The organism is Paenibacillus illinoisensis NBRC 15959 (assembly GCF_004000925.1).
Classification (GTDB): domain Bacteria; phylum Bacillota; class Bacilli; order Paenibacillales; family Paenibacillaceae; genus Paenibacillus; species Paenibacillus illinoisensis.
Window position 1 is genome coordinate 173,014 of the sequence record NZ_BIME01000007.1, and the last position, 57,671, is coordinate 230,684.

General features: G+C 48.0%; 54 protein-coding genes (2 of these 54 only partly in view). 43 read left to right on the forward strand and 11 right to left on the reverse strand.

The features are described from left to right. From PIL01S_RS18145 to PIL01S_RS18165, 5 genes are all read left to right on the forward strand, one after another. Positions 1–458, forward strand: the 3' portion of a protein-coding gene (locus PIL01S_RS18145) for a purine-nucleoside phosphorylase (RefSeq protein ID WP_127538728.1). Its footprint begins 361 nt before the window's first position; the window shows 458 of its 819 coding nt (coding positions 362–819); its start codon lies off the left edge, out of view; its stop codon occupies positions 456–458. A gap of 196 nt (positions 459–654) precedes the next feature. Then, the gene (locus tag PIL01S_RS18150; RefSeq protein WP_127538729.1) at positions 655–984 is read left to right on the forward strand and encodes a GRAM domain-containing protein; all 330 of its coding nucleotides are present in this window, start codon (positions 655–657) and stop codon (positions 982–984) included. Between the two features lie 69 nt (positions 985–1,053). Continuing rightward, positions 1,054–1,500 (forward strand): GNAT family N-acetyltransferase, encoded by a 447-nt coding sequence (locus PIL01S_RS18155; RefSeq protein ID WP_127538730.1) that lies wholly within the window; start codon positions 1,054–1,056, stop codon positions 1,498–1,500. 132 nt (positions 1,501–1,632) lie between these two features. Beyond that, entirely contained in the window at positions 1,633–2,865 is a 1,233-nt protein-coding gene (locus PIL01S_RS18160) for an MFS transporter (RefSeq protein WP_127538731.1), read from the forward strand. A gap of 2 nt (positions 2,866–2,867) precedes the next feature. Beyond that, complete coding sequence (locus PIL01S_RS18165; RefSeq protein WP_127538732.1) at positions 2,868–4,190, forward strand: LLM class flavin-dependent oxidoreductase; 1,323 nt, start codon at positions 2,868–2,870, stop codon at positions 4,188–4,190. A 133-nt stretch (positions 4,191–4,323) separates the two neighbouring features. On the opposite strand, the gene PIL01S_RS18170 is transcribed toward PIL01S_RS18165, so the two are convergent. Continuing rightward, the gene (locus tag PIL01S_RS18170; RefSeq protein WP_127538733.1) at positions 4,324–5,028 is read right to left on the reverse strand and encodes a hypothetical protein; all 705 of its coding nucleotides are present in this window, start codon (positions 5,026–5,028) and stop codon (positions 4,324–4,326) included. A 196-nt stretch (positions 5,029–5,224) separates the two neighbouring features. On the opposite strand from PIL01S_RS18170, the gene PIL01S_RS18175 reads away from it, so the two are divergent. Then, positions 5,225–6,052: a sugar phosphate isomerase/epimerase family protein gene (locus PIL01S_RS18175; RefSeq protein WP_127538734.1), complete on the forward strand. Its 828-nt coding sequence runs from the start codon at positions 5,225–5,227 to the stop codon at positions 6,050–6,052. A gap of 165 nt (positions 6,053–6,217) precedes the next feature. Continuing rightward, complete coding sequence (locus PIL01S_RS18180; RefSeq protein ID WP_127538735.1) at positions 6,218–6,748, forward strand: hypothetical protein; 531 nt, start codon at positions 6,218–6,220, stop codon at positions 6,746–6,748. A gap of 85 nt (positions 6,749–6,833) precedes the next feature. Here PIL01S_RS18180 and PIL01S_RS18185 read toward each other — a convergent pair whose 3' ends face one another. Then, positions 6,834–7,712, reverse strand: a complete 879-nt coding sequence (locus PIL01S_RS18185) for an SDR family NAD(P)-dependent oxidoreductase (RefSeq protein ID WP_127538736.1) — start codon at positions 7,710–7,712, stop codon at positions 6,834–6,836. Positions 7,713–7,847: 135 nt separating this feature from the next. On the opposite strand from PIL01S_RS18185, the gene PIL01S_RS18190 reads away from it, so the two are divergent. Both PIL01S_RS18190 and PIL01S_RS18195 read left to right on the forward strand, forming a co-directional pair. Next, complete coding sequence (locus PIL01S_RS18190; protein ID WP_127538737.1) at positions 7,848–8,306, forward strand: MarR family winged helix-turn-helix transcriptional regulator; 459 nt, start codon at positions 7,848–7,850, stop codon at positions 8,304–8,306. 765 nt (positions 8,307–9,071) lie between these two features. Beyond that, positions 9,072–12,599, forward strand: coding sequence for an S-layer homology domain-containing protein (locus PIL01S_RS18195; RefSeq protein ID WP_127538738.1), 3,528 nt, complete (start codon positions 9,072–9,074; stop codon positions 12,597–12,599). Positions 12,600–12,909: 310 nt separating this feature from the next. On the opposite strand, the gene PIL01S_RS18200 is transcribed toward PIL01S_RS18195, so the two are convergent. From PIL01S_RS18200 to PIL01S_RS18210, 3 genes are all read right to left on the reverse strand, one after another. Then, complete coding sequence (locus tag PIL01S_RS18200) at positions 12,910–13,569, reverse strand: DUF554 family protein (RefSeq protein ID WP_127538739.1); 660 nt, start codon at positions 13,567–13,569, stop codon at positions 12,910–12,912. A gap of 16 nt (positions 13,570–13,585) precedes the next feature. Beyond that, positions 13,586–14,920, reverse strand: coding sequence for a metal-dependent hydrolase family protein (locus PIL01S_RS18205; RefSeq protein ID WP_127538740.1), 1,335 nt, complete (start codon positions 14,918–14,920; stop codon positions 13,586–13,588). A 161-nt stretch (positions 14,921–15,081) separates the two neighbouring features. Continuing rightward, a complete protein-coding gene (locus PIL01S_RS18210) occupies positions 15,082–15,696 on the reverse strand; it encodes a TetR/AcrR family transcriptional regulator (protein WP_127538741.1) in 615 nt (204 codons plus the stop codon). 318 nt (positions 15,697–16,014) lie between these two features. Between PIL01S_RS18210 and PIL01S_RS18215 the strand changes: the two genes are divergently transcribed. After that, positions 16,015–17,310 carry a hypothetical protein gene (locus PIL01S_RS18215; protein ID WP_127538742.1) on the forward strand — a complete coding sequence of 432 codons (1,296 nt, stop codon included), beginning with the start codon at positions 16,015–16,017 and terminating at the stop codon, positions 17,308–17,310. Further along, the gene (locus PIL01S_RS18220) at positions 17,279–18,487 is read left to right on the forward strand and encodes an SIR2 family NAD-dependent protein deacylase (RefSeq protein ID WP_127538743.1); all 1,209 of its coding nucleotides are present in this window, start codon (positions 17,279–17,281) and stop codon (positions 18,485–18,487) included. The genes PIL01S_RS18215 and PIL01S_RS18220 overlap by 32 nt, the downstream gene beginning before the upstream one ends. A 16-nt stretch (positions 18,488–18,503) precedes the next feature. Here the strand turns inward: PIL01S_RS18220 and PIL01S_RS18225 are convergent, their stop codons facing one another. After that, the gene (locus PIL01S_RS18225; protein WP_127538744.1) at positions 18,504–18,713 is read right to left on the reverse strand and encodes a helix-turn-helix domain-containing protein; all 210 of its coding nucleotides are present in this window, start codon (positions 18,711–18,713) and stop codon (positions 18,504–18,506) included. 108 nt (positions 18,714–18,821) lie between these two features. Between PIL01S_RS18225 and PIL01S_RS18230 the strand changes: the two genes are divergently transcribed. The 7 genes from PIL01S_RS18230 (at position 18,822) to PIL01S_RS18260 (ending at position 26,760) form a co-directional block, all read left to right on the forward strand. Continuing rightward, entirely contained in the window at positions 18,822–19,091 is a 270-nt protein-coding gene (locus PIL01S_RS18230) for a hypothetical protein (RefSeq protein ID WP_127538745.1), read from the forward strand. Between the two features lie 196 nt (positions 19,092–19,287). Continuing rightward, entirely contained in the window at positions 19,288–20,322 is a 1,035-nt protein-coding gene (locus PIL01S_RS18235; RefSeq protein WP_127538746.1) for an ROK family protein, read from the forward strand. Between the two features lie 85 nt (positions 20,323–20,407). After that, positions 20,408–21,616: an MFS transporter gene (locus tag PIL01S_RS18240; RefSeq protein WP_127538864.1), complete on the forward strand. Its 1,209-nt coding sequence runs from the start codon at positions 20,408–20,410 to the stop codon at positions 21,614–21,616. Positions 21,617–21,833: 217 nt separating this feature from the next. Then, on the forward strand, positions 21,834–22,136 hold the full coding sequence (locus tag PIL01S_RS18245; protein ID WP_127538747.1) for an AbrB/MazE/SpoVT family DNA-binding domain-containing protein: 303 nt from the start codon (positions 21,834–21,836) through the stop codon (positions 22,134–22,136). Beyond that, positions 22,133–22,468 carry a type II toxin-antitoxin system PemK/MazF family toxin gene (locus PIL01S_RS18250; protein WP_127538748.1) on the forward strand — a complete coding sequence of 112 codons (336 nt, stop codon included), beginning with the start codon at positions 22,133–22,135 and terminating at the stop codon, positions 22,466–22,468. The genes PIL01S_RS18245 and PIL01S_RS18250 overlap by 4 nt, the downstream gene beginning before the upstream one ends. Before the next feature lie 256 nt (positions 22,469–22,724). Continuing rightward, a complete protein-coding gene (locus PIL01S_RS18255) occupies positions 22,725–25,895 on the forward strand; it encodes a GNAT family N-acetyltransferase (protein ID WP_127538749.1) in 3,171 nt (1,056 codons plus the stop codon). Further along, on the forward strand, positions 25,882–26,760 hold the full coding sequence (locus tag PIL01S_RS18260; protein WP_127538750.1) for an amidohydrolase family protein: 879 nt from the start codon (positions 25,882–25,884) through the stop codon (positions 26,758–26,760). The genes PIL01S_RS18255 and PIL01S_RS18260 overlap by 14 nt, the downstream gene beginning before the upstream one ends. Positions 26,761–27,146: 386 nt before the next feature. Here PIL01S_RS18260 and PIL01S_RS18265 read toward each other — a convergent pair whose 3' ends face one another. Both PIL01S_RS18265 and PIL01S_RS18270 read right to left on the reverse strand, forming a co-directional pair. Beyond that, positions 27,147–27,545 (reverse strand): hypothetical protein, encoded by a 399-nt coding sequence (locus PIL01S_RS18265; protein ID WP_127538751.1) that lies wholly within the window; start codon positions 27,543–27,545, stop codon positions 27,147–27,149. Between the two features lie 31 nt (positions 27,546–27,576). Next, positions 27,577–27,993 carry a hypothetical protein gene (locus tag PIL01S_RS18270; RefSeq protein ID WP_127538752.1) on the reverse strand — a complete coding sequence of 139 codons (417 nt, stop codon included), beginning with the start codon at positions 27,991–27,993 and terminating at the stop codon, positions 27,577–27,579. 155 nt (positions 27,994–28,148) lie between these two features. On the opposite strand from PIL01S_RS18270, the gene PIL01S_RS18275 reads away from it, so the two are divergent. Next, on the forward strand, positions 28,149–28,388 hold the full coding sequence (locus PIL01S_RS18275) for a hypothetical protein (protein ID WP_127538753.1): 240 nt from the start codon (positions 28,149–28,151) through the stop codon (positions 28,386–28,388). A gap of 172 nt (positions 28,389–28,560) precedes the next feature. Here the strand turns inward: PIL01S_RS18275 and solA are convergent, their stop codons facing one another. Next, positions 28,561–29,718, reverse strand: coding sequence for an N-methyl-L-tryptophan oxidase (gene solA / locus PIL01S_RS18280; protein WP_281280811.1), 1,158 nt, complete (start codon positions 29,716–29,718; stop codon positions 28,561–28,563). A 235-nt stretch (positions 29,719–29,953) separates the two neighbouring features. On the opposite strand from solA, the gene argH reads away from it, so the two are divergent. Genes argH through PIL01S_RS18305 form a run of 5 tightly spaced genes read left to right on the forward strand, consistent with a single transcriptional unit; the run spans position 29,954 to position 35,678 of the window. Beyond that, positions 29,954–31,462 carry an argininosuccinate lyase gene (gene argH, locus PIL01S_RS18285; RefSeq protein ID WP_127538755.1) on the forward strand — a complete coding sequence of 503 codons (1,509 nt, stop codon included), beginning with the start codon at positions 29,954–29,956 and terminating at the stop codon, positions 31,460–31,462. Positions 31,463–31,479: 17 nt separating this feature from the next. Beyond that, entirely contained in the window at positions 31,480–32,439 is a 960-nt protein-coding gene (locus PIL01S_RS18290; RefSeq protein ID WP_127538756.1) for an amidohydrolase family protein, read from the forward strand. Further along, positions 32,432–33,820: an extracellular solute-binding protein gene (locus tag PIL01S_RS18295; protein ID WP_246058442.1), complete on the forward strand. Its 1,389-nt coding sequence runs from the start codon at positions 32,432–32,434 to the stop codon at positions 33,818–33,820. Before PIL01S_RS18290 ends, PIL01S_RS18295 begins: the two co-directional genes overlap by 8 nt. A 28-nt stretch (positions 33,821–33,848) precedes the next feature. Next, entirely contained in the window at positions 33,849–34,793 is a 945-nt protein-coding gene (locus tag PIL01S_RS18300) for a carbohydrate ABC transporter permease (RefSeq protein WP_127538757.1), read from the forward strand. A gap of 24 nt (positions 34,794–34,817) precedes the next feature. Beyond that, positions 34,818–35,678, forward strand: a complete 861-nt coding sequence (locus tag PIL01S_RS18305) for a carbohydrate ABC transporter permease (protein ID WP_127538758.1) — start codon at positions 34,818–34,820, stop codon at positions 35,676–35,678. 107 nt (positions 35,679–35,785) lie between these two features. Here the strand turns inward: PIL01S_RS18305 and PIL01S_RS18310 are convergent, their stop codons facing one another. Beyond that, a complete protein-coding gene (locus PIL01S_RS18310; RefSeq protein ID WP_127538759.1) occupies positions 35,786–36,148 on the reverse strand; it encodes an iron-sulfur cluster biosynthesis family protein in 363 nt (120 codons plus the stop codon). A 225-nt stretch (positions 36,149–36,373) separates the two neighbouring features. Between PIL01S_RS18310 and PIL01S_RS18315 the strand changes: the two genes are divergently transcribed. The 19 genes from PIL01S_RS18315 (at position 36,374) to PIL01S_RS18405 (ending at position 57,471) form a co-directional block, all read left to right on the forward strand. Further along, positions 36,374–37,099, forward strand: a complete 726-nt coding sequence (locus PIL01S_RS18315) for a hypothetical protein (RefSeq protein ID WP_127538760.1) — start codon at positions 36,374–36,376, stop codon at positions 37,097–37,099. Next, a complete protein-coding gene (locus PIL01S_RS18320) occupies positions 37,053–37,271 on the forward strand; it encodes a metallophosphoesterase family protein (RefSeq protein ID WP_127538761.1) in 219 nt (72 codons plus the stop codon). Before PIL01S_RS18315 ends, PIL01S_RS18320 begins: the two co-directional genes overlap by 47 nt. Positions 37,272–37,523: 252 nt before the next feature. Then, positions 37,524–38,552 (forward strand): LacI family DNA-binding transcriptional regulator, encoded by a 1,029-nt coding sequence (locus PIL01S_RS18325; RefSeq protein ID WP_127538762.1) that lies wholly within the window; start codon positions 37,524–37,526, stop codon positions 38,550–38,552. Between the two features lie 181 nt (positions 38,553–38,733). Further along, a complete protein-coding gene (locus PIL01S_RS18330) occupies positions 38,734–40,005 on the forward strand; it encodes an ABC transporter substrate-binding protein (RefSeq protein WP_127538763.1) in 1,272 nt (423 codons plus the stop codon). 83 nt (positions 40,006–40,088) lie between these two features. Continuing rightward, positions 40,089–40,976, forward strand: coding sequence for a carbohydrate ABC transporter permease (locus tag PIL01S_RS18335; protein WP_127538764.1), 888 nt, complete (start codon positions 40,089–40,091; stop codon positions 40,974–40,976). Beyond that, the gene (locus PIL01S_RS18340) at positions 40,969–41,814 is read left to right on the forward strand and encodes a carbohydrate ABC transporter permease (RefSeq protein ID WP_095289651.1); all 846 of its coding nucleotides are present in this window, start codon (positions 40,969–40,971) and stop codon (positions 41,812–41,814) included. Before PIL01S_RS18335 ends, PIL01S_RS18340 begins: the two co-directional genes overlap by 8 nt. Before the next feature lie 82 nt (positions 41,815–41,896). Beyond that, on the forward strand, positions 41,897–43,393 hold the full coding sequence (locus tag PIL01S_RS18345; protein WP_127538765.1) for a glycoside hydrolase family 30 protein: 1,497 nt from the start codon (positions 41,897–41,899) through the stop codon (positions 43,391–43,393). An 89-nt stretch (positions 43,394–43,482) separates the two neighbouring features. Continuing rightward, a complete protein-coding gene (locus tag PIL01S_RS18350; protein WP_127538766.1) occupies positions 43,483–46,470 on the forward strand; it encodes a beta-galactosidase in 2,988 nt (995 codons plus the stop codon). A gap of 189 nt (positions 46,471–46,659) precedes the next feature. Further along, the gene (locus PIL01S_RS18355; protein WP_127538767.1) at positions 46,660–47,226 is read left to right on the forward strand and encodes a GNAT family N-acetyltransferase; all 567 of its coding nucleotides are present in this window, start codon (positions 46,660–46,662) and stop codon (positions 47,224–47,226) included. A gap of 217 nt (positions 47,227–47,443) precedes the next feature. Then, entirely contained in the window at positions 47,444–48,268 is an 825-nt protein-coding gene (locus PIL01S_RS18360; protein WP_127538866.1) for an alpha/beta hydrolase, read from the forward strand. Between the two features lie 117 nt (positions 48,269–48,385). Further along, the gene (locus tag PIL01S_RS18365; RefSeq protein WP_127538768.1) at positions 48,386–50,029 is read left to right on the forward strand and encodes an AraC family transcriptional regulator; all 1,644 of its coding nucleotides are present in this window, start codon (positions 48,386–48,388) and stop codon (positions 50,027–50,029) included. Positions 50,030–50,147: 118 nt separating this feature from the next. Beyond that, a complete protein-coding gene (locus PIL01S_RS18370) occupies positions 50,148–51,149 on the forward strand; it encodes an ABC transporter substrate-binding protein (RefSeq protein WP_127538769.1) in 1,002 nt (333 codons plus the stop codon). A 23-nt stretch (positions 51,150–51,172) separates the two neighbouring features. Next, on the forward strand, positions 51,173–52,180 hold the full coding sequence (locus PIL01S_RS18375) for a FecCD family ABC transporter permease (protein ID WP_127538770.1): 1,008 nt from the start codon (positions 51,173–51,175) through the stop codon (positions 52,178–52,180). Then, on the forward strand, positions 52,173–53,195 hold the full coding sequence (locus PIL01S_RS18380) for a FecCD family ABC transporter permease (RefSeq protein WP_127538771.1): 1,023 nt from the start codon (positions 52,173–52,175) through the stop codon (positions 53,193–53,195). Before PIL01S_RS18375 ends, PIL01S_RS18380 begins: the two co-directional genes overlap by 8 nt. A gap of 36 nt (positions 53,196–53,231) precedes the next feature. Further along, the gene (locus tag PIL01S_RS18385) at positions 53,232–53,963 is read left to right on the forward strand and encodes an alpha/beta hydrolase (RefSeq protein WP_127538772.1); all 732 of its coding nucleotides are present in this window, start codon (positions 53,232–53,234) and stop codon (positions 53,961–53,963) included. A gap of 102 nt (positions 53,964–54,065) precedes the next feature. Next, positions 54,066–54,821: an exodeoxyribonuclease III gene (locus PIL01S_RS18390; protein WP_127538773.1), complete on the forward strand. Its 756-nt coding sequence runs from the start codon at positions 54,066–54,068 to the stop codon at positions 54,819–54,821. Between the two features lie 296 nt (positions 54,822–55,117). Further along, complete coding sequence (locus tag PIL01S_RS18395; protein WP_127538774.1) at positions 55,118–56,101, forward strand: alpha/beta fold hydrolase; 984 nt, start codon at positions 55,118–55,120, stop codon at positions 56,099–56,101. Between the two features lie 44 nt (positions 56,102–56,145). After that, complete coding sequence (locus PIL01S_RS18400) at positions 56,146–56,325, forward strand: hypothetical protein (RefSeq protein WP_095359653.1); 180 nt, start codon at positions 56,146–56,148, stop codon at positions 56,323–56,325. 168 nt (positions 56,326–56,493) lie between these two features. Beyond that, the gene (locus tag PIL01S_RS18405; protein ID WP_127538775.1) at positions 56,494–57,471 is read left to right on the forward strand and encodes a diaminopimelate dehydrogenase; all 978 of its coding nucleotides are present in this window, start codon (positions 56,494–56,496) and stop codon (positions 57,469–57,471) included. A gap of 110 nt (positions 57,472–57,581) precedes the next feature. On the opposite strand, the gene PIL01S_RS18410 is transcribed toward PIL01S_RS18405, so the two are convergent. Further along, positions 57,582–57,671: the end of a pentapeptide repeat-containing protein gene (locus PIL01S_RS18410; RefSeq protein ID WP_127538867.1), read on the reverse strand. The gene runs 735 nt beyond the window's last position; only the last 90 of its 825 coding nucleotides appear in the window; its start codon lies off the right edge, out of view; it ends in the stop codon at positions 57,582–57,584.

Sequence of the window (57,671 nt, forward strand, 5' to 3'; positions counted from 1 at the left end):
TCCAGCCAGGTCAGCTGATGCTCATTACGGATCACATTAACCTGGTAGGCAACAATCCATTGATGGGACCCAATAACGCCGAACTCGGTGTCCGTTTCCCTGACGTGTCCCAGGTATATAGCCGTGAGTTGCGCAGTATTGCGCTTAAGGTTGCGGAAGAGCAGAAGGTCAGCCTGCAGCAAGGGGTGTATGCGTGGTGGAGTGGCCCTGCGTATGAGACACCAGCCGAGATCCGCATGATTCGGACGATGGGCGCGGATGCTGTAGGTATGTCTACGGTTCCCGAAGCGATCGTAGCCATCCATGCCGGCATGAAGGTGCTGGGCATTTCCTGTCTGACCAACATGGCCTGCGGCATTCTGGATCAGCCGCTCAGTCATGATGAAGTCATCGAAGTGGCTGCAAAAGTGAAGACGACCTTTATCGGGCTTGTCAAAGGCATCCTGCAAGAGATGTAGGGAAGAAAGCCCTAACCCGTTTCATAGTAACCATTGAAAAAGCATTGTTCATGACGGATGATATCCGGTGGACTATGCTTTTTTTGATCATAATCATGTGCAAAAATATTCCTAAACGGGCAGAAACGACCTATAATAAGAGAGATTCAAACTGGTAGAATAATCAAGATCGGCTGATCAAAGGAGACTGACAGCAATGGAAGAGTTGGGTTCAACGGAATACGTCATTTTTGAACGGATTAATGCGAACTGGTTAAGGGGATTTGAAGGCGTTGGAGGGAAGCTGTTCCTTACCAATGAACGATTGGTCTTTATCCCACATGGCCTGAATATTCAGACCGAATGGCTTCAACTTGAGATCTGGGGCATGACCAAGATTGAGAAACGAAAGACATGGGGAATCATTCCTAATGGTATTTCCATTACGATGGAGGATGGACTTGTCTTCAAATTTGTCGTTTGGAACCGTTCGAAGATTATTCGCGAGATTATACGTGCCAAGAAAATGGATAATGAATTGATGTAGAAATGTGTAAGTGGTAATACATATACGAAGAAACAGGGATTTGGAGTAATGAATACGGAGGTTGTATTAATGAACCAACTAGAGATGCATCAAGCTGTGCAGGAAGATGTGGAGCGGCTTGCTGATTTGCGTGCCCTGGTTCTGTATGATGATCTGACCAGATTGGGAAGGTATGACGAGGTGAAGGTTCGGGAACGTTTCCGGAACACATTCGATCCGATCTATACATGGATAATTCAGCTGGAGGGTTCACCTGTAGGTTGTGTGTCACTGAAGCCTACGGCTGGAGGTGTTCTGCTGGAGCACTTTTATATTCATCCGGATGTGCAGGGCAGGAGGATTGGAACCGAAGTGTTGCAAAAGCTACTGGAAAAGGACGAAGCCAGAGGTAAACGTGTCATATTGAATGTGCTGCAGGGAAGCCGGGCGAAGCATTTATATGAACGTTTCGGGTTTGTTGTAGATCGTGAAGATGAGGTAGATGTGTTTATGTCCGTACAGCTAACAGAAAATTGATCGTTAAATGGCATAAAGAGAGGCCCATTCATTTAATTCTTGAATGGGTCTATTGAACATTTCTATTATACTTTCCTGCATCCTTATCCTAATATGGATAATAACCTACTTATTTTATAGGAATTATATACTATGGAGAATACCGATATGCCGGATTGGAAGCGTAATCTGTATATTCTGTGGTTGGGGCTTTTTTTCAATCATATGTCGTACACCTTGTCCGTGCCGTTCTTTCCTCTGTTTCTGCAAAATGATCTTGGAATTGAGAGTGGGCTGGAGGCCTGGTCCGGTGTCTCGATCTCGATCAGCTTTCTAATCAGCGGACTATGTGCGCCCTTCTGGGGATCACTGGCTGACAAATACGGCAGCAAGCTGATGCTGATCCGTTCAGGTGTTGGGCTGGCGATTGCCCATTCTGCCAACTATTTTGTTCAGGACCCTTACACCTTCATTGCTGTTCGGGTCTTTCAGGGACTCATGGCAGGATTCAATCCGGCCTCCATCACATTGGTTGGCACGAATACGCCGGAGAAACATGTGGGTTACGCGCTGGGTGTCATCTCCACATCCACTGCAGCAGGCGGAATTCTTGGGCCTCTTGCTGGAGGTGTGCTCAGTCAATGGATTGGGCTGCGGGGATGCTTCATTGCATCCGGGATCATTACACTGTTCTCGGCTCTGCTGGTTCTTGGCGTAAAAGAGTCGCGCAGAACCCATAAAGTGGCTTCCACCAGTATTCTGGGTGATCTGAAGAGAGCGGCATCCACTCCCGGTTTAATGCGGATCTATGGACTCATTTTACTCGTCTCTACGTCCGTGCTCATTATCGAACCGGTGCTTACGCTGTATGTCGTTCAGATCGGCGGAGATGTCAGCCATGCGACACTCAGTGCAGGCATTGTATTCTCAGCCATTGGCGTAGCGACAGTCATTATGGGACCCAGATGGGGAAAGATTGGTGGCAGGATCGGCTATGAGAAAACCTTGTTTATCGGGCTGATCGGCGGCGGCATTGGCAGTCTCCTTCAGCTAACCGCGTATAATCTCGTGTATTTTGGAAGTTTGCGATTTATCTATGGTCTGTTCTTCGCTGCGGTCTACCCGGCTCTCAATGCATTAATAATCAAATATGCGGAGCACGAATTCCGGGGCAGGGCAGTTAGTCTCAGCCAGACGGCGAGCCAATTCGGTATTGTGCTTGGACCTTTGATTGGCGGCTTTCTTGGTGGATGGACCGGCATTCCTTTTATTTTTCTGCTTACAGGGATCGTACTTCTAGGGGCAGCCTGGGTGGTAAAGGCAAGTGATATGAAGCCAATGAACAAGAGTGACCGGATTACCCACGAAAACATAGGGAGGACTTGAATATGACGAAACGACAACTGAAATTGGGGGCCAATCTGAACGGAGTCGGGAATAGTATTTCCTTCTGGCGACACCCTGACATTCCGATTAATGCCAGTGTTAACCTTGATTTTTACAAAAAACAGGCGCGTAAAGCGGAGGAAGGCAAGTTCGATCTCCTATTTATTGCTGACGGTCTCTTTATTAACGAAAAATCCAATCCTCATTTCCTGAATCGCTTCGAGCCATTGACCCTGTTGTCTGTGCTGGCAGGAGCCACTTCCAATATTGGGCTGGTTGCGACATTATCGACTTCCTACAGCGAACCATTTACGGTAGCGAGGCAATTTGCTTCGCTGGATCAAATTAGCGGAGGACGGTCGGGCTGGAACGTAGTCACTTCCCCACTGGAAGGATCGGCACTGAACTTTGGCAAAGGCGAACATCCAAACCATGCGCTGCGCTATGAAATTGCTGAAGAGCACCTGAATGTGGTCAAAGGACTGTGGGATTCCTGGGAGGATGATGCATTTGTCGGGGACAAGGAGAATGGTGTCTTCTTCGACCCTTCCAAGCTGCATACGCTGAATCACAAAGGGAACCATTTCTCCGTACAGGGACCGCTTAATGTGGCACGTTCGAAACAGGGTTATCCGGTCATTTTTCAGGCAGGTTCATCTGAATCCGGCAAAGATCTGGCAGCGAAATCAGCAGATGCTGTATATACGGGACATGAGACGTTTGAGGAAGCAAGGGAGTTTTACCGGGATGTTAAGGCAAGAGCGGTAGCATATGGACGTCAGGCTGAAGACATTCTGATCTTCCCGGGTATCGGTCCAATTGTGGGCAGAACAGCGGAAGAGGCCGAGCAAAAGTATCAGGAAATTGCCGAACTGGTCAGTATTGACCACGCGCTGAATTATTTGGGACGCTATTTTGACCATTATGACTTTTCCCAGTATCCGCTGGATGAGCCTTTCCCTGAGATTGGTGATTTGGGCAGCAACAGTTTCCGCAGTACGACGGACAAGATCAAGCAGCAGGCACGAGAAGAGGGGCTGACTCTCCGCCAAGTCGCGCTAAGAGCATCTACGCCACGAACCTCTTTCATTGGAACACCCGATCAGATCGCCGACCAGATCCAGGAGTGGTTTGAAGGCGAAGCCGCAGACGGATTCAATATCCGTACAGTTGTGCCGAATGGACTGGCGGATTTCGTGGATATGGTTGTCCCTGTTCTGCAGGAACGAGGACTGTTCCGAACGGAATATGAGCATGAGACGCTTCGGGAGAACTTGGGGCTTAAAATTCCGCGTAATCGGTACATGCTGGAACGTGTGAACTAAATGGAGTAATTTGACGATAGATATTCAGGTTTGACAAACTTGACCCAAGTCCTGTTAATAGGTGGATAAAAAAAGAGCGGTAATGACGTATCTTCACGTCGTTACCGCTTTTTTGTATACAAATCTGTTTGGTTCAGAATGCTTTGAAGGAAATCCAAACGGATCCCATCATGACAACAATGCCGCCAATACTGGTCATCAAGTAATAAAAGTCGCTAGGTTCGGGGTCGTTCACCCAAATCCAGCGAAGGGAGATGAGGAAGAGGATATCCTGAAACCTCCTGTAGTAGAAGCTGCACCATCCAAATATCAAACCGGCGAGTGCGAGAAAAAGGTAGACAGGCTCACCTTGCGTGTGATGGTATATCGGGTAAGCAGCAGTCACGATTGTATCCGGTGAAAATTGCACTTCGTCCTCGCTAAGTACTCTCTGGTTGTTAACGTAAAAAGCGATGGAAGTCATGATATTGCCTTCTTCATCAAAACTTCTTAATATACCGCCATGGTCCTGAACCTCATACGTGTCTCCTTTGGGGTATAACACGCTATATGCTGCATTAGGTGTGGAACTGAGTTCTGTAATGATATATTTCTGATCATCGATGAATACGGTGCGTTTCTGCTGCTCCACTTGCACCTGAATGGAATCAACCGTTCTACTCCGGTATATCAACTGGTTTTCTTCTTGGCGATCCAATAAATACTTGTTATTGTCTGCATAGAATATGTGTTCCGTGAAATAAGGCTTGGATAGGAAACCAACGATCACAGAAAGTACCAAAAGGCATGAAAAGAAAATAATGGTAGGGGACTGAATTGTCTTGAGCCATTTCGTCATCGTATCACCTTCCTTTCCACTTTTTTCTATTACGCTGATTTCGGGAAAGGGTTGCGCAGGGGTTGTGCCATAAAAGAATGGAACTTACTGGTTTCTTTTTTTGAAGCTGCTGTTATTATGAATTTATACCCTGAATTTGAGCTTAAGAGGGTGCAGCAGTCGTTGCCTATTAGACAAGTCACAGGAGGAGATTGGGATGATTAGAGGATTAACGAAAGCAGGTTTGGGGAAGATCGAGTCTGATGAACAATATATTACGAATGCGGCCAAATATGGCTTCCAGTCCGTAGATTTGAATCCGCTCTCATTGGTTCAACAATACGGCAAGGAGCAAGCCGCACACCTATTGGAAAGCAATGATATCATCATCGGTTCAGCGGATTTCACCGTGGACTGGAGAAACTCAGAAGAGCAATTTCGTGAAGGACTCAAATCTCTGGTTGAAATGGCTGAAGCCTCTGCTTCGCTGAATTGTTTCACTTGCTGCACCTATGTTCTACCCTCGACCGATCAGCCTGCAGCATCTTTCATGGCGGCGGCTACCAGACGATTGAGACTCTGTGCAGACATTCTGGGGGCGTACGGTATCCGGCTAGGGTTGGAGTTTGTCGGCTGCCATCATTTGCGTACCCAGTGGAAGAATCCGTTTATTTGGAGTGTGGAAGACACGCTGGACTGGATCGAGACCATTCATGCTCCCAATATAGGCTTACTGGTGGATTCCTATCATTGGCATACGCTTGGTTTGAGTATGGAAGAGGTGCTGCAATTGAAAAAGGAACAGATTGTTCACGTTCATATCAATGATGCATATGATCTGCCAATTGAAGAATTGCTTGATAATGAGCGCCTGTATCCAGGCGAGGGAGTCATTGATCTGACGGGTTTTCTGAAAAACTTAGGGGCTATTGGTTACACGGGCGTTGTATCTCAGGAAGTTCTGGCACCTGCATCAACACTTGATTCAACCGAGCTGTTTGCCAAGTCGAAAGCAGGCTTTGATGAGGTGTTTGCAACGCTATAAATTGATGGAACAATGAAGAGTTGGAAGTATTGCAAGAAGCTGGCGGGTTCACAAGTATTGCATCAATGGATTCGCCAGTCCCTTTTTATTCTATTATTCAGTTCATGAAGAAATTAGAAATTAAAGTGATATATATGAATATCCACAATAGAAGGAGTACATAAAATGAAGTTTTTGTTTGAATTGATGTTATCCATGCTAATGCTCACCAATGGTTCGAGTGGCGAACCTCTTACCAGAGAGGATGTTCAAGGCTATCTCAAAACTCATCATCTGCAATACGCTGATACAAAAATAGTGAGTGACCACTCTGCACTGTTGATTGATGTAAAAGGAGAGCATGCCAAAGCATCTATCCTCACCAAAACAGCGGATAATAAGCTTGTAATGCAACCTAACGAGTATGTATGGGAAGAAGACGAAGAGGGCATATCCGTAGAAAAGGTAGATCGATATTTATGTATTGTGATCCACGATAAAGCGATGAGTCATGATATGGATTTCGTTAACATTGTCTATGTAGATGATAATGGGAATGAGCGAAAGGATCGCTACTATTTTAAGGGGAAACAAGCCATTATTATTCCAATGCCACGGCAAGAGTACGTCGTGATTGCCATTTACGGAAACGATGGATTCATCCACGACATGATTAAACACTTCCCTGAGATCATGTTACAGCAAAATAAACTATAGTGAATTCCAAAAATCGGATAGTGAATTAACAAGGGAGCGAAAAGATAAGGGGCTGATGCCCCTCTCGTACAGCACTGAACCAACATTAATCAAGCAAGCCGCGTTCCTTCATCAATTGATGCGTTACCGCCCACAATTTGTGTTGCATTCCGGCATCTCCGCCTGGATCCACGGGAGTAATTGCCGCCCCGCTTCCCACATTGAAATAACCTCCCGAAACCTTTCCAAACTCGGGTTCCACAGCCAGACGAGTCATGATATCCGCCCCCCGGCGCGGGTCGCCAATGTGCAGAAATGTTAAGATGCGCTCAAGTACACTCGCGAACCACAGCTCCCGTCCAAGACCAGTGACATTGAAACCTGGATTCAAGGCATTCACACAAACCCCGGTCCCATCCCATTGTCTGGCTAGTTCGCCAGTAAACATAATATTCAAGAGTTTGGTTTTGCCATAGATCGGAGAGGAGCCACGTGCAGTAAAGGGAGTGGTATCCATCAAGTCATCCGGCAGCACCAGTTGGCCATGATTCCGAGAGGCTTCAGATGCAACGTTCACAACGCGGGCATGACCTGACTGAATCAAGGAATTACGCAACATATGCGTTAGCAGCCAAGGGGCCAAATAGTTCACGGCCATCATCTCGGCAAACCCTTCAGAAGTCACTCTTTGTTCAAACGCATGGAGTCCGGCATTATTCAAAAGTACATCGATACGTGGATACGCAGCTGCCATTTCAAGCCCAATACCTTTTACATCACTCAGCAAGGATAAGTCTCCGAAGAAAAATTGGATCTTGGCAGAGGGCATGATTGCCCTGATTTTGTTTCTGGTAGCCTCGGCGCGCTCTTCGCTTCGGGCTGTGAGTACAAGATGTGCACCACGTTTGGCAAGCTCGATGGCAGCAAGCTGCCCCAATCCGCTTGTTGCTCCGGTGATTACGATAATAGACTGTGTTGTTTTCATAGTGAAGTCTCCTTTTGACACGATCAGAGTTGAAAGATATAATTGACATAAATCAACTATATATTTTAATTGATATTTGTCAACTATATATTCCGAAGCCTGTTTGGATGTATCGAGGAGAGGGGAACAACAACAATGACTGAACATGCAGCCAAAACAAAAGACAGAGAAGCCCTGGAACTGGCGCTTGGTGAGCAGATCCATGCCCTGATTAGTGCTTCACATGCGCTTAATGTCCGATCTGCAGAGCGTTTTGATGCGACCCTGCAGCCTGCCGCTTTTCATCTGGTACGGTGGCTGTACTCTTATGGTCCTACAAGCGCCGCAGCTTTGGCAGAAGCGACTGCCATGGACCGAAGCTCAGTAAGCCGCCTGATTAAGCAGCTCGAAACGTCAGGATATGTGAGCAAGGCGCAGGACCCTGATGATCGGCGCGGCATTCTATTGTCTCTGACGGAGCTTGGCGAGCAGTCGACAGTGAATGCGCTGAAGGAGAAGGAATCTGCCTTTTATGAGCGTATATCCAGATGGGATGATGAAGAGCTGGGACGTTTCACGACCATGCTTCGGCAGTTTAACGGCTTGGAGGAGTAGTGTAGGGTCGAAAGTAGTGTTGATATAAACATAGCCTAGGTAAAAAAACAAAAGGTGATATCCATATTTCCACTGGACATCACCTTTTGATTTACCGAGGATAAAACAGAGTTGTATTTGTCGGCAAGGTATCCTAAACCATGTTTGAATAAAGGACTCGAACCCATAGGAAGCATGACTTCCCTGTAACGAGGAATGTTGGTGATATCCGTTGGACTAACGCGCGTTCCAGCATAATTAGCCTCTTCATATGTAGTAGATTTGCCATTGAAATAACATCCCATTCACAATCTTTTTACGTAATCCGAGATGTAAAATTCATGTCAAAAGAGAGCATTAACCGAGTAGCCGTGGGATGTAGAGCGCATAAATATCTCTGAAATAAGTGGTATGTATTACAGTGTTTAGAATCCTGTTCACAGTGCGATTTTTACATAATTCTTCATCTTAGCCGCCTCTATCATGGAATCCTCACAGACCTCTTCCTGTCATCCACAAGAGTGGTGAAAGTTTCCTGAATGGTGAACAAATTTTGAACGTTGCAAAGGCAGGATCGGCCTGATTTTATCAATTCCGACTCATAAAAATGAGAGATTTAGAGAGGATACAACATATGCATACAGCAAAAGAGAGCTTTAATAGAACGTAAACGAATGCAGCTCTATGTAAAATTTTTAATAGGCGCTTTCAACACGTTGACCCTGCCCTCAAAGTCTCATATATATACTCCCGTCACAACAACACAGAACGGGTGGAGGGATCAGGTTGTTCAACAAAAAAGGAAAGAAAATGCTTGCGATGCTTACGCTGATACCCCTGGCTACAGGGATGGTCATGGGAGCGTTTCCTGCGGCAATTACCTATGCAGCTGCGGGAGATAATACACCAGTCAGCAGCACGGCTGCAGGCTCATGGCAAACGGGGGATTTGCACGTACATACATTTGAATCGGATGATGCGCAGAATTCGCTGGAGAACGTCCTGGACGCGGGTTTGACGCAATATGGGCTGGACTGGATCGCGCTGACGGATCATTTGCGGTTATCCAAGCGGGATCACAACGGAAATGAAATTCCTGGTGGGTCCATTCCGATGTCCGTGGGAATGAATGAATATCAGGTACCACAGATCAAGGCACTACAGGAGCAAGGCAAATATGCAGGCAAAACGATCTTCTCCGGCTTCGAATGGGACATGCCGACGCACGAACACGTTGGTGTGGGGATTCTCACCGATGAGCCGAATTCGACCGAAGCTCTGGAAGCTGCGAAACAATTCGAATATCGTTTTACCAATCGCGATGCGAGTCTGTTTGATCCGGCGGATGTAGCGGCCTGGGATCAGGAGGGCGGACGTGCCTATACGACACATCAGGATGCACTAACTGCCATTGAATGGCTGAAAACCAACTATCCAACAACGAGCTATGCGATGATCAACCATCCTTCGCGTGGCAAAAATAAATATACAATTGCGGACTTCCGCGATTTCAACGATCTGGCACCACAAGTGGTATTCGGTATCGAAGGTATGCTTGGTAATCAGATGGAACCGGATCGCGGCGGGTATAACACAACCTACAACGTGTCTAATCCGACGGCAGACGATGGGTACAAATACCGTACATATGGCGGTGTAGACTACATGGTGGCCAAAGTCGGCGGACTGTGGGACGCACTCCTGGGAGAAGGTCGCCACTTCTGGAATTATGGTAACTCGGATTATCATTTCAAGACCATTGGCACGAATTCCAGTGGTTATTTCCCTGGGGAATATGCCAAGACTTACGCGTGGATTGAGGGCAGCGGAATGCAGGCGGTGCTGGATGGCCTTCGTTCCGGAAAATCCTTTTCCGTATTCGGAGATCTGATTAACGCATTGGATTTCACCGCTTCCGGAGCAGGCGCTCAGGCTGAAATGGGTGAGGATCTTAATGTGACTCAGGGCGATGAGGTTGAACTGAAGATCCGGTTCAAGAGCCCAGCGAGCAACAACTATGAAACACCAATCAACAGCGGCGTATCCGCTGGAGTAGTACCTGAGGTGGATCATGTTGACCTGATCGCCGGGGATGTGACGGGCAAGGCCGAGAAGGGTACAGCCGCATATAACAAGGATACCAACGATTCCACCCGAGTGCTGGCTACCTTCACATCGGACGATTGGACGACAGATGCGGAAGGCTACAATGTCATCACATATAAGATCAAAGCCACGGATCAAGACCAGTATTTCCGCCTGCGCGGGACGAATCTGGATATGAACGTTCCAGGCGAGACGGTGAATGGCGAACCACAGCTGGATCCGAAGAATACGACTACTGATGCAGAAACGCGTTTCAACCAAATCAATGACAGCAACTATAGGGATCTTTGGTTCTACTCCAATCCAATCTTCGTGAGTGCGACACCTTACAGTGATGTACAAGCGGTAAATGACACACTGCAGGCAATTGATCTGGGAGACCTGAACGCGGTCACTTCCGATCTTATGCTTCCTGTTGAAGGCAAACATGGAGCGACGATCACTTGGTCCAGTTCGAATCCGGAATTGATCGATAATCAAGGCAAGCTGCTGACACAGCCGGATAACAATGAACGATTGGAACTGACGGCAACTGTACAACGCGGCAGCGAAATACAAACGAAAGTTTTCACTGTCATCGTAGAGGGCACCAATAATCAGGTTCTGATTTTGAAAAGCAATATGACCACCATGGACGGCCAGCCGTATCATACGGATACATGGACGAATCAGTCTGTAAACGTTAGTGTAACCAGCGCAGTATATGCACCGGCCACTTCGGCGACCATTGAGTTGTCCCGTGATGGAGGACAGACGTATGAACCCTATTTAGAGAATACCCTTCTCGAGATAACAGAGTCTGGAGAACATACCCTGTTATTCCGAGCTACAGACGATCTGAACGGTGAATATACGTTACCGGTGGTTGTCAAAATAGACCGTGAAATTCCGGTTATTACGCTGCAAGGCAGCAGCCAGATGACACTGAACGTGGGAGATACCTATAGCGAGCCTGGAGCATTGGCATCCGACAATGTAGGCATTAGCGGTTCTGTGGAGATCGATGGCACCGTGAACACGCAAACAGCCGGGATTTATACGATTCGTTATAACGTAAAAGATATCGCTGGCAATGCAGCAGCAGAAGTCACACGTACCATTACGGTACAAGCCAGTTCGAGCAATGGCGGTGGATCAGGCGGCGGGACTGGAGGCAGTTCCGGTGGCAATTCCGGAGGAAGCACGCCAAGTGTACCAACAACGCCTACCGTTCCTGCAACACCATCCACTCCGGAAACAGGATTGGATTCATCCACTGTAGTGAAGGTTGAAGTGGAAGCGAATCAGCCTGTACAGACAGGGATTAAAAACGTGGTGGAATTCAACGCTCCGGCTGGAGCTATTGGGGAAAAAGATACTTTACAGCTGTCCGTGATCGCAAAGGACAAACTGCAGAATACAGCTTCGCTAAATGTGCTGGGTCAAGCGGTACAGATTAGCCGCACAGGTGGACGGACGTTAAACCATTCGGCTGAGTTGAGCCTGAATTATGATCCGGCAGGTTTGATAAGCGGAACGAAGCCGGCAATCTATTATTATAACGAAGCTCGTCAGAGCTGGGTATTTGTCGGCGGGGTAACGAATGCAACTGGAACTATTACGGCGAATGTGAATCACCTGGGTACCTTTGTTGTGTCCAGTTACACACCGGTGAACCTGTCAGATCTAAATGGACACTGGGCATCTGATTATGCGGATCGACTGATGGGCATGAACGTCATCCAAGGGTATACAGATGGAACATTCCAACCGTCCAAGGAGATCACAAGAGCTGAGTTTGTCACATTGCTCAGCAAAGCATTGGCTCTCCAAACGGTAGCGTCCACGACTTCATTTGCCGATGAGGAAGCTGTACCTGCATGGGCGAAGTCCGAGATTGCAGCTGCCGTACAGGCTGGTATAGTTACCGGTTACGGAGACCATACATTCAAGCCGGATCGCACCATTACCCGTGCCGAGATGGCCGTGATGATGGCGAAGGCGTTGAAGTTGAGTGATGTGCATGCAGGAACGAAGGGTGAGATTGCCAAACCAAGCTTCACCGATGCAGCACAAACACCTGCTTGGGCACAGGAAGCCATGGATGCAGCTGTACAAGCCAATATTATTAATGGGTATACGGACAATACGGTTCGTGCGGGGAATATGACGACCCGTGCGGAAGCGACAGCTATGATTTACAAATTGCTGCTTGCGATGCATCTGTAAAGAATAAAAGTACTTGTAAAGAACACTTATAAAAATGAGGAATACCACTATTGTGGTAATCCTCATTTTTTCTGTATCTTTAAGAGCAAAATCACAATATAAACAAGCAAAGTAAGTACAAGAGCTGGACCCAAATAAAGGCCAACTGTACCAATGGCAATGATGACGTAAGTCACAATTAAACAAGCCACATACAACGATAAGATCTTTAACAGTTTTATTATGAACTCCTCCTAGATAGCAGTAAAAGACTTACCCAATAGGATAAGCCTCTTAAGTTTCGCTGTCTACCAAATAATTACATACCAATCTATAACACAAAAATAGGAATAAATAAGGCCGGAAGCAGTTTCAAAACTTTGATCTCCGTAAACTTCAGGACGTTCAATCCGGTACAGAGCGCCAGAATACCGCCAATCAGCGTGATTTCGTTAATGATGTTGGTCGTCATGTATACGGATATGAAATCAGCCGAGAAGAAGACCAGCGCTTCGATGACAAATAAAATAATCGCTGAAAGCATGATGCCAAAGCCGAAAGAAGAAGCCAGAATTAATGCCGTAATGCCTGAGAAAATGGTGTTGATCTGCAAAAAGGTGTTATCCCCCTGCAGTGCACTTTGCAGCGGTCCGAGAATCGGTATCGACCCTAAGCATAATAAAGAGATCGCAACCGTTAATCCTTCATTCAGTCCATTGGATGAGAAGCGGGTCATGATTTTGGACAAGATCTGGTCGAAATTAATCAGTTGACCGATAATGCCGCCTACCGTAAGAAAGATAACAAACATGACCTGATACTGGCTGGTGGAGATACTTTCCATCGTTGTACTGATTCCGATGATAATTGCGCTGATCCCAATGACTTGATACAGGATGGCTTTATATCCGTCATTGACAAACGTTTTGGTGATCGCTCCAAGAGTACTTCCGAATACAATGGAAAAGCAATTGACTAATATTCCTAACATGATTTCACTCCTGAATTCACCAAACCGAGTTTAGAACATCGTCTACTTGCTGTATTCTCGTCACAGATGGTGTTTGAATTAGATTTCCTTTGACCATGACCATGCGTACACCGGATAATGCTTCAATGTTTTCCAGTGGACTCTGGTCCAGCACGATCAGATCTGCCTGTTTTCCGATATCGACCGTTCCTGTAACGTCCTCAATGCCCAGAATCTTCGCGTTGGTTCGGGTCACCATATCAATCAGCTGTTTGTTGCTAAGGGTAGTCTGTTTGATGTAATAATCCATTTCTCTCCACATGTCATAGTGAGTCACGTACGACATGGCGGCATCGGTGCCAACACCGATGGTAATGCCATTTTCGATGGCCTGCTGGGCACCTTTTAACATGGATGTATACACGAGTCTGGCGTTTTCTTTCACGGTTGCACTCACCTTCGTTACTCTCGAATCGAGCAGAGCAGAGGGATAAGCCGCCAGAAAGGTAGGAATGAGCGCAGTATAGCCATTCAGGGCATTTGGATTGTTTTTGAACAAACGGATAATCTCGTCATCCATCTCGGAGCCGTGCTCAATCGTATCCACGCCGCCTTTTAATGCAACTCTGACACCTTCCGTGCTTTCCACGTGAGCTGCCACCCGCAGCCCGATTTTGTGGGCTTCATCGCAGATCGCGGCAACTTCCTCGACCGTCATCTGCAAACGGCCAGCTTCGCCGACCATTTTGGCATCCGTCACGCCGCCCGTCACGCAGATTTTGATGAGATCCACGCCGTTCTTCACATTGATGCGTACATTCTTTCGAGCTTCCCAAGGGGAGTCCCCAACGAGAGCAAGGAAAGGAGCACCATGTCCTCCTGTTACACTTAGGAAAAATCCAGAAACAAGCAGATTGGGACCAACGAAGTCACCGTTATTAATTTCATCCCGCAATTTTACATCGGTATAGAAGAATTCGCCGACACTGCGCATCGTGGTTACGCCCGCGTGGAGTGCGGTCAGGGCATTGCGTTTCATTCGTTTTTTCAGAACGTTTTTGCCGAATTTCGTGTTCAGGATTCGATCATAGGCGAAGTGCAGCATGCCTTCGCTGACCGACAGGCTGAAGGGCTTACCATCCGCAAAGAGATGGACGTGAGCGTTGATCAAGCCAGGCATCACATATTTTCCCGATAGGTCGATGACCTCATAGTGGCTCGGAATGGCCAGTTCACTTGATTTTCCAATCCCCTGAATCAGCCCTTGCAGCCCTTGCTCATTGACCAGGACGGTCATATTTTTCTCCAGATCGCGATTAAGGTCTCCATGAATCAGATGGCAGTTCTTTAATGCATAAGCTGTGTTCGTCATTGGGTGTTCCTCCTTGAAATGAGCATCGAATTTAAAATTGAATTATTAATTCATTTTTGAATCAAAAAAAATAAGGGGGGGTGGATTAGGCATTTTTTTGGCGTGCGGACCAAGTACGTTTGTTGACCTGATCTGCACGCAGTGCCAGCTAGGCGTATAGCTTATTCGCTCAAACTCTTCATGCCGTATAACCGGTATACATATAATGCTTCAAAAATCTGCTTGCGGCTGTCCTCGCTCATGTCCCGTTTCAACAAATCCAGGTTCATGTCGATCACATTGTGTGCGAGGATATCGAGCAAGATCAGGTGTTCTTCCATTCCAATCTCATAATGCTTGTACTGCTTTTTGAGATAGGCTTTCTTGGTTTCGATCATAGTCTCGACGAGCTCGTTCTTGGCGTTGGTGTAGATCGTTCCTTTGTTCTTTTCGAAAATGATGATGATCTGGTTCCGGTATTTGCGCAATACGTCGACCTGTTCCTGCAGCAGTGCCGATTTCCTTTCGCTGTCCGTATCCGCCTCGAACAGGTTCTGGTTATCGAAGTGAATGGTATCGACCAGCACTTTTTTCAGGTAATCCACCAGATCGGGCGGCACGGCTGCGTAGAACAGATCCTTTTTGTTTTTGAAATACGTATAGATATTGCCTACCGAAATATTGATTTCATTTGCAATGTCGCTCATTTTGGCATCCACAAAACCTTTCTCGTAGAACACCTTGAGCGCCGCGTATTCAATTTCTTTCCTGACTTCGTCTTTCTTGGCTTGCACCATTGAGAACGACTCCTTAATAATGAATGAGTGATTCGTTATTAGAATAGTCCTTTTGGGATGGGGTGTCAAATGGGAGACGATAGAATTTTAATCTAACTAAAACTACGATTTCAGCAGTTATAATTTATTGAGCTCACACACGTTACATAATTCCCAGCACTGGTAAGTACTTAATCGTTATAATACTAAAAAAAATGTTATGCTGTTTAACTTGTATATATCTCACATTGAATTTAAGAAGTTTATATGGACTCACTACAGTATTAACTTAAGTGAAGTCTGAGCGGTTTTTATTCTGAATTAGAAGAGGTGAAGTCCGTGGACGCCATCGAAAATGAGTACTATTATGATGGAATCAAATTCTTGGAATATACAAACTTCAAAATTTTCAAATCTGTTATAGAGGAAAGTACTGGGCATAAGGGCATTGAGGATAATTTCACTGATTATTATTCTAATTTGTTGAACACTTACGGAAATGATCCTATAAAGTTAGTACATATTAAAAGGCTTTTTTTTGAACACATTGTGTATGGCCGATTGACTAACATTTATTTATATAGAATAAGCACTTCTGCTTTCACAAAACAATTTTTTTTCAAAAGAGTATCCTTATTGATTGATGAATTTAAAATTAATTTATCAAATTCAATACATAAATATCTATCTAGAGACGGTTTTTATTTAATGGATTCAATTAATGTTACTAAGTCTGGTGCAAATTTCATAGCCGGTTATGATTATGATAGCCAAGGGGATAATGTAGTTTCTGCCAGATTTTTATTCGGAAGAAATGTATTTAAGAAACATAGCGATAAGAGTGAATTTTTGTTAGGAGCAGTTGAAGTGAACTTTGAGGAAGGAACCTTTACAATATATACAAAGAACCCTGTAGGGCTAACACAAAATGGGGAAAAAGAGGATGAAATAGAAGAGGAGTCTAGTTATTCTATCTCTAATTATTATAAATTCCTTAAAGATAAAGTTTCTGAATTGCTTAATATTTCAATTATACCAACTTCTTCCGATAAAGATCAGAAAGGAATGTATAATTTTTGCAAGTCACTTTTTGATCAATTAGTAGAAGAACCAAAGAAACTGGTTTTTGAGAATATGAATGTACTAATTAGTAAAAAAGTCAAACAACTAATGAAAAAAATAGCTGAATTAGGTGAAAAACCTACAAAGAATGAAGGTAAAGCTTTAGAAAAAAAGATGGAAGCACTATTGCTTGGTGTTTATGTGAGTACCAATATGGATGAAAATTCATTAAGACTTAAAGCTAGAGAACTATCTTTATTAGGATACCCTTTGAAGATAAATTACAAGAATTCTAGAACTAATAGAAGTTCAACTGGAACCTCCACCGTAAAAAAGCCGATTGCAAGTTCAGATACTCTTTATAGTTTATTAACTGACTTTGAAAGCACAAGAAAATTAAATAAATGGTCTATGGCGTGGTTTTACGATTTGAAAGATGATTCTGATGATGATGCTATTCAAACTGCCATAGAATCTAATAAAGTATGTTTAAAAATCACTTTAATTGCTACCAGACATCATAATAAGGAGATTTTACACCATGTCATTAGAAACGTTAATAAATATCGTTAGTACAGAAAGTGATGAAAGTACTAAAGATGTGCTCATTTGCCTTAATAAAATACTTGATGAGTTTGGAACAAATCCATTTATTGATGATGATATAAATGAAATATCTACTGTCGGTGTATTATTATGTGAAAAACTCTATTCTGACGGGCTTTTACAAGTTTCTTTTTCATATTCTTGCAACGATTTAGATGAAGAGACAGAAAGCCTTTCTCATAATTGTAAATACTGTGGAGAGGTACTCCATGAATCTATTGATTATCATGATGTTACGAGAATTTATAAATTTTCAAGAACAAGTTATGATGAGATACTTGAATACAATTATATTCTTAATGAAAATAAATATTTCATACCTGAGCTTTATCGTAATTATGATAATTTAGTTAATGAAATAGACAATGTGGTTCCCTTCCTAGGGTCAGGAGTCTCAATGCCTTTTAATTTGCCTAATTGGGAGGGACTCTTACGTGGGCTAGAGGATTTCCTTTCGGAGGAATTCCATAAAAAATATTATAATGAACTAGTCTCTGACGGTTCATATTTTGAGGCGTTTGATTTGTTATTGGAAAAATCTATGAATGTATCAAACGAGGACCAGTTAAAAGACGAAATTGTACAAGTTATTTCACAAGCTAATATGGATATTGCTGATGACGAACATAATATTTCTGATTTAATAAAATTGAACTCACACTATTATATATCAACAAATTATGATCTTATTTTTGAGCATTTTCTAACAAATGAGGATGGTTATAATACGCCAGTCTGTATGGATGAGATTGGGAACTTAAGAAACATATCCACTACGGGCAATAAAGTTATTCATCTACATGGTCACATTAACAGAAAATCAAGCATGGTAGTAACAAAAAAAGATTATTCCAAACTTTATAGTAGAAAAGGAATACTCGTACAATTAGCTGCAATTTTAGGGAATAAATCATTGCTTTTTATAGGGTTTTCTTTTAAAGATAAATTCTTCAATGATATATACGACAAGTTAGTGAATATTTTGAAAACGCATCATTATATTGTATTGTTTAATCCTGATTTACAAGAGATAAGAGAATTAAATAAGAAAAATATCAAAGTTATTGGACTTAGAGTTAATGATGGTGACTATATAGATGCCATAAGAACATTAATTAATTTTATCGTGAGAAAGGTTAATTAATATTTTAAATACCATATTATTCGAGATTTATAATCTCCCTAATATCATCAATATCCAACGCTTCTGCGATCCGCTCAATATGAGCAAAGTTAATGTTCTCGCGCTTCCCTGACTGCAACTCACTTAACGCAGCATGGCGAATATCAGATAACCGTGCCAACTCGCGCAGTGAAATATTATGTTTTTCTGTGAGTTTATGAATATTGACGACGACTTTCTTAGCCATGAGTATCACTCCTAAAATTTCCATGTGGTCTTGACGTTACGCATGAACGTACCATATAATTTTTGTATATCTGGTACTCTTATGCGTACCAATTTTAGGGGTGGTGACATGACAAGTACCAACGGCGAAGAGCTATCTTCGCAGTACGCACAACTCATCGAACAGGAAGACGATTACGTAGACCAACTTGTCACATGCAACAAACTCATCCTGGATTCCATGGACATCATCGCTAAGCGGGCGGGGGTACTGCACATGGATACTGTAAAACAGGCAGCATATCACCTTCATGCCATGGAGCAGGATCTGAACCGAAAGTTATTCGAAGTCCGACTGAAGAAGAGCATCTTAGCGAATCGAATGAACCAGTCTATATAAAATTACACTCTAATAAGGGACAGATCAGGATCATTTTATGATGATCTTGGACTGTCCCTTTACCTTTCCTTGAAAAATCACGCTTTCAATTAAGCATTGACTTTCCCGTTGTGTCCCCCTAAACTTCAATTATTAAAATACTTTTAAAAACATTTTTTCGAATGATAAATCAATTGAAAGGAGGGTTCAATTCTACATGCAGCCTACATCACACAACACACAGCAGGTGAAGCGAATTAATGTGGAGCTGGTGAAGAACACGCTTAGATCAACCGGCGTGGGAACGAAGTCTTCCATTGCGAATCTGACAAAACTCAGTGTGGCGACCTGCGGCACAATTCTGAACGAGCTGCTGCAGACGGGAGAGATTATCGATCTGGGCCCGGATGAATCAAGCGGGGGGAGACCTGCGAGCAGATATCAATTCAATGCGGACTATGCCAGCGTGCTATGCGTGTTTATTCGAACAGAGGGCGGTGTTCACTCGATCACGCATCTTCAGGCTAATCTGAATGGCGAGATAAAGGATGAGCAGACGCTTATTTTGGATGAGATTACCGTGGCTACGGTGGAGGATTTGGCTACAGCCTTGATTGAAAAGTACAACAATGTTCAGGCGATTGGGATCGGCATACCGGGGGTGGCACACAACGGAATTATTGGCATTTGTGATGTGCCAGGTCTGGCAGGTCAGCCGCTGGGGCCGTGGCTCAAGGAGCGATTCGATGACGTCGAAGTCATCATTGATAACGACATGAATCTGACGGTGTACGGACTGTACAACGAGCAGCATTTTGAGGAAGAGAAAAACTTTGCGGTGGTCACTTTTCCAAAAAATCATTATCCCGGGGCAGGCTTCATCATTGACGGTCACCCGTTGAAAGGGAACACACATTTTAGCGGCGAGGTATCCTACCTGCCTTTTGGGGTGTCATCCGAAGAACAGCTTCAGCTGCTGCAAACTCCGGAGGGACTGCATCAGCTTGTGGTCAAAACGCTGGTATCCATCATTGTCATTATTAACCCGGCAGCGATCGTCATTACAGGAGACACGATGGACTCTGGCATGCAGCACGATCTGATCCAGAGTTGCCTGCAAACCATTCCACAGGAGCATATGCCACAAGTCATGATTCAAAATGACACACGGCGTGAATATGTTACCGGCCTGGTTGCTGTCACGTTGGAGAGCTTAACCTACCGCATCCAGTTAATCGAGAAAAAATGGTAGATCATATGTGACGAATCGTTATTTGTCTTATACAACAGGAGGTACTATTTTGAAGCAGCAAGCGAGTAAGAAAAAGTTTAATAAGATGTATGCCATGCAGCTGGCGACAATCTTTATTGGTTTTATCGTGTTTGGCATATCGGAAAATATTAAAGGGCCGGCGATTCCGCGCATTCAATTCGACTTCAATCTGGACGAGAAACAGCTCGGAACGTTGTTATCCCTGAACGCATTGGGGTATCTGATCGCTTGTTCGTTTACGGCCATCCTTGTCCGGAAATGGGGCATCAAGGCGGTTAGCATTATCTCCTTTGCCTCCATGATTCTCTCGGGTGTGTTCATTTATTTATCCCATACATATCCGCTCTTTGCATCATCGTATTTCTTCATGTACATCGGTAACGGCATGTTGGAGATTGCGCTGGCGATTCTGGGTGCTCGGATCTTTGTGAAAAATACAGGCATGATGATGAACCTGTCTCATTTCTTCTATGGTCTGAGTTCAACCGTAGCTCCGCTGCTGGCAACGGGCGTCATGTCACTGACGGTGTTTGGGCATGAACTGGACTGGCGCGGCATGTATCTGGCCATGTTGTCCCTCTGCCTACTGCCTATTATTGCGGCGATGCTTAGTACGTTTCCGGGTGATGATCTTCCGCATGAAGACCGGGTTTCCCTAAAAATGCTGACACGTGATCCGGCCATCTGGATGATGGTGCTGATTCTTTCTTTTGGCGTGGTATCCGAACTGGCCGTGGGCGGCTGGCTTGTAAACTTCCTGGAAAAGGCGTATACATGGGACACCGTGAAGGCTTCGGGGATGCTGTCTGCATTTTTCCTTAGCTTCTCGCTCGGGCGTCTGCTGCTTGGTCCGCTTACGGACCGGATTGGTTTTGTACTTTCATTGATTGTTTTCTCGGCTTTCTCAGCTATCTGTACGTTCGCGGCCATCGCGGGCGGTGAGGGGCTGGCGTTCCTGTTTGCCGTGTCTGGTGCAGGTATTGCGATGATCTATCCAACCGTGATGGCATTTATTGCGAAAAGGTATCCAAACGGAAGCGACACCGCCATTACGTTTGCCGTTACGTTGATGGGGGTCGGCAGCGTCATTGGTAACTATGCGATTGGCTGGGTTATTGAAGGCGTGAAGAACGCGTATGGTGCAGCTACTCCGTTGGGGCTGCTTCGCGGTCTGCAGGCGGGTTATGGGTTTATCGGTTTATGCGCTGTGATCTGTGCGGCGTCGGGCGTGGTGCTATTTGTATATCTGAAACGGAAGCAGGAACTGATTTAGTAATTATTCTATTTAATTTAATTATGTGAGATGGCATAGGAATCCTCGATCGAGTTAACCGGGGGTTCTTTTATTTATTGAATCTGAAATACATGATGCTATTATTTTAGCTATCAGTAGACGGATAAAATTTTCATTTTACGGACGGATTCAATGTATCTTTGTATTGTTTCATGTATATCATATGGATATACAATTGCAGGGGGGAGATGTATAATTGGAGCATCAGTCAAACGAAAGGCGTGATATTGCCATGACTACAGCCACACTCAGCAAATGGGGAAATAGTAGTGCAATCCGTATCCCTAACCAATTGCTTAAGAAACTTAATTTAGAAGAGGGCGCGGAAATAGAAATTTTAGTAACGGCAGATAATGAGCTGTTATTGCGTCCAGTATCTAAGGCAACTGAATCTAATGAGGAACTACGCTCCCATCTAAAATCGTTGCTCTCTAAAGTTAAAGATAATAAACGACATGAAGAAATAGACTTTGGCACAGAAGGGAACGAGTTACTTTGATCATTCCCAAACGAGGCGATCTGATATGGCTTGATTTCGATCCCCAAGCGGGTCATGAGCAAGCAGGGAGAAGGCCGGCTATTGTTTTATCTGAACATGAGTTTAATGAGGTAACGGGTTTTGCCGTGGTATGTCCCATAACGAGCCAAGTCAAAGATTACCCATTTGAAGTGAAGCTACCAGAAGCACTGCCAATTTCGGGTGTTGTTTTGACGGATCAGTTGAAGAGTCTTGATGTACGACAACGACGTATTCAAATTGTAAGCCATGTTGAGTCGGAATCCGAATTCATGAAATCAGTTCTACGGAATGTTCGTTCTATATTGGCATAATATAAGAATAATGATTCTATTCTTAAATCCACGTCTATCTCAATGACGTGGATTTTTTTGATTAGTATACTGGAATTCTCCTAGTGAAAAGATAGATTTTTAATCCTCTGAAAATGTTTCCCATTTATAGTATGATCATACTATCGATAGCTTATGCAAACACGTACTCTATCATCTCTGTGGCTATCGGATATATTCGGGTCATCACGAACGAGTACGTAGACCACCCTATACATAAAGCAAAGGGGATAGAGACATGGCAGTAACCTCAAATCTAGAACAGATCCGCATTATTGAATACGATCACTCCTACGCTGCCGCACTCGCAGACATGTGGAACCGCAGCAATGAAAGCTGGGGAGGAGGGACGAACCAGAGAACAGAGGATACCGTGCGCCGAGAGTTGGAGAGTTCGTCCAATCTGCATGTGTTTCTCGCGGTTCATGAGCATGAAGTGGTTGGCTTTTGCAGCTTTGCCCACTATCGTTTCGATGAAGGTGCGCTGTATGTACCGTTATTGAACGTGCGCCCCGATTATCATGGCCATAAGGTCGGCCGCAACCTGATCCTGAACGCCGTTCGCAAAACGGTGGAAGCGGGGTGGCCCCGCCTCGATCTGTTCACGTGGGCTGGCAATACCAAGGCTGTGCCGATGTACAAGAAGTGCGGTTTCTTCTGGGAGAAAAAAGAGGACAATGTGCACCTGATGAACTTCATCCCGACCGTCTTGCAGACCGAAGCGCTCGCTCCATACTTCGAGGTGTTGGATTGGTATACGGATAGTACGCGTGAACTCGTCATTGAGCCGGATGGCCGGCGGGAGCGAGGCTTTGATTTCTTTGATTACACTTGGAAAAAGGGAGACATCTCCTTGCGAGCCGAGTTCGAGAAGTCCGGTCGCGGCTTGACCGCACTCGATACGCCAGATTACGTAATCTCCACAGAGATGGATGACCATGATCTGGTGTTTGGTTCCACATACAAGGTTCGCTACCGAATCAAGAACTGCTCAGCATCTGAGCAGACGTTTGAGATCAAGGGGCAGGACAACAAAAATATTCGCTTTGCTCTGGACACCGCAAGAGAAGTGGCTCCGGGGGAGGCAACCGTTGTGGAAGGCGAGTTCCATTTGGACCCGGTCACAGAGGAACAGAACCTGATGAAGACCCACCCTGTTGTTGCCAGCACATGGCTGATTGGTGGCAGGAAAGCGGAGTTCCGCATAGGCGTTGCACCGAAGTTTCCAGCCAAGCTGAACATGGTTTTGCCCGTGAAGGAACTGTACACGGGTGTCCCGGCAGAGCTGGTTCTGAACGTGGAGAACAATTATGATGCCGAGGCCGAGTTTGCTTTTGACCTGCCTGAGGATGAATTCCTGGAATGGACAGAACCTTCGGTACGCATCACCGTTCCTGCGAAGGGTAAAGCTTCGATACCTGTATCCTTTATCCTGCGCTCGTATGGACTTTATTCGAGGAAGGTGGAAGTGACAGCTGTTCCGGCAGGTCACCAGCCAGTCGTTTTCACAAGTAAACTCTCCGTCCTCATGAAGGGAACCCAAGGGCGTTATGGCGGAGAGCATGGGGATCAATGGGTAGCTGTGAATGGCGCATTCTCCCTTCATATGAGCAGACAGGATAATACGATGTGGATCGAATATCCGGGCTCTCACCATACGTTCTGGTGGACCTATCCGAAGCTGGGTAAGCCGTTTGCAGAGGAGTTTTCCAAGAAACAAGCCAAAGAAGTCAACATCTACCCCGAAGGGGACAGTCAGGTTTTTGAAGCTCTTTATGAATCGGAGGACTTTCCTGGGTTGCAGATCAAGTCTGTGGTCCATTTGTTTGCCAGCGGCATTGCGGAATTCAACCACGTAATAATCAATACGCGCAGTACAGAGTTGGAAGATAATATGAGTTTGATGACCAACTTCGGATTCTTCGGGAATCGGCTAATTCTGCCTTATCAAGGTCGGTATGTGGACATGGGTGATACTTACTCCAGTGATCCGGGCCATTGGGATAGTGCCCAAATTACGGAGAACTGGCTTTTCTGCAAGGAAGCGTACGGAGCATGTGGTATCTATTGGGACCCTTCGTTGAAGCTGCTTCGTCCTGAATATACACTGGGGCTGGAGCATGAGCTTGGCCGTATGCCTGCAGGGGCCGTTGTACAGACCAAGAAGACTGTATTTGCGTTGAACACTTTCGTGAAGTGGCAGGATTTCCGTTCTTTTGCACGTAAAGAGCGCGATCGGATTGTACCTGTGCTGGATGACCATCTCGAACTGGCTCTGGGCGGTGGTAATCCATTTGAGGGAGGAAAGCTGCAGGCCGAATGGATGGAGCGAAAAATGATACCACTAGCCGGAAATCTGGAGCTGTATGCGCAGAACGGCAGTGCATCGGAGTTTAAAGTTGCAGATATGCAATTAAACCGGGAACAGGACCTTCGCTCTGTACACTTGGAGTTCTCCCCTGAGGAAACCGTGGCAAAGGAAAACAGTGAAAATGGCTGGAAGATTCGGGCTGTATATCGCGGAGAGGATCGGATTCAGGAACGGACCGCTCTCTGGTTTCCGAAGACGCAATCTGCCGTTAACTGTGTAATTGAAGAAGGGCAGGCAGGTCCGGTGTACAGGGTGAGCAATGGAGTTCTCTCAATAGCAGCAGCACCCGGGTTTGGGAGTGTCGTGCATTCCCTGAAGTATCAGGGTGAGGAATGGCTGGACAGTTCGTATCCGGAAGCTGCCCCACGTTCCTGGTGGAATCCATGGTACGGCGGGCTTGGTGTGGGAATCCCGGGTATGAATGGTTTTAGCCGTCAGCAGGAGCATAGAAGTACAGAATGGACGGAGCAGAAGGATGATCACGGAAACGTCTGGACAGGAATCTGCATGACGACCCGGATCGAGAAGCAGGAAGCGAATCGGGGAATCACAGTACAACAGCGTTACCTCATGCTGCCTGGCGTGCCAGTTCTCTGCTCGCTGCATTCGGTGACGAACGAAACCGGATTGATGCTGGCGGACTACTCGCTTACGGAAGATCATTTCTTCAGGCCTTCACCCATCTTTGCCGAAGGTTGGGTGGAACATCCCGAACAAGGACGGTTCTCCTTGGGGAAGGTGGATGCGGGTCTTCAATTGAAGGGACTCTTGCGAGTAGGTGCAGTTTCACGTAAAAACATGCTGCATGCCGTGGATGCCTATCCCAACCATAATCCGTCGGTATATGTGAATAACCAGGTACTCAGCCACAATGTGCATCAACATCTGCCGGTATCCAATGGGGAAACTGCCTGGATGAAACCAACTTATCTGGTCTTAGGGCAGATTCCTCTGAATGCGGAAGATGTCCGCAGCCTGTTGAAGCTATCCTTTAGGAACACAACTGTTGAAAAGGAGAGCACTCATGCCGATCATTGATATTCACATTCATCTGTCTGACATTGACAGCTTCCATCGAACGGCGATCGATCTGTCCCAAGTCGATTACTCTGCCGCCGGTCTTAAGGCGGAGTTTGACAAAAACGATGTCATTCTCGGTATTGGCATGGGAGTAACCGAGCAGACCAAGGGAGCCTTTCCGGACTCCAGTTCACCGAACCCGATGGGACTTGATCTGGAAGAAACGGTCCCGCCCTTTCTGATGGAGTGCGTCGGTGTCAATCCCAACCGGCTTGGCGGTGAACACGCGCAGGAAGAACTGGACCGCATTGAAGCAAGGCTGCAGGCTCCTGAGGTAGCGGGTATCAAGCTGTACGCGGGGTACTATCATTACTATGTCCATGACAAGATTTATACCCCGATCTATGAGCTGGCAGCCAAGTACAATATACCCGTCGTAATTCATACAGGGGACACCTATTCCATGAATGGATTGCTGAAGTATGCCCATCCCCTGACTGTGGATGAGCTAGCTTATCAACAGCGGGGAGTGAACTTCATGATCTGTCATTTGGGTGATCCCTGGGTGATGGATGCCGCCGAAGTGGTGGCGAAGAATCCTAACGTATATGCCGATTTGTCCGGCCTTGTGGTGGGTGATCGTCCCCATTTTGAACGATTCATGAATGAACCGCTGTTCATGGACCATTTCCGCCGGGCGCTGGTATATTCCGATCACTACGAGAAAATGCTCTTCGGAACCGACTGGCCGCTTGCGCCGATCGATCTGTATGCCGAATTCATCCGCAGACTTGTGCCGGAGCAGCATCATGACAAGGTGTTCTACGAGAATGCATTCCGTTTATTTCCGCGCATAGAGCAGCGAATTGCACAGCTGGGTTAAGAAGAAAGGTTACTAATAAGATGGTAAACACTGTCGATACGACGTTTGCGTTCACTATGAGTCAATGATCACAGAAAAGCTCCCGCCACATGTATGGCAGGAGCTTTTTTGAACGCAAGAAGCATTGTTAACGTTATCCAAGCGCCTTGGATATTCCCAGTAATTCTACGAGCTTCTGCTTGAAGCAGGGAAGAGAACGGATCAGACTGGAAGAAACAATTTCCGTGGCAACTCGACTATGTGGTGCCGACTGGCAATATCGGACAGATTCCAGTCAGGCTAGCAGAAAATCTTATTATAGAACAAACGGAGCCCCTTTCATTTTAGAGAGAAAAAGAGGGGCTTTTCTGTTGCAGGAAAAATCTAGTTGCGTTATCAGATTTCATTTACATACGAGCCTTTTTGGCAGGAATTCGAATGGCCGATGGCTCTTCCTTGGGACGTTTTAAATACTCTTTGCTCGGCTTATGCAGCAGAAGGAACGGGATGGAACATAGATATAACGTTTGACCCCAGGTGGGAGGCAGGGCTATGCCCAGCAGTAACGCCAAAATCAGCGCAAATATGGTTCTGGTGTACCTACGTTGGGTGATGCAAACCACGATCCAGATCGCGGGAAGGCCAAGCAAAATAAACCGGGTAATGGCATCCGCTAGTACAACAGGAGCGTTATCCAGTGTGCCGCTGAGAAACAAGGAGATTGCTTTCAAAAGGGAGTACCCCTCATAGACAACTTTGAGGCAGAGTAGAGAGTAAAAGGCATTAAACCATTTTGGCATTTTCATTCTATTCACAGACTCCATTCTAGAACTAAATCTATACTTGCAAATCCCGCTTGGAATACTGCCGCACTTGAGCCTCCTGCTTGAGATACATCTTGCTCGGTTTGTGGAGCAGGAGTACAAGCAGCATGAACAAATGCAGAACGACTAGAAAATTCTGAAGCAATCCGGCAGTGAACAAAAAGGTAAGACTCATAAAGGTCATGGTCAGTTTATATCTTCTTTTTGCAATGAATATCATGGTCAGAATCGGGGGTCCCAGGATCAGCAGAATACGAACTCCTGCATTCGTGAAGTAAGCGACCTGATCAGATAGCGGAAACGCGGCGTAATCTGCACTATGCAGCAGGATGTCGTACATTAAAAAGCCCATGGAAATCCCGATGTAGATCGTCTGCACCCCAAGCAGCGCGCGTATGACGTTTAATAATGTGGGCATCTTCGTATTCAATTTCATTTCTCTCCCTAATGAATATGTAGTTCTTTAATTATACGTAAGTGATGTCATATTTTGTATTAAACCAAAGTCTATATTTGTTAATCGGTTGCCGTCTCCTTTGTCCTAGAAAGATTCTGGGGAAAGGGCGTCAGAGGTACTGCACGAATATGAAAACATCATTGCAAATGTTCTATATCACTGGACAATGTACAGATATGCAGACGATTGAACATGTCGGACAGAACAACCGCAGCGCACAAGAGGAAGTATCAGCTTCAGTTGAGGAAGTGACCGCAACGATGCAGGAGCAAGCGGGGATGACAGAGCATTTGGCAGAGATGGTACAGACCATTGATACATTGACCAAACGGCTTGCAGCGGAAGCGGCGAAGTTTAAAACGAAATGACCCGATGAATTAACAATGAAGTAACCAAAATAAACTAAATAAAATGAAATAACCTATCTGCTTTAAGCAAGTATCACAAGAATCATTTTTTGATATTAAAAGTGTTCATGAAGAAGACGTGCAAGGACGCCAATCGATAAGGATTGATGATGTCCCTGCATGTCTTTTGAATTTATAGGGATGATGAGAAGCCAGTCTTGGCAAATCGGGACAGGGCAAACCGTCCAATATCTTGATCCGTATGTCCTGTCTGGACCAGATCGGACAGGATCTGGCCAATTGCGCTTGCAAATTTGAATCCGTGACCCGAGAATCCGCCTGCCAGCCAAACATGCTCATGCAGCGGGTGACGATCAATAATAAAGTCCTCGTCAGGCGTCATTTCGTATTTGCATACACTGCCACGCTTCAATTGGCCTGCCGCCTGTGGCATGCGAAGCTCAAGCAGTCTCCGCAGTTCACCCTCGTCGGTTTCATCCGTTCCGAACGGTGTCTGTGCTTCTCCTGGCGTCCATGTAGGTCCTGTATCATGACGGCCAATCTTCACTCCGGCTCCGCCGATGCTGGGGAATCCGTAATAGATCCCTTCCCGTTCGGATATCGTGAAACCAGGGAAATGTTCTTCGCCGAACAATGCTTCCGGTGCATCGAACCATCCTACCGTTTTGCGAACGGCCCGGATCGGGAGATTCACAAACGGTTTCAATGTCTGAAACCAGGCACCTGTGCTGAGTATGAGCTTACTTGCGTGATACGTATCTCCTCCAGCGGTTTTTACGGATACGGACTGAGGCCCGCACTCGACATGTTCCACAGGAGTATGCGTCAGCAGAGTAGCACCCGCTTGTTCTGCGGCTTGCCGATACGTCTGAATGCAGCGTTCACTGAACAGATAACCAGCATCCGGTTCGTACATGCCTTCATAATGTTCAGGTATGGTAATCCCTGACCAGCGCTTCATCACTTCATTTGCACGCAGCATCTCATACCGGACTCCGGCATCATCTGCATGAGTCAACCGGTCGCGAAACGTATGAAATTCTGGATCAACCAGGTTGATGACTCCTGAACGAACAAATAGAGTATTACCGGTTATATCCTCCAGCTCCTGCCATAAATTCTGGGCAAGAAGCGCCATCGCGATATAATCAGGTCCCCCGCTGTAAACATGGCGTATTAATCGGGACTCTCCATGATGGCTCCCTTCGGTATGTGGGGGATCAAAAGCATCAATCATCAGGGTTTTTAGCCCGCTTCGTGCCAGATAATAACCTGCACTCATCCCCATGGAGCCTGCTCCAACGATAATGACGTCATAGAATGGTGTGATAAGAGCTCCTCCTCTCGCGGATTGATTAGGCTTGATTAGCTTACATGATAATGTAGACGCGAAAGCGAGTTTGGTCAAGAGGCAGCTTATAGAGAATGGGAATACGACAATAGAAAAGTTCGATTAGAAATGGAGTTGTATGCAGTCCAAGATAGTGGTAGAGTTTTGAACCATACATTCCGACCGGATTAATTGGCTTTAGCGACTGGATTAACCCGGATTCTGATAAAGGAGAGTGAATTCAACGTCAATCGAACGCGAGGAAACATCTTCATTTCCCAGTCCGACCTATGCCGAAATTGTCCTAGAACCCGCCTATAACCTGGCCAGACAGCATCTGCTGAACCCCATGATGGCCGTAAACAAAGCACATCTGATTATGCTTCGGGAACAACGCATTATATCTGAGCCTGAGGCCCTTCGCATCGCTTCAGCCGTTCTAAATCTTCAAGTGAATGAACTTCGGACCAGTACCTATTCATCCCGGGTGGAAGACCTGTTTTTTCAGGTTGAATATGAGCTGGAGAAGCTTGGCGGAGAATGCACCGGAAATTTGCATGTAGCCAGGAGCCGCAACGATATGGGGATAGCCATGTATCGTATGGTGCTGAGAGAGAAGCTGAGCACGGCCATTACTTCAGGGTTGTCACTGCACCGAAGTCTCAGAGATTTTGCATCACGTCACATTCATACCCTCATGATTGCACATACCCACACACAACAAGCCCAGCCCACAACACTTGCTCATTACATCTGTGCCGTTGGTGATTCACTGGAACGCGACCTCGGGCGATTGAAAACAGCCTACGCAGGCTGTAACCGCAGCAGCCTAGGTGCCGCGGCGCTTACCACTTCCGGCTTTCCGATCTCTCGGGAACGGACCGCTGAGTTACTTGCATTCGATGACGTTATTGAAAATGCCTACGACGCTGTTAGCGGTGCAGATTATGCAGGAGAAGCCGCTTCTGCCGTACAGCTTGCGGCAGTCCATCTGGGACGTCATGTTCAAGATCTGCTGCTGTGGTGTACGCAGGAATATGGCGGAATAATGGTTGCCGCACCTTACGTCCAGATTAGTTCCATCATGCCGCAAAAACGAAATCCGGTTTCCCTTGAGCATGCCCGTTCACTCCTCTCCAGTGCCAAAGGGGATGCAGCCACCGTTCTTGGCATGATGCATAACACCCCTTTTGGTGACATTGTGGATACGGAAGATGATATGCAGCCTTATCTGTGGAGAAGTCTCAGCACACTGGAGTCCGTATACCGTTTGCTATCCGAAGTCATTCGTTCACTCAGGGTGAATGAGGAACTGCTTCGTGAGCGGGCCGAGAACAGTTTCGCCACAGTAACCGAACTTGCGGATACGCTCGTCCGCACGGAAGGGTTGTCATTTCGACAATCACACTCCATTGTGAGCCGTTTGGTTAACCAGTTGATCGAATCCGGTAAGCCAATCTCAGGCTTAACCTGGGAAATCTTCGAAGCAGCGGTGCATAGCATGGCGGGCAAACCACTCGTTCTGACGCGGGAAACTTTGCAAAAGACAGTATCCCCGCAGTATTTTGTTCACATTCGGAACATCAAGGGAGGACCCAGTCCGGATGAAGTTCATAGAGCATTGCCGGGTCAAGAAACAAGGCTGGATGGGCTTGAAGCATGGAGCCGCAATACCATCAGCAAGCTCAGTTCGGTAGATGAGAATCTGAATCGAATTCTGAACGGGTGGCTTAACGAAACTTAAACGAAAGGAGCAAAACGATGTTCTCCAATCCTGATTTCCAAGTGTTTGATATCCATGCACATCTTCCATACAAACTGCTGCTCTCCCAGCATAAAACACATGAGTTGATATCGCGTTATGGGCGAGAGCGGAGTGAGCGCATGCGACTTTCATGGGATTTTCCCGAAGGGGAGTTGGCGCCAGAGATTGCGGCAAGACCCCTGATTGACCGGTGGGTGGATGAATTGGATAAATACCATATTGGCGGGCTTAACTTCCTGACAGCTCTGGATAATGACAAGCTCGCCGAGCAGATATCCCGGTATCCGGACCGCTTTACCGGCTTCGCCTGTCATCCGATTGAGGATGAAGATGCGGCTGCCGAACTGAGACGTGCGGTTGATGAGTTGGGGCTGCGGGGATACAAGCTTTTTGGACCACTAACCCAGATTCCTTTTGACTCACCTTCCCTTGACCCGGTGTGGGAGTTTCTTGCCGAACGCCGACTTCCTGTATTGATTCACTTTGGCCTGTTAGGCCATGCGGGAGGCATCGTGCATCATCCTAATATCAATCCGCTTGCGATTTTTAACACGGCTCGGACATATCCGGATATTCCGTTTATTATCCCCCATTTTGGGGCGGGTTACTTTCAGGAATTGCTCCATTTATGCTGGAGCTGCCCTAACATTTACATCGATACCTCGGGTTCCAACCAGTGGGTGCGCTGGATGCCATATGAGCTGAACCTGGAGACGTTGTTCCGCAAAACCTACGAACTGCTCGGCCCGGAACGAATCATTTTTGGGACGGATGCAAGTGGATTCCCTCGGGGTTATCCGTATCGCTATCTGCAGGATCAGGTTCGGGTCTGCCGGGAACTGCGTTTCCATGAAGCGGATATCGAGCTTATCTTCGGAAATAATGCAAGGCGGCTGCTCAATCTGCATGCTCTGAATCAAGTCGGAACCAATGCGGGAAACCATCGGAGTGAATAACATTGATCTGAAGGAGAAGGGGAGTGGTTTTGTTTTGTCGATATCACGTATGAATCCATGGAAACAGCGCAGAGGCCTGCGATTTTTGGTTGTAGGCGTTCTTTTATTAAGTATTACGGCTTGTTCAGCGAAGACATCCGGCGAGACGCTGGAGACGGGTACAGCTTCGAATGGCGAGTCCGAGCTGGTGACCATCGAATATTGGCAGTATGAGTTCCCGGCCAAGGTGGAGCTAATGGATACGTTGATCCAGGAATTTGAAAGTGAACATCCCGATATTAAAGTCAAACAAACCAATTTTCCATATGATCAGTACAATCAAAAGGTGGCCACGCTTGTACCTGCTGGCAAAGGGCCGGACGTCATTAATCTGTATTACGGCTGGCTGCCCAAATACGTGCAATCCGGTTATTTGCAGCCCTTGCCGGAAACTGAATTTCCGGATATAGCCGATCGATTTTTTCCTTTTGTCGAGACAGCCAGGCTGAACGGAAACTACTACGCTCTGCCTACGGGGGTAAGAACACTGGGATTGTTCTATAACAAAGACCTATTTGCCAAGGCAGGATTGGATCCTGAGAAACCGCCCGCCACTTGGGAAGAGCTTGTCGCTGATGCCAAGGCCTTGACGGAAACGGATAAAAATGGACAGTTTGTCATCGAAGGCTTTGCCTGGGAACCGGGTTCCCAGCTACACCACTGGTTCCGGGACGGATTGCTGTATCAGGCGGGAGGCAAGGACACCAGCGAGGATCGCCGTCAGATCCTGTGGAACGAATCACCTGCCGGACTGGAAGCATTCACGTATCTGGTTGATTTTGCAACCAAGCACAAGGTAGGCATTAACGGCTTTTATACCGATGACGCTAATGCATTCAAAACGGGGTATGCCGCCATTAACGTGGACGGTTCGTACCGACTGGGCTCCATCAAGAAGGACGCACCGGATTTGAATTTTGCTGTCGCCCCCTTGCCCGCATATAAAGGAAAATCAACACAGGCTTCATTCTGGGCCAATGCCATCCCTGCCAATGTGACCGGGGAGAAGCTGGAGGCCGCAACGACATTCCTTCAGTTTCTGATCAGTAAAGGAGTTCAGGAGCAATGGGTGGAGAAAGTGGGTGAACTGCCTGCCCAAAAAGAGGTGGCCCTTCAGGATAAATATGTTAACGATCCGCTGCTGGGCCCTTTCATCTCTCAACTCAACGATGCCAACGCTCACTTCTTCATTGATGAGACACAGGAGCGTACACTGTTTGTGAATGCGGTGGATGAAGTGCTGCTGAATGGTGTTTCAGAGGAACAGGCCTTTCATGATCTGGTGACCAAAACGCAAAAGCTGTATGACGATTATTGGGCAAAGCAGGATAAGCAAAAATAAGGCCTGATCAAGGAGGCTGGCAAAATACATGAGAACCACTGGCGTAATCCCTTCGCGGCCGAAGCGGCGGTTGTTTTCCGAACGGGGATTAAGAAAGCTGAATTACAGGCAGAAGAGGCTGCTGTTCATTTATAGCGGATTGCTGCTTCCGCTGCTCTACTTTGTCGTGGTCCGCATCCTGCCTATCCTGTATTCCTTCAATGTGAGCTTTCGCGAATGGGGCATGCTGTCACCAGACAAACCTTTTGTAGGTTTGAACAATTACGCGACGCTGCTAAGCGACTCACTATTCCTCAAGGCATTGATGAACACGGGAATCTATGTCGTAGTAGGTGTACCTGCGCAGTTAATTGCGGGATTAATTGTCGCGCTGCTTCTGCAGCAGGTGGTTAAAATGAAGGGCTTGTTCAGAACGGCCTATTTCATTCCGTATGTAACCAGCGTGGTAGCGGTAAGCTGGGTATTTCGGTGGCTGCTGATGAAAAATGGGATTGTGAATTCCCTGTTTATCGAGGCAGGTCTTGGCCCTCAGTCTTTTCTGTACTCACCCTCCCAAGCCATCTTCTGGATCATCACGGTGATGGTCTGGCAGAATATCGGGTTTCAAATGCTGATTTTTCTCGCGGGGTTGGAGAATATTCCGAAGATGTACTATGAGGCAGCTTCCATTGACGGGGCAACAGCCTGGCAAAGGTTTGTACATATTACCCTGCCTCTGCTGAATCCGGTGATGCTGTTGTCTGTCGTTATGGCAAGCATCGGGTTTCTTCAATCCTTCACCCAAGTGCTGAATATGACAGGTGGTGGCCCGCTGGATTCAACCATATCGGTTGTATTACACATTTACAATTTGGCCTTCAAAAGTTTTGACATGGGCATGGCTTCTGCAGCAACCGTCATTCTGTTTGCTATCATTCTTGTGCTGACTCTGATTCAGCTAAAAGTATTGGGAAGTCGTTATAAACAGGATTGATATGAAAGGAGGCATGCTGTCAGGATGAGCAGAGCTTCTGCATGGCCCGCATCCAAAGCGACTGTACACTGGAAACGCTCCGGGTCCCTTATCAGTTACATTTTGCTTACACTCGGTCTTGGTATCATGGTGTTCCCGTTCCTGTGGATGATCTCTACGTCGTTTAAGACACTGGATGACATTTATTCATTGAGCCTGACCCCCTCCCGGTTCACCTGGGAGAATTATGCGACCATGTTTCGGGAAACACCATTTCCGACATGGATGCTGAATAGCCTGTATATTGCTGTCATTGCCACCGCAAGTGTGTGTATATTTGATTCCATTACCGGATACATTTTGGCCAAATTTTCATTTTGGGGGAAGCAAGTCATTTTTGTGCTGATTCTCAGCACACTAATGGTTCCGACCGAAATGCTGATCATTCCATGGTACCTGGTATCCAGCAGTTTTAACGGTATGGACACGTATTGGGGCATTCTTTTTCCGGGTCTGATCTCGGGCTTTGGCATTTTCCTGATGAAGCAGTTCATGGAATCCTTGCCCTCGGAGTTACTGGATGCTGCGCGGATTGACGGTATGGGCGAATGGGGCATTTTCCTTCGGATTGCCGTTCCGCTGGTGAAGCCGGCGCTGGCAACCCTGTGCATTTTGACGTTCCTCGGCAGCTGGAATTCATTCATCTGGCCGCTGATTATTACACAGAGCGAGGAGATGTTTACGATACCGGTTGGAATGGCCTTCTTTTCCAGCGAAGCCAAAGACAGCAGCAACTGGGTGCAAATTATGACAGGTGCAACACTTTCTGTCCTTCCCCTTATTATCCTTTTTCTGTGTTTCCAGAAACAGATTATTCGCGGCATTGCGACAACGGGTCTCAAATAGGTCTAGATCCGGTACAAATATAGTTTTCCATGCCTTCCATAACAAAAGCCGGTCGCTCCAACGGGAGTGCCGGCTTTTGCATATGTGTTTAAGCGTAGTAAAATAAATCAGCGGACAAACCAACTGAGCGGCTCGGGTGAAGAGTTGGCCGTATCCCGAAGATCATGGACCTTGACATGGCTGCTATAGATCATGGAATCACTGGTCAGCCGGTACGAAGGGAAGCTGTTCTCCGATTGCAGACGCAAGTTGGACTCGAAGTATATCTGCTGCTGTTTGTTGATGAGAAAAGGGAGCGCACCGGATTCAATCGGAATGTCATCACTATCCGGTTCGTTAACGATCAGGAGGACCGCAGTGCCATCGCATCCGCATCCATCGGTGTCATAAAACAGCTTTAAATAGCCTGGCCGATCTCCCAGCATCGCGTTAAGTCTTGATTCTGCCAGCGGGCTGACCTGAATGATCATAACGTAAGTTCACACTCCTCTAATCACCATATGAATTCGCTTACAATCTAATATATGGGCGAGTGATGTAAAATAGAAGGAGTATCCATGCCAAATTCAAGGAAAAATGAAGACGAATTTGCTCCATGTACAAGCTTGGAAGTCATACATAAATCTTAATCGCAGTTTAGAGTACTTTTATACAAAAACACGGACATTTTTCGTCAGCGAAGGAGGCGAATTTGCATGAAAATCTTGAACCTGAACGACCAGCCGATCGAACCGTATGATTACCTGAATGCCATCCCCGGGGGAGAGGTCGCAGAGGCACAGCTGCCCATATATCATGGTACGGTTTCCGGGCTGCCGGAGGGTATAGATGCACTTATTGTGGCTTCGGATCTGCAGGGCATTGTGCCTGTGCCACGGATGGAAACGCACATGATGACAGCCGATGCAGCGGCTGAATCTGACATGGATGTATTGCTCGGTGTAATGCTGCCCGCCCATGTTCGGCTGCTGCTGGAAGTGGAATGGCCGGAGGTTGATCCGGATCGTGTGGGAGTGTTACTGTGCGGAGACCTGTATGCCCGGCGCGGCAAAAGGGGAGCAAGCGGCAATCCGGTTCCCGTCTGGCTTGCCTTCCGGGAAGCCTTCGGCTGGGTTGCCGGCGTGGACGGCAACCATGATCTCACCGATGAAGCAGGCGCTCATCGGCTGCACAGCGGCGAGGGCATCCACTACATGGATGTCCCAGCCGTTATTGGCGCAGGCCCGCCACCGGTTGGCCCTGCGTCGCATGCTGCCGCCCAGTCACAACTGCTGCGCATCGCTGGCCTGGGCGGCATTATCGGCAGGCCGGACAAGCCGAACCGGCTGCCGGAGAAGCACTACCTGCAATCCGTGAACAAGCTGCTGAAGCAGCTTGTTCACGGATTGCTTGCTGCTGCACCAGAGCCCGGGCATTCCTGAGCTTGGGCTCATGGGCGAACCGCTGATCCGGCAGGCCCTGGAGGCCGGGCCGGAGACGGTCGTCTTTTGCGGACATACCCACTGGGATACGTCCCTTGTGCAGCTGGAAAACGGCACGCAGATCGTGAATGCCGACAGCAAGCTGTTTATTTTGACACGCTATATAAGTTGAACTAACCACTTACACAATAACGGAGAGGACAGAACCAATCTGTAGAAGCGTAGCGTTCGCCTTTATCCCCGGATTTTCCCCTTACTTCTAGTGAATCAGAAAAATCTGGGGATAACAGCGATCGGAAGATGGTTCTGACCGCGTAGTGATCCAGTGTAAAATGATTCGCTCACCTGAGTGAAACCCATTACATCACCCATCCTTATCTGGTATGATAAGCAGGAAAATTAGAGACAAAGGAAGGTTCCACTTATGACACCGATCACCATTTATGACATCGCGAAAGAAGCGAACGTATCTGTTGCGACCGTCTCCCGGGTGCTCAACGATACGGCACCCGTACGGGCAAGCACGAGAGAGAAGATCATGTCGATTATCGAGAAGCACCAGTTCCAGCCCAATGCGCAGGCACGAAGCCTGATCAAGAAAGAGACGGGCACGATTGCCATCATCCTTCCCGACATTACCAATCCGTTCTTCCCGGAAGTATTCTGGGGTGCCGAGAATGAGGCACGCGGCTTGGGATACACGTTCTTTCTGTGCAATACGGCGGGGGATTACAACCGGGAGTCCGAGTATCTGTCCATTTTGCGCGAAAAGCGGGTGGACGGCATTATTTTCCTCGGGGGAAGAATCAACATGCAGCATTGTCCGGACGACATGGCTCAGGAATTGATCGACATGGGCAAACGCATGCCGATTGTATTGGTCAATGGCAATATTCCCAAAGGAGGTTTCCACCGGGTTTACACGGATGAAGCGGCAGGAGCTGTACTCGCTGCGGAACATTTGCTGGAACTGGGACATCGGGATATCGCTTTTGTAGGCGGATTGAGAGAACTGTCCACAACGATGGTCAAGGTCAGGGCCGTGCAGAAAAAACTGCGGGAGCATGGACTCGAAATTCCGAAAGAACGCCAGCTGCTCGGCAGTTTCTCCATCGATGACGGCAAACGGGAGATGTCCAAGCTGCTGGAGCAGGACAATCCACCGACAGGGGTCATCTGTGTAAATGATTACACCGCCATTGGTGCGATCAAGGCAACGATTGAACATGGCCTGTCGATTCCACAGGATATTTCCATCGTGGGATTCGATGATACGCCGCTGGCCAGTGCGGTTATTCCGGAACTGACGACCGTGTCACAGAATACGTATCAGCTTGGCAAGCTGGCGGTGGATAAGCTGCACGAGCTGATTAATCAGGGACAAGCGAAGAAGCAAACCGTGCTGCAGCCGGAGCTGATTATCCGTCAGAGCACGGGTCCTGCCAAGCGATAAAGGGACGGACATCTGGAAAAGAAAGCGTTGACATTCCCTCGAAAGGTGAAATATAATGAGTCCGTAAATGAAACCCCTTTCATGAAGTGGAACGGGTTTTGATTTTAAGCTTTATGAAACCCATTTCATGAAATGGGTTTCAGTGTGGTCATCCATTCATTATTTCGAGGGGGCGTACCGTATGAGAAGAAGTTTAAAGGTCATTTCGTTATTGATGTTGGTTATGGTTGTGGTTCTGACAGCTTGCAGCAGCGGAAACGGCGGCGATTCAGCTGGCGGGGCCGGAGGCAAGGTTGATCTGAGCATGACGATCTGGGGCTCGGAGGATGAGAAGAAGATTTACCAGGAGAGACTCGACATTGTGAAACAGACCTATCCCAATATTAACGTGAAGCTTAACGTGGTTGCAGGGGATTATGACCAAAAGGTACAGACCATGATCGCCGGGGGAACTGCGCCCGACATCATGATGATTGCCGAGAATTATCAGGCGTACGCCTCCAAAAATCAGATCATTCCGCTGGATGAGATGATCCAGGCGAACAATGTCAACATGTCAGAGCGTTACTCCGATGACATCGCGAACCTCATGAAATACGACGGCAAGCAGTTCGGCATGCCGGACCGCGCAGGCGCAATGGTACTCTTTTATAACAAGGATCTGTTCGACAAGGCAGGGGTGGAATACCCAACCAAGGACTGGACCCAGGAAGACCTGCTCGAAGCAGCCAAGAAGCTGACGGTGCAGGAGAACGGCAAGACGGTTCAATGGGGGTACTACCCGGGAAGCTGGTGGCCGCAGTGGATGCAGCTGATCTACCAGAACGGCGGATCGCTGTTCGACGAGAGCGGTAAGCCAACCTTCAACACGGAACCGGTGCGAAATGCACTGCAATTCATGAATGACCTGATCTTCACGCACGGTGCTGGACCGACGCCGACGGAGATTGCCGATATGGGTAATATCGGTGCAGACCCGCTGTTCGCTCAGGGCAAAATCGCGATGGAAACAACCGGCTTCTGGAACATCGGTTCACTCGCCAAGGTGGAAGGCATCAACTGGGATATCTCCCCGGTATGGGGTGAGACGAACGCGTTCTTCAACGGCTTCACCATCACGAATGCGTCCAAGCACAAGGAGGAAGCATTCAAGATTATTGAAGCACTGACGACGCCTGAGGCACAGATGCCGATGATCAAGGCAGGGCAGGATGCACCGGCTACGAAGGCGGGACTGTCCAGCGATGAATTCCTTAATGCCGAATATGGCGGCAAGAAGATCAACATGGCTGCGTTCAGCGAATCGACCATTTATGCAGAACCATTCAACCCGCAATGGAACGAAATGATGAAACTGATCAATGACAAGCTTGGCGTCTACTTCAACAACAAGGCTTCACTGGATGATACGGTAACCGAAATTCAGAGTGGGCTGGAACGACTCTACAAATAGCATGGACAGGGGGACAGATGGAGCGCAGCACATGAACTTGTGCGTATCTCCATCTGCTCTCTACGTCATGGGGAGGGCTTAACGTGAGAAAAAAAGACGGGAAATGGTTTTATCTCTTCATCTCGCCTTGGCTGATCGGCTTCCTGGGGCTTACCCTGGGTCCGATCCTGTTTTCCATCTATATGAGCTTCACCAACTGGGATCTGTTCCAGACCCCGGAATTTATCGGGTTCGACAACTACAAAACGCTGCTCACCGATGATCCACTGTTCTGGAAGTCCGTGGGCAATACGTTCTTCTATGCCTTGATATCCATTCCGCTCGGCATGTCGATTTCCCTCTGGATCGCCTATTATCTGAACAAAAAGATCAAGGGCATTACCTTTTTTCGCATATTGTTCTATCTGCCGTCAGTCGTACCGGTCGTAGCAAGCTCACTGCTTTTCATTCATTTGCTGGCACCGACCGAAGGGTTGATTAACAAGGCTCTGTCCATCTTCGGCATTCCGGGTCCTGCCTGGCTGCTCGATCCGAACTGGGTCAAACCTGCATTGATTCTCATGTCCCTCTGGGGCGTTGGGGGTGGCGTGGTACTGCTGCTGGCGGGTATGAAAGGCATTCCCCAGGAGCTGTACGAGGCTGCTGCCATTGACGGAGCGAAGAGCACACAGTCCTTCTTCCATATTACCTTTCCGATGCTCACGCCCGTCATATTCTTCAATCTGGTTACCGGGATGATCGGGGCACTGCAGACGTTCGCACAGGTGTTCATTGTTACAGCTGGAGGCCCTGACAATGCGAGCCAGATGGTCGTTCCCTATCTGTTCCAGAATGCATTCCAGTTCTACAAAATGGGCTACGCCTCAGCCATAGCCTGGGTGCTGTTCATTATCATCATGGCACTCACCCTGGTTGTGTTCCGTTCATCGGCACTATGGGTGCACTACGAGGAGGGAAAAGCCAATGAGTAATCCATCCACAGCGGAGAAAACGATATCCTACATTTTTCTGATCCTGGTCGGGGTGCTGCTTGCTTCGCCCTTCCTGTACATGATCTCGATTGCGCTGGCGAGTGATGCAACCACGGTGAAGTCGGCCTTTACATTCGTGCCGCTGGAGTTTCAATGGTCGAACTTCTACACGATTTTCACCAACAACAACCTGGGCACCTATTTGAAAAATTCAATCATCATTACCGTATTCACCATCGTGGGCTCGGTACTGTCGGCTTCCATCGTTTCTTACGGCTTCGCCCGCATCAAGGCCAAAGGCAGCCGGTTTCTGTTCATCGTCCTGTTAAGCACAATGATGATTCCGGGCGAGGTCACCATGGTGCCGCAGTTCATCATCTTCCGCCATCTGGACTGGATTAATACGTTTTATCCGCTCATCGTACCGAGCTTCTTCGCAGGGGCGTTCAACGTATTCCTGATCCGTCAGTTCGTGATGAGTATTCCGAAGTCGCTGGATGAAGCCGCGATGATCGATGGTATGGGACATCCAGGCATCTACTGGAAGATTATCATGCCGCTGACGTATCCCATCCTGGCGGCCATCGCCATTTTCTCGTTTTCCTATAACTGGGGGAACTTCATGGGGCCGCTCATCTATATCAATGATCCGGAGAAAATGCCACTCGCACTCGGCGTTCAACTACTTACCACAGTAGGCGGCGGGCAGATGCCTCCTTGGAACCTGGTCATGATTGCTTCGTTGTTCCTGACCATTCCGATGGTGCTGGTCTATCTGTTCGGACAGCGTTATGTCTATGAAGCCAACATTAGCGGGGGCAGCAGCGGAATCAAGTAACGGGAGGTACGTACAATGATTGAACCTGTCGTGAAAATCAGTGGATGTCATGTTCGTGCATGGAGAAGGGATTGGGTGAGCCATGGCGGATAACAAACAACGCAGCAGCCGCAAAAGGAGCTATACCCTGATCGGTATGGCCCTGATTGTGCTTCTGGCGGGAGGAGGAATCATCGTGAATCAATTTGCCAATGAAAAGTCCAAGATGCTCGCATTTGAGGGTGAGCCGGTACGTCTGCAGCTGGAACAGTCCTATGACCATTTTGAAGGATGGGGTACGTCGCTTGCATGGTGGGCCAACGATCTGGGGGGATGGAAGGATCAGGCGAAGGTCGATGAAGTGATGGATCTGGTCTTTGATGCAGACAAAGGACTGGGACTGAACATCGTCCGTTACAATATCGGCGGAGAAGAAAACCCGGAAATGAAGGCGCTTCGCCCTGGCGGTGATGTTCCCGGCTTCCAGCCTGAACCTGGCGTGTGGGACTGGGAGGCGGATACAGGGCAGCGGTCGGTATTGCAGGGCTCCTTGGAACGCGGAGTTAACATCGCCGAGGCATTCTCCAACTCACCACCGTATTGGATGACGATTAGCGGATCGGTAACAGGTTCCGTGGACGGCGGCAATAATCTTCGTGAGGATCAGTATGATGCCTTTGCCGATTATTTAACCGAAGTGGTGAAGCATTACCGGGATGAGTGGGGCATTACGTTCCGGACGCTTGATCCCCTGAATGAACCTTCCTCGGACTGGTGGAAAAAAGGCAATATGCAGGAAGGCAGTCACTTCAGCAACGACAAGCAGGCCGAGATTATCAAAAAGGTGGCTGCATCGCTGAAGAGCAAGGGATTGGATGGTACGGTCATCAGTGCTGCGGACGACAACAGTATTGATGAAACCGTGCACAACTTCAGCATGTATGATCAGGATACGCTGGATGTGATCGCCCAGATCAATACTCATTCTTATAATGGAAGCAAAATGGAGGAACTGCGCACCCTGGCCGAGCGGCACGGCAAGAAATTGTGGATGTCCGAGTATGGCACGGGAGGCAGTGAACCTCATCATCACGAAGATATGACATCGGTACAGGAACTGGCGGAGCGGATCATGTTTGATCTGAAAATCATGCAGCCTTCTGCCTGGGTCTACTGGCAGGCGGTTGAAGATGAAGGTGCCAATAATAACTGGGGCTTCATCCATGCCAATTTTAATGGGGATGAGCAGTATGAGATGACCAAACAGTATTATGGCATGGCTCAGTTCACCAAGTACATTCGTCCGGGGACGAAGATTATACCGACCGATGATGGACGCACGCTGGCTGCCTATGACGCAGAGCGCCAGAGACTGGTGCTGGTTATCCGTAATGAACTGTCTGCCGGGAAAAAGGCTTTTGATTTGCAGTCTTTTGATATTGGGAATTCATCCACGGCACAGGTGTATCAGACCTCACCGGACCGGAATATGGATCAGCTTGAGGACATTCCGGTGTATGCCAATGGAGTGGAAGTGCCTGTGGCGGACAATTCCGTGACCACCGTGGTTCTGGAAGGTGTAAAGTTGAAGGCGGAATAGTAGATCGAACAGACGCAGATCCATTCGGTGGATTAGGAATAGACGAATGACATATGAACTCAAACACATTTAAGAAGGAGGGGAACGCTTTGACAGAGAAACGATCCCTTTTGCTTCATGAGCAGGAGAAGATTACAGAACCTGGGGCTGACAACCGTGTTACTTCGGAATGGCGTTATGACCGGCATAGCTTCATGTGGAATGGACAACGCGTATTTCTGAACAGTGCAACGATACATTACTTCCGGATGCCAAGGGAAGAGTGGCGAGAAGTATTGGTTAAGGCCAAACTGGCCGGCATGAACTGTATCGATACGTACTTTGCCTGGAACGTTCATGAGCCCGAGGAAGGACAATGGAATTTCGAAGGAGATCGTGACTGTGGGGCTTTCCTGGATCTGTGTGCCGAACTGGGCATGTGGGTTATCGCACGTCCAGGTCCGTTCATCTGTGCGGAATGGGATTTTGGCGGATTCCCTTACTGGCTGGAAACGAAACCGAACGTAAAATTCCGTGAAAACAACGAAACCTACCTGCACTATGTGGACCTGTACTTCGAACGGATCATTCCGATTATTCGTGAACGTCAGGTTTCCGCCGGAGGGGGCGTTATCCTTGTCCAGGTGGAGAACGAATATGGGTATCTGATGGATGACGCTGCAGCAAGCGACCATATGAACTGCATTCGGGATGGATTGCTCCGTCGCGGCATCGAAGTTCCGCTCATTACCTGTGTAGGGGGTGCAGAAGGGACGATCGAAGGGGCCAACTTCTGGTCAGGTGCTGACGGGCATTATGCGAAGCTGCGTGATAAACAGCCGGATACGCCGAAGATAGTTACCGAATTCTGGACCGGATGGTTCGAGAATTGGGGCGGACCCTCTGCCATTCAGAAAACGGCGCCATTACTGGAAAAGCGACTGATGGAAATTCTCCGTGCTGGATATACCGGAATCAGCCATTACATGTTCTATGGCGGGACCAACTTTGGCGGATATGGTGGTAGAACCGTGGGCAGCAGCGACATATTCATGGTCACTTCGTATGACTATGATGCACCGCTGAATGAATACGGGCGTGTGACGCCCAAGTACGCGGTAACGAAGAAGTGGTCCTATTTCGTAAATGCGTTCGGAGCATTCTTCATGGAATCCGAAGAGATCACGGAAGCAGAAATTAGCCTGCGCTATCCCAAAGGAATCTCCATACGAGGACGGCGTTCTGGCGACCAGACGGTCTGGTTCCTGGAGAGTCACCTGGATGAACGGCAGACGCTACCGATTACGCTGGAAGAAGGACGGACACTTCCTGTTGCCTTGGGTCCTGGGCAGATCGTTCCGGTTTTTGACCGGATTCGGATTGCAGATGATGTTTTCCTGACTGGTGGTGTATGGATTACAGGCAACGAAATGGTGAATGGTGAACGAACGTTGTTCATTGTGGGAGATACGGGACAGCGTTCGGTTGTGGAACTGGAAGCTCCGTCCCTGCGAGTGATAAGCAGCAGCATGCAGCTGCTCCTGGATCACGGTCCGGAAAGTGATGTCTGGCGCATGGATTTGTTCCATTTCCGTGAACCCGGGACGATTCGTCTGGAGGCTGGCGGTGTCCCGCTCCGCATCATTGTACTGGACAGTGAAGCGATGGACAGAACCTGGAGAATTGAAGGCGCGGATCAGGAACAACTGCGTTATGTGATTGGGTTGGATGATGTTGACATTCTGCCATCCGGGCAGGTCAAGGGCATGATCTCCGATCCGGATCGGTCAATCATGCTGCTTGGTGGTTGGACCGATGGTGAACAGATGCTGACTGGACGCGAGTTTATCCAGCGGGATGCCGCCGTAGAGTCCAATCGTGCGGAGGATACGCAAGTCAACCATCTGGCGAAGGGAACTCATCACCCGCAGCTGCCCCTGCAACCGATGCCTCCAAGGTTGTCCGGATCCCCGGACGTATCGCGTGTAAAGTTGGAAGCAGCTGCACAATCACCAAGCGGTCAGCCGGAACACTTCGCGGAGTACGGGCAGGATTACGGATATTTGCTCTATGAATGTAACTTTCACAGTGAGGCAGACGGTACGCGCAATCTCATTCTGCCGGATCTTCAGGATACGGCCAGAATATACGTAGGTGGCGTGGAACAGGCGCTGGTAAGACAGGTTGGTGCGGCGGCTGTCCCGGTGAGGACTGTGAAAGGAATGAACAGGCTTCAGATCCTGATCCAGCACATGGGACGACTGAATTTCTCACCACATCTGGGAGAAAGCAAAGGATTGGCAGGGCCTGTGTATCTTGGCGGTTCGGTACAGGATATCCGACGGGACTGGCAAGCAGCAAGTGGAATTGTTCATCTGGATGAAGTGAATCATCTAGAGGAACATCCGCTTCTCAGCCGGAGTATCACGCTGGGTGGCATGGACCGTGCCATTCTCGTTGGAGCTGTAAGCAAAGGGCTGCGAATCAATGGCATTGATGTACCGCTCGAAGGATATCAGGACTGGTTTTCATTTCACACAGTGGATCTGTCACTCTATTTGAAACCGGGTGAGGTCAACACACTGGAGATGCCTTATAGCACCAGCCCTCTGAACCGATTGGAGCTTATTCTGTACCGAAATGAAGATGAGCTGACAGACTGGCGCATGGCTGGCAACGAAGCACTGCTTCCCAAGGAGTGGGCAACACTGGGTACATTCGATGAATCGGTCGATCCTATGGAAACCAAGGATGTCGTTCAGTATAGTGGCAATCGTATGGCCAGTCCGCTGATTGATCATTCATATGGCCAGCCGGTGTGGTACCGCTGGAAGTTCTCCCGACCTGATGTACCAGAACCTTACCAAGTGAGATTGATGGTTCGTCTTACCGGAATGAGCAAGGGAACGCTCCATCTGAATGGGCATCATCTGGGCCGCTATTGGCAGATTGGTCCGCAGGAAGATTACAAGGTTCCTGTTTCCTGGCTGCAGGAAGAGAATGAACTGCTCGTATTTGACGAGGAAGGTTGCGCGCCTGATCGAATACGGCTTCTGTTTGATAAGCCGTCCCAATACCCATGGGTTGTAATCGAATAACCATCAAGTATCAACAGGCACGGTTAGCCGTGTGCAGCAAGACTCCTTTTTGAATAGTACGGTGATTGTTTTTATCATCTGCTGTGCATTAAAGGGGTCTTTTTTTTATGATTTTGGTACAATGGATAGGAAAGATATGGATATAGATGAATAGAGTTTGATGACAGTTTGGCTTAAAGGAGACGATCCATGAATACCCCGTTTGTGTTTGACGAGTTCCCTGTGCTTAAGACCGACCGCTTCAACCTGCGAGCCGCAGATGAACAGGATGCCTTGGATGTTTTGGCGTTGTATTCCAATGAGACGGTTGTGGAATTCATGCCATTTACACCTTTTGAGAGTGTGAACGATGCGATGGATGAGATAGGTTGGTATGCGAAGATTTTCAGGGAGCAGTCCGGTCTGCGCTGGATGATTGAAGATATGGAATCGGGTAAGGTGGTGGGTACCTGCGGGTTCCTCAATAGAGAAGAAGTACATAACCGTGCAGAGATCGGATACGATTTGCATCCCGAGTATTGGGGGAAGGGCGTCATGACTGAGGTAGCACGTGCCGTGCTGCATTTTGGCTTCATGAACATGCAGCTGAACAAGATTGAAGCGAGAGTGGAACCGAAGAATGAGGCCTCGATAAGACTGCTGCACAAGCTGGGTTTCCAACAGGAAGGTCTGCTGCGGCAGCATGAGTTTGAAAAGGGACGGTATATCGATCTCGCAGTGTTCTCCAAGTTAAGAAGCGAAGTACAGGCGATATGACCTGATTAGGAATCACATAGGCTAAAAGCCGCGCATCTCCGCGGCTGAACGAAGACCGGACCATGTTCCGGTCTTTTTTCGTTTTTTGGGAACTCTGCATGAACGGTGCATTATCCATATGAGGCGGGGAGATCGTCCATGGAAGGATGTATGGGCCTTGGATATAATCGGAAATTGAAGGACTAACAACAAGGAGGAATCATCATTGAAACAGGTCATGAATCAAGATGACATGGGTCCTGGAGTGATCTTGCCGGGAACATCTGTATATAAGGTGCGCGCTGAACGAAGTGGACGCGAGTATGTAATTAACGTTTTTGTTCCGGATATCGCTCCGCCGTCCAGGGGGTATCCCGTAATCTATCTGCTTGATGCCAATGCTGTGTTCGGTACCATGGTGGAGGCTATGTGTGTTCAATCCGTGCGTTCAGATAAAACGGGAGTGGTCCCCGCAGTGATTGTCGGGGTTGGTTACGATGCGGAGCATCCTTTTCCGCCGGAAAGACATTACGATTTCATGATGTCGGTACCAGAAGCGGACCTGCCCCGAAGACCGGATGGGACAAGCTGGCCAGAACATGGCGGTGCAGAAGCGTTTATGCATTTTATCGAAGAACAGTTGAAGCCGGAGGTGGAGGAGAAGTATTCGATCGATCGCAGCAGGCAATCCATCGTAGGTCACTCCCTCGGCGGGTTATTCGTGTTGCAGATGCTGCTGGGCAATCCCGGAACATTTCGCCATTACATCGCAGGCAGTCCGTCCATCCACTGGAATTCAGCTTGGATTGAACAGCAGAGAGCATCATGGGTCTCGCGCGCCGAGAATTGCGGGACGGAGATGCACGTATTAATTGCAGCAGGGGAGCAGGAAGGAAGCCACCCGAGCGGCGTAGTGGGTCGTTCCAGGGAGCTCGCACATTGGCTGGGCCAGACGGGACTTGAGGGCTTCAGTGCCGAGTTTACATGTTTTGAAGATGAAGGTCATATTTCGGTACTGCCGATATTGATGAGCAGGGCAATCCGATTTGCCTCTAGGGGATAGTGGATCATTTCTTTTTCTAATGTGTCGATCCTGAGAAGGTCGTGCGAAATCCTGCGTAAATTTGATATACTAGAACGAGTAAATGAGAATGGTTATCAAATGGAGGCAGGAAAATAGATGATTTCCCAAAACTTTCACAAGGAGCGCCTGATGGGTTCCGAACATCCGCTTGATCGTCTGACGTTGAAATTGCGAGATATCGAGAAAATCAAATCCACAACAGGATGGGTGCTGCCCCAGCAGCATACATCCTCTTATATATTGGTCATGGTTACAGGTGGTGAAGCTTTGTTAACCCTGGATCACCGTTCCGTAAACATAAGGGCACAAGGCGTATATTCATGTGTGCCTGAATCGACGTTTGGCTTGGCATCTTTTGGAGAAGAGGGCGCTGAAGTAACACTGGTCCGTTTCGATCTGTATGAGGAAGTCCCAGATGACACAAGTTCGCTGCGTCTCATTAAGGAGACACCTTTGTTTCGATCCGGTAGGGAGTTGGCAGTGGCCTCCACACTGCAGCTGGCTTTCCATTGTGAAGAAATGAATAACCTGTGGCACAGCGGCAAAGCCATGGATCGTTTCCATGCTCATCTGGAATTCCAGCAGGTCCTGGCTCACGTTACAGAGGCTCAAACTCCACTCAAGGAAGACTCTCAAATGTTGATTCAGCGTACCAAAGAATACATTGATGAACATTCCAATGAGAATCTGACGGTGGAACTTCTCGCAGGCATGGCCGGACTCAGCCCGAAATATTACGTGGACTTGTTCAAACGAAGATATGGAATGAGCACCACGGACTACATATCAGGACTCCGGATCAACCGGGCGAAGCAATTCATGGCCAGCACGGATCTGCGTCTGCGGGACATCGCCCACCAGGTCGGGTATCAGGATGAGTTTTACTTTAGCCGCAAATTCAAAAAAATCGTTGGCGTATCCCCTTCGGTATACATGAACAGCCGTCGCCGCAAAATTGCCGCCTATCATATTGGGGTGACGGGACATTTGCTGGCGCTGAACATGACTCCGTATGCTGCCCCGCTGCACCCCAAATGGACGGCCTATTACTATCGCATGTACGGTAAGGACATTCCGGTGCACCTCAGTGCCTATCGTCTGGACGTGGAATGGGAATCCAAAATCCAGGCTCTGCAGGAGCATCAACCTGAATTGATTATCAGTTATGACCATTTGCGGCCTGAAGAGAGGAAAAGGCTAGAAGAGATTGCGCCTGTGCAGTATATTGCAGCTTCGGAGCATTCATGGCGCGTACAGCTGCAGACGCTGGCTGCGCAGGTGGGAGGAAAGCAGGATGCCGAAGCCTGGCTGTCAAGCTATGACCTCAAGGTCCAGCAGGCCAAGGGGCTAGTGCAGCAGGAACTCGGTAACGGTACGGCAGTTGTTATACGTTTGTTGAAACAGCAGTTCACCCGGTACAGCTCACCTTCCATGTCGGAAGTATTTTACGGCGATTTGGGTGTCAGACCCGCCTATACCAGTCCACAGGGAACGGTATACAACGAACCCATTAGCCTGGAACAGTTAAGTGCAATGAACGCCGATTGCATTTTCCTGATGGTGTGTCAGGAGAGTGAAACACTATCCGTATGGGAGGATGTGCAGAAAACATCCTTATGGCAAAACATCAAGGCGGTACAGAATAATCGTCTGTATATCATTACGGCTGACCCTTGGCTTGAAAATTCCCCTGTATCCAATGAACGAATGGTGGATGACATGATGAATCTGCTTCGGTAAATAATCCATAGGGATTCAGGACAGAGTCCATGGTCCTGTTTGTCATTCTTGTTTATCATTCAATAATGATTATTATTCTCAATTAGAGAATGGAACTATTGAAGGGGGATCACTAGAGATGAAGAAAAGACTGGGGTTGTTGCTGGCATTGATCTGTATGCTGACTGTTCTGGCGGCATGCGGTAAACAGGAAGATACAGCAGGAGGAACGGAAAATTCAGCGCAGGCCGAAAGTACAGCAGCGAGTAGTGAAACGGACACGAGCCAAGCAGCAGAAGGAACACGAACCATTCAGTATCTCGATCAGGAATACACGGTTCCAGCAGATGTTCAACGAATCGTAATTACCGGTTCGATGGAAGCGATGGAGGATGCATTGGTACTGGATGTACACCCTGTAGGTGCAATTACCTTTGGCGGGGAGTTCCCGGAGATGTATACCTCGATTACCGATCAAGCAGAGTCCATTGGACAGAAGATTGAGCCAAACTTTGAAACCATCTTGTCACTGAAACCGGATATTATTCTGGGAACCACCAAATTCAAGCCTGAAGTGGCTGAGCAGCTCGGCAAAATTGCCCCGTTCATTCAGGTATCTCACATTTCCACGAACTGGGAGGCGAATCTGAATCTGCTCGCTGAGTTGACAGGCAAGCAGGAGCTGGCCAAACAGGAGATTGAACAATACAAAGCAGCCCTGACAACGGCTCAGGCAGAGCTAGGTGATACACTGCAGAACAAAAAGGTCGTGGCGGTTCGAATCCGTAATGGACAGATGTATGTATATCCCGAGTCGGTCTTCGTGAACCCGATTCTGTACAATGACCTTGGATTCCAGGTCCCTTCCGAGATTCAGGCAGCGAAAGCACAGGAAGCGATCTCCGTGGAGAAATTTGCCGAGATGAATCCGGATGTGGTGTTTATTCAATTCGAAGCAACAGAGAATGCAGACACGCCGAATGCGCTTGAAGATCTGAAGAATAACCCGATCCTGCAGAAAACGACAGCTCTGCAAAATAATCAGGCGTTTGTTAACGTGATTGATCCGCTTGCCGAAGGAGGCCCGGCATGGAGCCGGATTCATTTCCTGGAGGCCGCTGTGGAGCAGCTAACCAAATAATTAGAGCAAGGCGTGTATAATCCATGCAAAAAAGAAGATTGAATCCGGCGGTGCTGTTTGCAGCAGCGCCTCTGATTATTGCAGCCACCATTCTGGCATCCATAATGTATGGAGCCAAAAATATTGATGTTTCCACGGTCATTGCAAGTATCTTTGAATTTGACACGAACAGCATCGATCATCAGATCATTGTGTCTTCACGGCTTCCACGCGTGATTGGTGCTCTGCTGATCGGCGCTTTTTTGGCCGTATCCGGCGCTCTCATGCAGGGGATGACAAGAAACTATCTTGCCTCCCCTTCCATTATGGGGGTATCCGATGGGTCGGTCGTTGTAATCACGCTATGCATGGTATTTATGCCGAATACGTCTTCCCTTGGGCTTATTTTTTATTCCCTGGCGGGATCTGCTCTGGGAGCAGGGCTCGTATTTTTCATTGCCTGGCTGCTGCCCGGCGGAATGTCCCCTGTGCGGCTTGCCATCCTGGGCACGATTATTGGCACATTTCTAGGTGGTGTGTCGCAGGCTGTAGCGACCTACTATCAGGTGTCCCAGACCATCAGCTTCTGGTACAACGCCAGACTGCATCAGATGGATCCGACCATGATCAAGCTGATTATTCCCTTTGCTGTGGTGGGATTGGCGTTAGCGCTGATCCTTTCGAAGTCCGTTACCATTCTGTCCATGGGAGATGACGTTGCAACAAGCCTAGGACAACGGACCGAATGGGTCAAGGCATTATCCATCCTGAGCGTTGTTATTTTAACGGGGATTTCCGTGGCATTGGCAGGGAAGATCGCATTTGTCGGTTTGTTAATACCGCACATCACGCGTTTTTTCTTCGGTGTGGATTACCGCTGGGTTGTTCCTTGTTCAGCCATTCTGGGCGGGATATTCCTTGCATGGTGCGACATTCTGAGCAGGTTCATCAATTCACCATTTGAAACACCGATTGGGGTTGTCACCGCATTGTTTGGCGTGCCTTTTTTCCTCTATCTGATCAAGACCAAAGGAGGGGGAAAACATGCCTGAACGGAAGCGTGGAAAATTATGGACCGTTATATTCGTATGTGCAGCTATTATCGCAACGGCAGTGTATATCAGTCTGACGAACGGTACGTTCGATATCTCGGTCATGGAGGTAGTCAAAACCTTATTGCGGCTGGACCCCGTGCATGAACATGACCTCGTTATTTTCGACTTCAGGCTGCCGCGGATCGTCATTGCCCTGCTGCTTGGGCTGGGACTTGGCATTGCAGGGGCGGTTATTCAGGGGATTGCCCGCAATCCGCTGGCTGATCCAGGCTTGCTTGGAATCAATGCAGGAGCGGGAACGGCCATGGTGCTGTTTATGCTGCTGTTCCAGGGTTCCATATCGGGGACCGGCTGGTTGTCTATTATGGCCCTGCCGCTGTTTGGGCTGATCGGAGGCTTAGTGGCGGTAACTCTTATTCTGTGGTTTGCCCAGGAGCGGGGACAGCTGGATTCGCAGCGGCTGATCTTGGTCGGGATTGCCATCGGTTCGGGCTTTAGTGCAATCACGCTCTATCTTTCCCTGAAGATGAACCCTGGGGACTTTGAGATGGCCACCGTCTGGTTGACGGGCAGTATCTATAATGCCAACTGGCGCTTCATTGCGGCCATGATACCCTGGCTGGTGCTGCTTATTCCGCTGCTTTGGCTGAAATCCCGTGTACTTGATGTAATGCAGCTGCAGGAGGCCAGCAGTCAGGGGCTCGGCGTGGATGTGCACCGGGAGAGAAAACTGCTGCTGCTCGGCAGTGTTGGACTGGTCAGCGCCTGTGTTGCCGTCTCCGGCAGTATCGGATTTGTTGGTCTCATCGCTCCTCACATCGCCAGAAGACTGGTAGGTCTTCATTATAATCGGGTCATTCCGGTATCCGGGCTGGTAGGTATGGCCATGGTCGTCGTGGGTGATCTGATTGGCAAAACCGTATTTGCCCCGGCAGAGCTGCCTGTAGGCATTGTGATCTCCATTATCGGAGTACCGTATTTTATATTTTTGCTGCTCAAAAACCGGATGTGATTGGCCGGATTCGCATTGGAGGAGAGGAATTCTAGCATGAGTAAATGGATACATGAGACAGTAGGCGGCTGGACGCTTCATCTTCTTCTCCCACCCTCCTACGCTGATGGAGGTCGTTATCCTGTCGTTTATATTCAGGATGGGGGAGCAGTAGCCAAGGCCTGCAGCAATCTTTTGAATCATTATTACCGAACGGGAAGGCTGCCTGAAGTGATTTTGGTTGGCATTGAGGCCCATAATCGGAACGATGATTATACGCCTTGGCCATTGCCTGCCCTTACGGCTTCGTTTTCGTCCTTTGGCGGACATGGCAGAGCTTATCTGCATACGATTGTCAAGCAGTTGAAACCGCACGTGGATTCGAACTATCGCACATTGTCAGATCGAGCAAATACGGGAATCATGGGTTGTTCACTTGGGGGCTTAATTTCCCTGTATGCAGCCACCGAATTCCCGCACGTATTTGGCAAAGTCGGGGCGCTGTCTGCTTCGATGTGGTACGAAGGCTTTTTGGATTACATGACCGGGCAAGCCTGGTCTGATCGAAGTGAACTGAAGCTCTATATGTATGTGGGCAGCCTGGAGGGCATCTACAAACAAAATATTCAGGCCCATATGCTGGACTATACGCGTGCAGCGGTTAGGGCGATTTTGGCAAAGGGATACCCCGCTGATCGGTTGAACTATGTTGAGGAAGAGGGAGGAACACATGACATGCTGTTCTTTGCCAAACACTTTCCCGAAGCGCTGGAGTGGCTGTTTACCTAGCGGGAACTGGCTCTGAGCACCCCTCGTCCCATTTCCAGGCGGATAGCCTTGTCCTTATGAATTCGCCCATGCTATATTGGGGAGATGTGAGGAGATGAGGATATGAAGCTAGTGTCCTGGAATGTGAATGGGTTAAGGGCATGCGTTACGAAAGGATTCATGGATTATTATAAGGAAAGCCAGGCCGATATTTTCTGTGTGCAGGAGACCAAACTTCAGGCAGGGCAGATTGAGATGGACCTCGGGGAAGATGTGTACCAATACTGGAATTATGCCATCAAAAAAGGATATTCCGGCACAGCCGTATTTACCCGGATCAAGCCGTTATCCGTCCGCTACGGGATGGAGGAAGACAGCGAACCGGAAGGCCGGATGATTACGCTGGAGTTTGACCTCTTTTACCTGGTGAATGTATATACGCCCAATGCGAAGCGTGATCTGACCCGTCTTCCATATCGACTGGAGTGGGAGGATCGTTTCCTGAAATATATCCTGCAGCTTGAGCAGACCAAGCCGGTCATTGTCTGTGGTGACCTGAATGTGGCTCATCAGGAGATTGACCTGAAGAATCCGAAGCCCAATATGGGCAACTCCGGATTTACGCTGGAAGAACGGGGGAAAATGACCGAACTGCTGGCGGCGGGATATGTGGACAGCTTCCGGCATTTGTATCCAGATCGCACGGACGTGTATAGCTGGTGGTCTTATATGCCAAAGGTACGGGAGCGGAATGTGGGCTGGCGTATCGATTATTTCCTCGTGTCCAATCAACTGGCACCACTGGTTGAAGATGCAAACATCGACTGTCATGTGATGGGTAGTGACCACTGTCCAGTCGGACTAACGCTGCAACTGTAGCAGTCGCAGAATAGGCTGAATAATAGAGTAAGGTGAGAACCGCAGGTTTCCGATAATTCATCGGGAATTTGCGGTTTTTTGGTGTGAACTGGGTTGTCTATCCCCTCTAATATAATGCTGGACAGTCCCTTCTCAGCCCGCAGGGTAAGTTATGAACTGGACTTTGGTTGGGGGAAGAACTGGACCCCGGATTGTTCCGGTTACAACGGTTCTTGGGTAGGATTAAAGAATACATATAGGAACGTTATGCAAGGCATAGACGAAGATGAGATTAGCGTGTAAGGGGTAGAGAAGCGATGAACAAGGGTTTACGGAGAGTGGTGAAAGTATTAGGTAGCCTGATGCTGACGACAGGTCTGCTGCTGCTTACAGGTACGGCTTACGAAGCTTATCAGTCTGCACAGGATATGAAGTCATATACGCCGCCTGGCAGGCTGTATGAGGTAAGTGGACGTAATATGCACCTCTACTCGGCGGGAAAGGGATCCGTGACCGTTGTACTTGCATCAGGCTGGGGAACACCGAATCCCTACGTGGATTTCAGTCCGCTGTATGACAAGCTGAAATCCCACGTGAAAATTGCCGTGTATGACCGATTCGGGTATGGATACAGCGACTATACAGAGCAGCCGCGTGACATCGATACCGTTGTAGATGAAGTTCATCAATTGCTTCGCAAATCCGGTCAGCGACCACCGTACATCATGGTGGGTCACTCCCTGGGATCTCTGGAGACCATTCGATATGCACAAATGTATCCGGATGAAGTGGCAGGTATCGTTATGATCGATGGGGGTAGTCCTGAATATTACAGCACGGCGGAGATGGATGCGCCAGACTGGTATTTCGATTCAGCAAGATTTCTGGTGAAAACAGGCATTGCACGAACATTGCTGCATTCGGATCGGATGATGGCAACGCTGGTTATTGACCCGGACCTGGTTGCGGAACCAATGAAAAAGGCCGCTACCAGTTCGGCGCTGAAGCATGCGTACAACGACAACGTGATGGATGAGATTCATCGTTCCAAGGTTAACGCAGCCCGTGTGCTGGAGAACAAACAGCCATTTTCCTTTCCTCTAACCATTCTTACGGCCGGATCAGATCAACCAAGTGAGGGAAGCCTGGCATGGCAGGCAGATCAAGCCGAGTTTGCCTCATGGTCCGTACAGGGGAGACAGCAGATTGTTCCTCACGCCAAACATTACATTCATAACAGTCAACCGGATGCCGTTGCGGGTGCTATTTTGGACATGGCTGAATCCACAGGTCACAAATGAAACATATAATCTCCGAAACAAACAGCGAACAGGAGGCAGATTGGATGAGAAAATTAAGGGTCGTCACCAAGTTCGCATCCTTGCTCCTGGCAAGCAGTGTACTCTCTCTCTTGATTCTAACCCTATCTTTCTTGTGCTTCACAGCCAGAGTAGATGCAGCATCTGTAGCACATTTTACGGAACAGTCGGATTACATCATTCATGTGTTTCGATTATTTTTCTAGGTCCATGATAGGAATGAATGGCGGATGCTTTGCATGAAAGCAGCCTGATGCTGCATGTAGTGCAAGGTATTTTTGATTTCGACTGGAAACCTAACAGGTTACATGGTATGTTATATCTTTATACTAGAGTAGTAAGCAACTATAGAAGAAGACAGGAGAGGATCGAACATGGTTAAAGTTGGTATCGTAGGTTACGGAAATCTGGGTAAAGGCGTGGAGAAAGCCATTGTGCAAAACCCGGATATGGAGCTTGTTGCTGTATTTACACGGCGTAATCCGGAGCAGATGGTTGCAGAAGGTACAGAAGCTCGTTTTGAGCACATCTCTGCTGCCGAGCAATACATAGGTAAAATCGATGTCATGATTCTTTGCGGCGGTTCGGCAACGGATCTTCCGGAGCAGACACCTGCCATTGCCAAGTTGTTCAATACGGTGGACAGCTTCGATACACATGCGAAAATTCCTGAATTCTACGCGGAAGTGAATGCTGCAGCAGAGCAAGGCGGTCACGTTAGTGTGATCTCCACAGGCTGGGACCCAGGCTTGTTCTCCATGAACCGTCTGCTCGCCCAATCCATTCTGCCAGAGGGTAAAGAGTACACATTCTGGGGCAAAGGGGTCAGTCAAGGTCACTCCGATGCAATCCGCCGTGTTCCAGGGGTTAAGGCAGGTGTTCAGTACACTGTACCTGTTGAAGAAGTGATTAACCGGATCCGCGCAGGCGAGACACCGGAACTGTCCACACGCGAGAAACACCTGCGTCAATGCTATGTCGTGGCTGAAGAAGGTGCTAACCAGGATGAAATTCGTGAAACCATTGTATCCATGCCGAACTATTTTGCAGATTACGATACAACGGTAACGTTCATTACTGAAGAGCAGCTTAAATCGGAACATGAAGGTATGCCGCACGGTGGATTTGTTATTCGTAGTGGTGTTACCGGTACAGGCCAAAAGCAAATTGTGGAATTTGGTCTGAAACTCGATAGCAACCCTGAATTCACCGCTAGTGTACTGGTCGCTTATGCACGGGCTGCACAGCGTTTGAGCTTGGAAGGACATAAAGGTGCCAAAACAGTATTTGATATTCCACTTGGTCACCTGTCCCCGAAATCCGCTGAGGAACTTCGCCGCGATCTTCTGTAATGTTCGAAATAAAACGATTCATTCATTGCAATAAATAGAAACAGCCTGTCCTTCATTATGGGGACGGGCTGTTTTTGTTAAAGCTCTCTCTTATATAGCAGAGGATATCTTTACAACCAGTGCTCAGGCAAGTTGAGATGAGCTGGCAGTCTGGTACGGGAATCGCCTTTGGCTGCATTCAGCTGGGATTGTGTCAGAAA

What these genes read in the sequence shown, in the direction of transcription:
- PIL01S_RS18170 (WP_127538733.1), bottom strand. Translation starts at nt 5,028, where the DNA reads ATGACGAAATGGCTCAAGACAATTCAGTCCCCTACCATTATTTTCTTT.
- PIL01S_RS18300 (WP_127538757.1), top strand. Translation starts at nt 33,849, where the DNA reads ATGAGAACCACTGGCGTAATCCCTTCGCGGCCGAAGCGGCGGTTGTTT.
- PIL01S_RS18225 (WP_127538744.1), bottom strand. Translation starts at nt 18,713, where the DNA reads ATGGCTAAGAAAGTCGTCGTCAATATTCATAAACTCACAGAAAAACAT.
- PIL01S_RS18180 (WP_127538735.1), top strand. Translation starts at nt 6,218, where the DNA reads ATGAAGTTTTTGTTTGAATTGATGTTATCCATGCTAATGCTCACCAAT.
- PIL01S_RS18325 (WP_127538762.1), top strand. Translation starts at nt 37,524, where the DNA reads ATGACACCGATCACCATTTATGACATCGCGAAAGAAGCGAACGTATCT.
- PIL01S_RS18315 (WP_127538760.1), top strand. Translation starts at nt 36,374, where the DNA reads ATGAAAATCTTGAACCTGAACGACCAGCCGATCGAACCGTATGATTAC.
- PIL01S_RS18160 (WP_127538731.1), top strand. Translation starts at nt 1,633, where the DNA reads ATGGAGAATACCGATATGCCGGATTGGAAGCGTAATCTGTATATTCTG.
- PIL01S_RS18290 (WP_127538756.1), top strand. Translation starts at nt 31,480, where the DNA reads ATGTTCTCCAATCCTGATTTCCAAGTGTTTGATATCCATGCACATCTT.
- PIL01S_RS18390 (WP_127538773.1), top strand. Translation starts at nt 54,066, where the DNA reads ATGAAGCTAGTGTCCTGGAATGTGAATGGGTTAAGGGCATGCGTTACG.
- PIL01S_RS18265 (WP_127538751.1), bottom strand. Translation starts at nt 27,545, where the DNA reads ATGAAAATGCCAAAATGGTTTAATGCCTTTTACTCTCTACTCTGCCTC.
- PIL01S_RS18230 (WP_127538745.1), top strand. Translation starts at nt 18,822, where the DNA reads ATGACAAGTACCAACGGCGAAGAGCTATCTTCGCAGTACGCACAACTC.
- PIL01S_RS18305 (WP_127538758.1), top strand. Translation starts at nt 34,818, where the DNA reads ATGAGCAGAGCTTCTGCATGGCCCGCATCCAAAGCGACTGTACACTGG.
- PIL01S_RS18200 (WP_127538739.1), bottom strand. Translation starts at nt 13,569, where the DNA reads ATGTTAGGAATATTAGTCAATTGCTTTTCCATTGTATTCGGAAGTACT.
- PIL01S_RS18260 (WP_127538750.1), top strand. Translation starts at nt 25,882, where the DNA reads ATGCCGATCATTGATATTCACATTCATCTGTCTGACATTGACAGCTTC.
- PIL01S_RS18330 (WP_127538763.1), top strand. Translation starts at nt 38,734, where the DNA reads ATGAGAAGAAGTTTAAAGGTCATTTCGTTATTGATGTTGGTTATGGTT.
- PIL01S_RS18405 (WP_127538775.1), top strand. Translation starts at nt 56,494, where the DNA reads ATGGTTAAAGTTGGTATCGTAGGTTACGGAAATCTGGGTAAAGGCGTG.
- PIL01S_RS18150 (WP_127538729.1), top strand. Translation starts at nt 655, where the DNA reads ATGGAAGAGTTGGGTTCAACGGAATACGTCATTTTTGAACGGATTAAT.
- PIL01S_RS18165 (WP_127538732.1), top strand. Translation starts at nt 2,868, where the DNA reads ATGACGAAACGACAACTGAAATTGGGGGCCAATCTGAACGGAGTCGGG.
- PIL01S_RS18310 (WP_127538759.1), bottom strand. Translation starts at nt 36,148, where the DNA reads ATGATCATTCAGGTCAGCCCGCTGGCAGAATCAAGACTTAACGCGATG.
- PIL01S_RS18340 (WP_095289651.1), top strand. Translation starts at nt 40,969, where the DNA reads ATGAGTAATCCATCCACAGCGGAGAAAACGATATCCTACATTTTTCTG.
- PIL01S_RS18345 (WP_127538765.1), top strand. Translation starts at nt 41,897, where the DNA reads ATGGCGGATAACAAACAACGCAGCAGCCGCAAAAGGAGCTATACCCTG.
- PIL01S_RS18400 (WP_095359653.1), top strand. Translation starts at nt 56,146, where the DNA reads ATGAGAAAATTAAGGGTCGTCACCAAGTTCGCATCCTTGCTCCTGGCA.
- PIL01S_RS18240 (WP_127538864.1), top strand. Translation starts at nt 20,408, where the DNA reads ATGTATGCCATGCAGCTGGCGACAATCTTTATTGGTTTTATCGTGTTT.
- PIL01S_RS18355 (WP_127538767.1), top strand. Translation starts at nt 46,660, where the DNA reads ATGAATACCCCGTTTGTGTTTGACGAGTTCCCTGTGCTTAAGACCGAC.
- PIL01S_RS18380 (WP_127538771.1), top strand. Translation starts at nt 52,173, where the DNA reads ATGCCTGAACGGAAGCGTGGAAAATTATGGACCGTTATATTCGTATGT.
- PIL01S_RS18210 (WP_127538741.1), bottom strand. Translation starts at nt 15,696, where the DNA reads ATGGTGCAAGCCAAGAAAGACGAAGTCAGGAAAGAAATTGAATACGCG.
- PIL01S_RS18365 (WP_127538768.1), top strand. Translation starts at nt 48,386, where the DNA reads ATGATTTCCCAAAACTTTCACAAGGAGCGCCTGATGGGTTCCGAACAT.
- PIL01S_RS18370 (WP_127538769.1), top strand. Translation starts at nt 50,148, where the DNA reads ATGAAGAAAAGACTGGGGTTGTTGCTGGCATTGATCTGTATGCTGACT.
- PIL01S_RS18175 (WP_127538734.1), top strand. Translation starts at nt 5,225, where the DNA reads ATGATTAGAGGATTAACGAAAGCAGGTTTGGGGAAGATCGAGTCTGAT.
- PIL01S_RS18205 (WP_127538740.1), bottom strand. Translation starts at nt 14,920, where the DNA reads ATGACGAACACAGCTTATGCATTAAAGAACTGCCATCTGATTCATGGA.
- PIL01S_RS18385 (WP_127538772.1), top strand. Translation starts at nt 53,232, where the DNA reads ATGAGTAAATGGATACATGAGACAGTAGGCGGCTGGACGCTTCATCTT.
- PIL01S_RS18155 (WP_127538730.1), top strand. Translation starts at nt 1,054, where the DNA reads ATGAACCAACTAGAGATGCATCAAGCTGTGCAGGAAGATGTGGAGCGG.
- PIL01S_RS18190 (WP_127538737.1), top strand. Translation starts at nt 7,848, where the DNA reads ATGACTGAACATGCAGCCAAAACAAAAGACAGAGAAGCCCTGGAACTG.
- PIL01S_RS18235 (WP_127538746.1), top strand. Translation starts at nt 19,288, where the DNA reads ATGCAGCCTACATCACACAACACACAGCAGGTGAAGCGAATTAATGTG.
- PIL01S_RS18275 (WP_127538753.1), top strand. Translation starts at nt 28,149, where the DNA reads ATGAAAACATCATTGCAAATGTTCTATATCACTGGACAATGTACAGAT.
- PIL01S_RS18185 (WP_127538736.1), bottom strand. Translation starts at nt 7,712, where the DNA reads ATGAAAACAACACAGTCTATTATCGTAATCACCGGAGCAACAAGCGGA.
- PIL01S_RS18375 (WP_127538770.1), top strand. Translation starts at nt 51,173, where the DNA reads ATGCAAAAAAGAAGATTGAATCCGGCGGTGCTGTTTGCAGCAGCGCCT.
- PIL01S_RS18220 (WP_127538743.1), top strand. Translation starts at nt 17,279, where the DNA reads ATGTCATTAGAAACGTTAATAAATATCGTTAGTACAGAAAGTGATGAA.
- PIL01S_RS18255 (WP_127538749.1), top strand. Translation starts at nt 22,725, where the DNA reads ATGGCAGTAACCTCAAATCTAGAACAGATCCGCATTATTGAATACGAT.
- PIL01S_RS18360 (WP_127538866.1), top strand. Translation starts at nt 47,444, where the DNA reads ATGAATCAAGATGACATGGGTCCTGGAGTGATCTTGCCGGGAACATCT.
- PIL01S_RS18395 (WP_127538774.1), top strand. Translation starts at nt 55,118, where the DNA reads ATGAACAAGGGTTTACGGAGAGTGGTGAAAGTATTAGGTAGCCTGATG.